47 protein-coding genes (1 of these 47 running past the window's edge) are annotated in these 57671 nt (G+C 70.1%); 20 read left to right on the forward strand and 27 right to left on the reverse strand.

Features of this window, described 5'->3' with window-relative positions:
• Positions 1-57: 57 nt before the first annotated feature.
• Together ENSA5_RS03580 and radC are read right to left on the reverse strand one after the other, a co-directional pair.
• The gene (locus tag ENSA5_RS03580) at positions 58-1083 is read right to left on the reverse strand and encodes a hypothetical protein (protein WP_106390144.1); all 1026 of its coding nucleotides are present in this window, start codon (positions 1081-1083) and stop codon (positions 58-60) included.
• Between the two features lie 150 nt (positions 1084-1233).
• Positions 1234-1971, reverse strand: a complete 738-nt coding sequence (gene radC, locus ENSA5_RS03585) for a RadC family protein (protein WP_181197333.1) — start codon at positions 1969-1971, stop codon at positions 1234-1236.
• A 438-nt stretch (positions 1972-2409) separates the two neighbouring features.
• Here radC and ENSA5_RS03590 point away from each other — a divergent pair, with 438 nt between their 5' ends.
• From ENSA5_RS03590 to ENSA5_RS03605, 5 genes are all read left to right on the forward strand, one after another.
• A complete protein-coding gene (locus ENSA5_RS03590) occupies positions 2410-2637 on the forward strand; it encodes a Panacea domain-containing protein (RefSeq protein ID WP_146155287.1) in 228 nt (75 codons plus the stop codon).
• Between the two features lie 476 nt (positions 2638-3113).
• Positions 3114-3353, forward strand: coding sequence for a hypothetical protein (locus tag ENSA5_RS36960; RefSeq protein ID WP_181197334.1), 240 nt, complete (start codon positions 3114-3116; stop codon positions 3351-3353).
• Complete coding sequence (locus tag ENSA5_RS03595) at positions 3350-3982, forward strand: bifunctional 4-hydroxy-2-oxoglutarate aldolase/2-dehydro-3-deoxy-phosphogluconate aldolase (protein ID WP_181197335.1); 633 nt, start codon at positions 3350-3352, stop codon at positions 3980-3982. Before ENSA5_RS36960 ends, ENSA5_RS03595 begins: the two co-directional genes overlap by 4 nt.
• Positions 3983-4241: 259 nt before the next feature.
• On the forward strand, positions 4242-4496 hold the full coding sequence (locus ENSA5_RS03600; RefSeq protein ID WP_146155288.1) for a hypothetical protein: 255 nt from the start codon (positions 4242-4244) through the stop codon (positions 4494-4496).
• Between the two features lie 305 nt (positions 4497-4801).
• Positions 4802-5752, forward strand: coding sequence for a trypsin-like peptidase domain-containing protein (locus ENSA5_RS03605; RefSeq protein WP_106390149.1), 951 nt, complete (start codon positions 4802-4804; stop codon positions 5750-5752).
• Between the two features lie 15 nt (positions 5753-5767).
• Here ENSA5_RS03605 and ENSA5_RS03610 read toward each other — a convergent pair whose 3' ends face one another.
• The 3 genes from ENSA5_RS03610 to ENSA5_RS03620 all read right to left on the reverse strand — a co-directional run bounded on the left by ENSA5_RS03610 (position 5768) and on the right by ENSA5_RS03620 (position 8891).
• Entirely contained in the window at positions 5768-7876 is a 2109-nt protein-coding gene (locus tag ENSA5_RS03610) for a M1 family metallopeptidase (protein ID WP_219906724.1), read from the reverse strand.
• 118 nt (positions 7877-7994) lie between these two features.
• Entirely contained in the window at positions 7995-8315 is a 321-nt protein-coding gene (locus ENSA5_RS03615; RefSeq protein ID WP_146155290.1) for a hypothetical protein, read from the reverse strand.
• Between the two features lie 21 nt (positions 8316-8336).
• Positions 8337-8891 (reverse strand): hypothetical protein, encoded by a 555-nt coding sequence (locus ENSA5_RS03620; RefSeq protein ID WP_106390151.1) that lies wholly within the window; start codon positions 8889-8891, stop codon positions 8337-8339.
• Between the two features lie 336 nt (positions 8892-9227).
• Between ENSA5_RS03620 and ENSA5_RS03625 the strand changes: the two genes are divergently transcribed.
• On the forward strand, positions 9228-11216 hold the full coding sequence (locus tag ENSA5_RS03625) for a serine/threonine-protein kinase (RefSeq protein ID WP_181197336.1): 1989 nt from the start codon (positions 9228-9230) through the stop codon (positions 11214-11216).
• Positions 11217-11321: 105 nt separating this feature from the next.
• A complete protein-coding gene (locus ENSA5_RS03630; RefSeq protein WP_106390153.1) occupies positions 11322-11876 on the forward strand; it encodes a hypothetical protein in 555 nt (184 codons plus the stop codon).
• A 12-nt stretch (positions 11877-11888) separates the two neighbouring features.
• On the opposite strand, the gene ENSA5_RS03635 is transcribed toward ENSA5_RS03630, so the two are convergent.
• From ENSA5_RS03635 to ENSA5_RS36965, 5 genes are all read right to left on the reverse strand, one after another.
• Complete coding sequence (locus tag ENSA5_RS03635; RefSeq protein WP_106390154.1) at positions 11889-13484, reverse strand: RCC1 domain-containing protein; 1596 nt, start codon at positions 13482-13484, stop codon at positions 11889-11891.
• A 50-nt stretch (positions 13485-13534) separates the two neighbouring features.
• Positions 13535-15118 (reverse strand): RCC1 domain-containing protein, encoded by a 1584-nt coding sequence (locus ENSA5_RS03640; RefSeq protein ID WP_181197337.1) that lies wholly within the window; start codon positions 15116-15118, stop codon positions 13535-13537.
• Between the two features lie 266 nt (positions 15119-15384).
• Positions 15385-16956 (reverse strand): RCC1 domain-containing protein, encoded by a 1572-nt coding sequence (locus ENSA5_RS03650; RefSeq protein ID WP_258182723.1) that lies wholly within the window; start codon positions 16954-16956, stop codon positions 15385-15387.
• A gap of 119 nt (positions 16957-17075) precedes the next feature.
• Positions 17076-17765, reverse strand: a complete 690-nt coding sequence (locus tag ENSA5_RS03660) for a hypothetical protein (RefSeq protein ID WP_106390158.1) — start codon at positions 17763-17765, stop codon at positions 17076-17078.
• Positions 17762-20260, reverse strand: a complete 2499-nt coding sequence (locus tag ENSA5_RS36965) for a hypothetical protein (RefSeq protein WP_181197339.1) — start codon at positions 20258-20260, stop codon at positions 17762-17764. Before ENSA5_RS36965 ends, ENSA5_RS03660 begins: the two co-directional genes overlap by 4 nt.
• A gap of 52 nt (positions 20261-20312) precedes the next feature.
• On the opposite strand from ENSA5_RS36965, the gene ENSA5_RS03680 reads away from it, so the two are divergent.
• Positions 20313-22706: an ATP-dependent helicase gene (locus ENSA5_RS03680; protein ID WP_106390162.1), complete on the forward strand. Its 2394-nt coding sequence runs from the start codon at positions 20313-20315 to the stop codon at positions 22704-22706.
• Positions 22707-22718: 12 nt separating this feature from the next.
• Here ENSA5_RS03680 and ENSA5_RS03685 read toward each other — a convergent pair whose 3' ends face one another.
• The 6 genes from ENSA5_RS03685 to ENSA5_RS03710 all read right to left on the reverse strand — a co-directional run bounded on the left by ENSA5_RS03685 (position 22719) and on the right by ENSA5_RS03710 (position 31955).
• Positions 22719-24119, reverse strand: a complete 1401-nt coding sequence (locus tag ENSA5_RS03685) for a tetratricopeptide repeat protein (RefSeq protein ID WP_106390163.1) — start codon at positions 24117-24119, stop codon at positions 22719-22721.
• A gap of 147 nt (positions 24120-24266) precedes the next feature.
• On the reverse strand, positions 24267-25499 hold the full coding sequence (locus ENSA5_RS03690; RefSeq protein ID WP_106390164.1) for a hypothetical protein: 1233 nt from the start codon (positions 25497-25499) through the stop codon (positions 24267-24269).
• Positions 25500-25725: 226 nt separating this feature from the next.
• Positions 25726-26298 carry a MiaE family protein gene (locus tag ENSA5_RS03695; RefSeq protein ID WP_106390165.1) on the reverse strand — a complete coding sequence of 191 codons (573 nt, stop codon included), beginning with the start codon at positions 26296-26298 and terminating at the stop codon, positions 25726-25728.
• A gap of 162 nt (positions 26299-26460) precedes the next feature.
• Complete coding sequence (locus tag ENSA5_RS03700; protein ID WP_181197340.1) at positions 26461-28797, reverse strand: serine/threonine-protein kinase; 2337 nt, start codon at positions 28795-28797, stop codon at positions 26461-26463.
• Positions 28798-29213: 416 nt separating this feature from the next.
• Entirely contained in the window at positions 29214-31094 is a 1881-nt protein-coding gene (locus ENSA5_RS03705; RefSeq protein ID WP_106390167.1) for an FHIPEP family type III secretion protein, read from the reverse strand.
• Between the two features lie 102 nt (positions 31095-31196).
• The gene (locus ENSA5_RS03710; RefSeq protein ID WP_181197341.1) at positions 31197-31955 is read right to left on the reverse strand and encodes a GGDEF domain-containing protein; all 759 of its coding nucleotides are present in this window, start codon (positions 31953-31955) and stop codon (positions 31197-31199) included.
• A gap of 205 nt (positions 31956-32160) precedes the next feature.
• Here ENSA5_RS03710 and ENSA5_RS03715 point away from each other — a divergent pair, with 205 nt between their 5' ends.
• Positions 32161-32697: a hypothetical protein gene (locus tag ENSA5_RS03715; protein WP_106390169.1), complete on the forward strand. Its 537-nt coding sequence runs from the start codon at positions 32161-32163 to the stop codon at positions 32695-32697.
• On the opposite strand, the gene ENSA5_RS03720 is transcribed toward ENSA5_RS03715, so the two are convergent.
• Positions 32675-33445 (reverse strand): NAD(P)H-binding protein, encoded by a 771-nt coding sequence (locus ENSA5_RS03720; protein WP_258182721.1) that lies wholly within the window; start codon positions 33443-33445, stop codon positions 32675-32677. The two genes, ENSA5_RS03715 and ENSA5_RS03720, sit on opposite strands and share 23 nt — an antisense overlap.
• Positions 33446-33584: 139 nt before the next feature.
• A complete protein-coding gene (locus ENSA5_RS03725; RefSeq protein WP_106390170.1) occupies positions 33585-33809 on the reverse strand; it encodes a hypothetical protein in 225 nt (74 codons plus the stop codon).
• A 121-nt stretch (positions 33810-33930) separates the two neighbouring features.
• Here ENSA5_RS03725 and ENSA5_RS03730 point away from each other — a divergent pair, with 121 nt between their 5' ends.
• From ENSA5_RS03730 to ENSA5_RS03740, 3 genes are read left to right on the forward strand one after another with little or no spacing between them, the layout of a single operon-like run.
• On the forward strand, positions 33931-37299 hold the full coding sequence (locus ENSA5_RS03730) for an efflux RND transporter permease subunit (protein WP_106390171.1): 3369 nt from the start codon (positions 33931-33933) through the stop codon (positions 37297-37299).
• 22 nt (positions 37300-37321) lie between these two features.
• Positions 37322-37696 (forward strand): RNA-binding S4 domain-containing protein, encoded by a 375-nt coding sequence (locus ENSA5_RS03735; RefSeq protein ID WP_106390172.1) that lies wholly within the window; start codon positions 37322-37324, stop codon positions 37694-37696.
• 11 nt (positions 37697-37707) lie between these two features.
• Positions 37708-38379, forward strand: coding sequence for an alpha/beta hydrolase (locus ENSA5_RS03740; protein WP_106390173.1), 672 nt, complete (start codon positions 37708-37710; stop codon positions 38377-38379).
• 84 nt (positions 38380-38463) lie between these two features.
• Here the strand turns inward: ENSA5_RS03740 and ENSA5_RS03745 are convergent, their stop codons facing one another.
• From ENSA5_RS03745 to ENSA5_RS03760, 4 genes are all read right to left on the reverse strand, one after another.
• Positions 38464-39774 (reverse strand): serine/threonine-protein kinase, encoded by a 1311-nt coding sequence (locus ENSA5_RS03745; RefSeq protein WP_106390174.1) that lies wholly within the window; start codon positions 39772-39774, stop codon positions 38464-38466.
• 165 nt (positions 39775-39939) lie between these two features.
• The gene (locus tag ENSA5_RS03750; RefSeq protein ID WP_106390175.1) at positions 39940-41793 is read right to left on the reverse strand and encodes a mechanosensitive ion channel; all 1854 of its coding nucleotides are present in this window, start codon (positions 41791-41793) and stop codon (positions 39940-39942) included.
• 127 nt (positions 41794-41920) lie between these two features.
• Positions 41921-42664: a 1-acyl-sn-glycerol-3-phosphate acyltransferase gene (locus ENSA5_RS03755; protein WP_106390176.1), complete on the reverse strand. Its 744-nt coding sequence runs from the start codon at positions 42662-42664 to the stop codon at positions 41921-41923.
• A 45-nt stretch (positions 42665-42709) separates the two neighbouring features.
• Positions 42710-43036 (reverse strand): helix-turn-helix domain-containing protein, encoded by a 327-nt coding sequence (locus ENSA5_RS03760; protein WP_106390177.1) that lies wholly within the window; start codon positions 43034-43036, stop codon positions 42710-42712.
• Between the two features lie 223 nt (positions 43037-43259).
• Between ENSA5_RS03760 and ENSA5_RS03765 the strand changes: the two genes are divergently transcribed.
• The 6 genes from ENSA5_RS03765 to ENSA5_RS03790 all read left to right on the forward strand — a co-directional run bounded on the left by ENSA5_RS03765 (position 43260) and on the right by ENSA5_RS03790 (position 48785).
• Complete coding sequence (locus ENSA5_RS03765; protein ID WP_106390178.1) at positions 43260-43592, forward strand: hypothetical protein; 333 nt, start codon at positions 43260-43262, stop codon at positions 43590-43592.
• A 766-nt stretch (positions 43593-44358) separates the two neighbouring features.
• Positions 44359-45909, forward strand: a complete 1551-nt coding sequence (gene proS, locus ENSA5_RS03770; protein WP_106390179.1) for a proline--tRNA ligase — start codon at positions 44359-44361, stop codon at positions 45907-45909.
• Positions 45910-46221, forward strand: a complete 312-nt coding sequence (locus tag ENSA5_RS03775) for a hypothetical protein (protein WP_106390180.1) — start codon at positions 45910-45912, stop codon at positions 46219-46221.
• The gene (locus tag ENSA5_RS03780) at positions 46221-47063 is read left to right on the forward strand and encodes an MBL fold metallo-hydrolase (RefSeq protein WP_106390181.1); all 843 of its coding nucleotides are present in this window, start codon (positions 46221-46223) and stop codon (positions 47061-47063) included. The genes ENSA5_RS03775 and ENSA5_RS03780 overlap by 1 nt, the downstream gene beginning before the upstream one ends.
• Positions 47056-48270: an NAD(P)/FAD-dependent oxidoreductase gene (locus ENSA5_RS03785; protein WP_106390182.1), complete on the forward strand. Its 1215-nt coding sequence runs from the start codon at positions 47056-47058 to the stop codon at positions 48268-48270. Before ENSA5_RS03780 ends, ENSA5_RS03785 begins: the two co-directional genes overlap by 8 nt.
• A 140-nt stretch (positions 48271-48410) precedes the next feature.
• Complete coding sequence (locus ENSA5_RS03790; protein WP_106390183.1) at positions 48411-48785, forward strand: hypothetical protein; 375 nt, start codon at positions 48411-48413, stop codon at positions 48783-48785.
• A gap of 18 nt (positions 48786-48803) precedes the next feature.
• Here the strand turns inward: ENSA5_RS03790 and ENSA5_RS03795 are convergent, their stop codons facing one another.
• Together ENSA5_RS03795 and bufB are read right to left on the reverse strand one after the other, a co-directional pair.
• Positions 48804-50513 carry a hypothetical protein gene (locus ENSA5_RS03795; protein WP_146155293.1) on the reverse strand — a complete coding sequence of 570 codons (1710 nt, stop codon included), beginning with the start codon at positions 50511-50513 and terminating at the stop codon, positions 48804-48806.
• Between the two features lie 131 nt (positions 50514-50644).
• On the reverse strand, positions 50645-52411 hold the full coding sequence (gene bufB / locus ENSA5_RS03800) for an MNIO family bufferin maturase (protein ID WP_106390185.1): 1767 nt from the start codon (positions 52409-52411) through the stop codon (positions 50645-50647).
• A 101-nt stretch (positions 52412-52512) separates the two neighbouring features.
• On the opposite strand from bufB, the gene ENSA5_RS03805 reads away from it, so the two are divergent.
• Entirely contained in the window at positions 52513-52977 is a 465-nt protein-coding gene (locus ENSA5_RS03805) for a hypothetical protein (RefSeq protein ID WP_181197343.1), read from the forward strand.
• A gap of 28 nt (positions 52978-53005) precedes the next feature.
• On the opposite strand, the gene ENSA5_RS03810 is transcribed toward ENSA5_RS03805, so the two are convergent.
• From ENSA5_RS03810 to nth, 3 genes are all read right to left on the reverse strand, one after another.
• On the reverse strand, positions 53006-53743 hold the full coding sequence (locus tag ENSA5_RS03810; RefSeq protein ID WP_106390187.1) for a site-2 protease family protein: 738 nt from the start codon (positions 53741-53743) through the stop codon (positions 53006-53008).
• Positions 53744-53795: 52 nt separating this feature from the next.
• Complete coding sequence (locus ENSA5_RS03815; protein ID WP_106390188.1) at positions 53796-54827, reverse strand: hypothetical protein; 1032 nt, start codon at positions 54825-54827, stop codon at positions 53796-53798.
• Positions 54828-54967: 140 nt separating this feature from the next.
• Positions 54968-55699: an endonuclease III gene (gene nth, locus ENSA5_RS03820; RefSeq protein WP_106390189.1), complete on the reverse strand. Its 732-nt coding sequence runs from the start codon at positions 55697-55699 to the stop codon at positions 54968-54970.
• A gap of 78 nt (positions 55700-55777) precedes the next feature.
• Here nth and ENSA5_RS03825 point away from each other — a divergent pair, with 78 nt between their 5' ends.
• Positions 55778-57671, forward strand: the 5' portion of a protein-coding gene (locus ENSA5_RS03825; RefSeq protein ID WP_106390190.1) for a CotH kinase family protein. The gene runs 314 nt beyond the window's last position; 1894 of the gene's 2208 nt are visible here — the first part of the coding sequence; its start codon is at positions 55778-55780; its stop codon lies beyond the right edge, outside the window.

The following is a 57671-nucleotide window of genomic DNA, read 5'->3' on the forward strand; positions in this document are numbered from 1 at the left end:
GCAGCCCGGGCTGCTAGCCCCCGGGACGAGCAAGGAGCGCCCGGCCGCCTGCGGGGGTCAAGGAAGCTCGACGACGCAGGTGTCGGGCTCGCCGAAGTTGTAGCCGGGGACCTCGTTGGCGTAGAGCTCGGACAGCGCCCGGTAGGTCAAGTCGCCCGCGCTGTCGAAGCACTCGTCGAGGCTCAGATCTCCGTGCAACATGTCGCCGACGCCCTCGACCTCGGTGATCGTGCCGTAGGCGCGGCCCTCGTTGGTCGGGGTCCAGACCATGTCGAGCTCCATGCGCTCTTGCTCCGGGCCGCTCCAGCCGTAGGGCCAGGTGTCCCACTCGCCCATCAGCGCGAGGTGGAAGCTGCCCGCGCCGTCGCCGGCCCTGTGATACTCGTAGGTCTCGTCGCTCTCGAAGTGGTCGTCGTCGAGGTAGCCCGTGCGCTCGGCGACGAACTCGTCGAAGTCGATGTTGATGGTCTTCTCGCCGCTTGCGACGTCGCGCTCGAAGTCGATGTTGATGTCGCCCCCGTAGCTCCACAGCAAGGTCCTGTCGAGGTCGGGGTACATCTCGATCGTGTCGAAGTCGATGTGCATGGTGCCCGAGCGGATGTCGTCCTCGACGCTCAGGTTGCCCTCGGTCATGAGCACGAACTCGTCTGTGTCGGTGGTCCCGCGCGGCGCGAGCAGAAATTCGAAGCTGGTGTCGAGGTCGGTGCCGTTGATGCGCACGAGCCACGCGACGTCGCGGCCGTCGTGGTCGTCGAAGGGGCCGTAGATGCGCCAGGTCCCGTCAAGGTCGCTCTCGCGGTGGTTGTTGAGGAACTCGACGACGTAGCCGGTCGTCTCGACCGCGGTCGTGACCCAGCCGTTGACGTCGCTCGCTGTCTGGTTGATCAGCCACCAGGCGTCGCCCTTGGCACCGTCGGCGCGGAAGCCATCCGAGGGGATCTCGAGGCTGACGTCTTCGGCCTCGAGGAACACGCCGTCGTAGCCGCCGAACAGGCAGCCGCTGGTGGGCGCGATCGCGGTGAGCAGCAAGCCGGCGCCGAGGCCAGCGCGGAGGACGGTGAGGGGCGATGTCTTGCGAGCCATGTGTGGGTGCCTTACGAGAACCGAGCCAGGGCACCTTGCCATGAAATTGTCAATGAAAACAGCTTCTTATGAGGCTCGCGGGCGATCGCGCGCTGTCGCATCTCAGCAAGCGTCGCGCTTCGCAACGTGGTCGGCTACCACGCTGCTCGCTCACATGTCGTCGTCTTGGAGGGCCTCGAGCTCATCGGGCAGGAGCCCGAGCTCGGCCAGCGAGACGAAGCCACTGTCGCTGATGACGATGTGATCGATGACCGGGATCCCGACGAACAGGCCGACCCGGACCATGCGCTCGGTCAGGACCACGTCGGCCTCGCTCGGTGTCGCGTCGCCGCTGGGGTGGTTGTGGGCGATCAGGCAGCTGTGCATGCCGGCCCGAAGCAGGGGGCGGAAGACCTCGCGCGGGTGGACCTCGACCCGGCTGAGGGTCCCGACGCCGACGGTCCGAACCATGCGGACGCGCTGGCGGGCGTCGAGCCCGATGACGACGAAGTGCTCTTGCGCGGCGCCATGCAGGAGCGAGCGCAAGAACGCCTCGGCGTCGCGCGGGCTCTGGAGCTGGCGATCCCAGGGCAGCTCGATGCGGTCGATGCGGCGCTTGAGCTCGACGGCGGCCGCGAGCGCGGTCGCCGTCGCGTCACCGATCCCGGCGATCTCGCGCAGCTCGTGGGCGCACGCGCGCGACAGCCCGGCGAGGCCCCCGACGGCCTCGAGCACCGACTGCGCGCGCTGCAAGGAGCGCCCGCCGCCGAGCAGCAGCGCGATGATCTCGACGTCGGCGAGCGCCGCGGGTCCGAACAGGAGCATGCGCTCGCGGGGACGCTCGCTCGTGGGGCGTGGTTCGGGCTTGGCCGCGCCGTTGGGCGGAGGCGAGACGAGTTCGAGGTGCATGGTCCCGGGACATTCGAAGCGCGTGCCATCGCACAGCGTTGTGATCTCGCTGACTTGGGCGGGGGCGCGTCGGCGGAGGTGGCCCGTCAGCGGGCCACTGGCCCGCTGGCGGGCCAGCCGCTGACCGGGCCTTCCGGGTCTCGGTTTTGACTCGCAGGACGAGATGACGACGAGCGCCCACATCTTGCGAGGCGGCCTGACCTGGATCACTTCGAGCCGCGCGACCACTACACCTACAGACCCAGGACCGCTTGTGGAGTCAGCGAGCCGTCAAACTGGCGGCAGAACTGCATGATCCTCGAACGATCACGCACAGGATGGCCAGCGAAACGTTGTACAACGCCCGAGAACCCAGACCCCAGCTACCGACCAGCCTACTGGGTGTATGGACAGTGGGTCCGCGGCGTGTCAATCCAAGTTCAGCAGGGTCAGACTGCCGTGACTGACGCCAAAAAAGTCGATCTCCTCGTGACGTGCGCGGTCAGCGCTGCCGAGCTCCAGGAGTATCCCAACGACTGTCTGGGGCCGATCCACGTCCTCAAGTACATCTACCTTGCGGACCTGGCGCACGCAGAGCAGCATGGTGAGACGTTCACCGGGGCGAATTGGCAGTTCTACAATTTTGGCCCTTGGGGGCAGCTGCCGCTGCAGGTCTTGATATACTGAATTTTGAGGATAGGGCAGTTCGTAAATATGGGGCACATACGCCTTCATTGCTCGAAGCGGTCTATTTGACGAAGCCAATGCGAATGGCTGCACCGAATGAACAACTCGTTTTTCAGGCCAAACCACCAAAGCCAAAGGAACCTGCACCAGCCGCGGCCAAACTGTCAGTCAAGAGGCAGCGCAGGCGTCAAGAGAAACTCCTGAAGATGCGAGAAAAGGCTCGCACATGGTCTAAACAGGCCAAAAAGTCCAAGCCCTATACGCCGCCGCGCTACGATGAGGTCTTCGCTGAGGGGCTCGAGTGGCTTGAGCAGCAACTCCCTGATCCCGTCACTCTTGGGTCAGGTGGCTGCACGAGGGGGTGCCGCCAGATGACTCGTTGCTTCGGGAGCTGAGAGAAGATTTCAAGGAATTGGAGGCGTGACTGACATCGTCTGACCCGCGAACCGACGGGCGATGCCATGGCATCGCCCCGCATGTACAACAACCGCAATGTTGGCCGCTGGCTGTGCGATGTCCAGTTCGAACCACAGACCGCGCCCGAAGACCACTTCAGCCGGGTGACCACACCCGAGACCCGCAGCGACTTCAAGCACGAGCGGACCATGTCCGCGCGGGAGCTTGGCGAGGTGCGCTGGACGCCGATGGCCAGGCTCGGCCGACCCGTGAACAGGACACGCCACCATCCTCGCTCCCGATGCATACTCTCCGCGTGACCCCAGCCGAGTTTGTCGAACAGTTTGGGCGCGCGCGCGTGTCCGCGATCCTCCGCACCGACAGCCAGCGCAAGGCCGCCGAGGCCATGTCCGCGGCCCTGCGCGGGGGCATGAAGATCGTCGAGTTCACGCTCACGATCCCCGGCGCCTACGAGCTGATCGCCGAGTTCTCGGCCCGCGAGGGCGTGCTCGTCGGCGCCGGGACCGTGCTCGAGGTCGAGCAGGCCCGGCGCGCGGTCGAGGCCGGCGCGAGCTTTTTGGTCTCGCCGGTCGTCGACGAGGCGGTGATCGCCGCGGCCGCGGCCCTCGGCGTCGCGGCGATGCCCGGCACCCACACGCCAACCGAGATGTTTCGTGCCCACCGAGCCGGGGCGCAGCTGTGCAAGCTGTTCCCGGCCCCGGCTGGTGGACCCGCGTGGTTGCGCTCGGTGCTCGGGCCGCTGCCCTTCTTGAAGGTCGTGCCGACCAACGGGATCGACGTCGACAACCTGGATCAGTGGTTCGCGGCCGGGGCGTGGGCCGGAGGTTTCGTCGCTAGCCTGTTCGGAGCCGACGTCGACGCCGGCAATTGGAGCGCGATCGAGGCCCGCGCCCGAGCGATCGTCGAGCGGGCGGCTACGCCGACCTGAGCTCGGCTCCAGAGCCCACCGCGGAGAACAACAGTCTCGAGAGTGATCGAGTGGGCGCAAAATCAGGCGGCGGGCTCGGCGGCGGTCGGTCAAAAAAAGTGGAGCGATCGCCGCAGTCTGGTTTGGAGCCTCCGGAGGACCTTTGAATAGTGCATGCGATCACGGCAGCTGTGACCTCGACCCTCGGCGCTCTCGGCGTCAGCGGAGCGTGCGCAAATTGGTCGATCGGACAGTTCAAAGGTGCTATGGTCCGCCAACGATGGCTGCACATCACGAGCTGCCCCATGCCGAGTTGGAGTCGTTGCTCGACCAACCCGAGACATACACGCAGCTCCTCGGCGAGTACGCGGGCCCCATGTCGCTGGGTATCACGATCGACGAATTCACCGGAGAGCCGTGTCTGCTGCTGCGTGTGGCCGATGCGGGCGTCGTTCGCCGACGCGAGCTCGAGGTCGGCGGGCACATGGTTCGGGTCCTCGTGCGCCCGGGCTTCGTGGCACCGCGACCTGGTTGACATCGTCGGGTCCGCAGCGTCACCCGGCTGCGCGGCTGATAGCTTCGTCCGCTTTGTCTGAATGTAGGTAGTCGTAGTCGACGCTGACGAAAGACAACTCGAACGCATAGCGAACCATCTCGATTCCAGATCGAAGTGGCGCCGTCGCCGTCGGGGCGTACACGTGGCCTGGGGGCTGGTTGCAAACTACGCTGAATTATATGAGCCCGTCATACGCACGGGTCCATGGACAGCCCCCGGCAGTCGCGAGGCCCTTTGATGTATGTGCGCGTGAGCTCGAGCTCGCGACCGCCGAGTTGTTCGCGATGGACCCACAGATTGTGTCCGTCGGCATTGGTCGACTGCCGGGCGGCCACGGCTTTCGTGTCTTGCGTCATCGCCCGCCGGGGCTGCGCTCGCTGTGGCAGCTCGACGGCCAGCGGCTGGCGGCGGGCGTCCGCGGTGTGGCGGTCGAACTCCACGACATCGCGGGCCCGATCCGTCCCTTGCTCGAGCTGCCGGTCTCGAGCCTCAGCCCGAGCAGCAGCCTGGTCACGCGGGCCGAGCAGGGCCAGCAGCGGCCGCTGTGCGCGGGCCTTCAGGTCCAAAACTGGGACTGCGACCTGCGGCGGGGGGTGCTCGGGGCCGGGCGCATGGAGGTTGGGTCGCTGGGCATGTTGATCGGGCGCGGCGACGAGACGTTGATCGTGTCCAACAACCATGTGCTCGCCGGGCAAAACCGCGGCCAGATCGGTGATCGTGTCGCCCAGCCTGGCGGCGCGTCGCTGGCCACGGACGGCGTCATCGCCCACCTCGAGCGCTTCGTCGAGCTGCGGCCGAGCCCGCTCGGCGCGACGCCGGCTCGGGCCAACGTGGTCTGGAACCGGGTCGACGCGGCCGTGGCCCGGCTCGCGGCCGGGGTCGGCTGGCAGCCGGGCTACCTGCCGCACTACCAGCTCCCGCAGCTGCGTCGGCTGGCCAACCCGGTGATCGGCGAGGAGGTGTTCAAGGTCGGGCGCACGACCGGGCTGCGCCGCGGACGGATCGTCAGCGTCGGAGATCGGCTCGGGCCGATCGGCTACTCGCTCGGCGCCTGCTGGTTCGAGGGCTCGTTCACGATCGAGGGCCTCGGCGGGCGGGCCTTCTCCGAGGGCGGGGACTCGGGCGCGGTCGTCGTGCGCAGCGACGGCGAGGTCGTCGGCTTGATCTACGCGGGCAACGGCGTCGAGACCTTCGCGTGCCCGATCACCGAGGTCCTGCGCGCGCTCGAGCTGTGATCGCCCGGCTCGGGCTCAGGGCGCGCGCAGGAGGCTGTCGAGGGTGTTGCGGCTGATCGCGTGGTAGCCCGGCCGAGCCTTCGCGTAGATCGCCTTGGCCTGCTCGCGGCCCTCGGGGGTCTCGGCCAGCGCGCGGTAGATCGGCGTGAGGAACTTGCGCCGCCCGACCTCGATCAAGAACTGCTCCATGCGCTCGTAGGCGGGCTCGTAGCGGTGGCGGGCGGCCATCTCGAGCCACTCGCCGAGGATCTCGGCGTTGGTCGACTTGGTCAGCGCGAAGGCCTTGTCGAGCTCGCCCATGCGCTCGGCGTCGGTCGTCTCGGGCAGCGAGCGCAGGAAGTGAAGCCAGTGCCACGGCGACCAGCCCTTGGTCCGCACGGCCTTGGCCTCGAGCTCTCCGCTGCCGAAGGCCCGGGCCTCGGCCTCGACCTGGTCGAGGGGCGCGGCCTCGGGCTCGGGCGCGTCGTCGGGCAGGCCGGCGCCGTCGACCCACGCGGCGAGGTCCGGGGTGGTGTGGCCTTCGAGCGGCGCCTGCTTGCCGACGAGCTCGACGCCGACGAAGTTGATGAAGTCCGCGGTCGCGACGCTGCCGAACGCGTGGGTCGCAAACCACTTGCGCAAGAACGCGTCGAAGACCTCGCGGCCGTAGGCGTGCTCGAGCGCGACGAGCAGCAGCGCGCCCTTCTCGTAGGGCACGCCCGAGAAGCTCTCGTCGGGGTCGACGCCGCGCAGATCCATGGCCAGGCGCTGAAAATGGGGCTTGTCGCCGAGCAGGGCCGGATCGGTCAATTCCTCGACGAGCTCGCGCTTGCCGATCACGGCCTCGATCGCGGCGCGCTCGGGGCCGTAGATCTGCTCGATGATGCGGCGCTCGAAGTAGACCGTGAAGCCCTCGTTGAGCCACAGATCGCCCCAGGTCTTGTTGGTCACGAGGTTGCCCGACCACGAGTGGGCGAGCTCGTGAGCGATGACCGAGACCAGCGAGCGGTCGCCGGCCAGCAGGGTCGGGGTCAGGAAGGTCAGGCGCGGGTTCTCCATCCCGCCAAAGGGAAACGCGGGCGGGAGCACGAGCACGTCGTAGCGGCCCCAGGCGTAGGCGCCGTAGAGCTGCTCGGCCTCACCGAGCATGTCCTCCATGTCGGCGAACTCGTCGGCGGCCGCGGCGGCGACGCTCGGGTCGGCCCACACGGCCGTGCGCGCGCCGACCTCGACGCGCTCGAGGTCGCCGACGGCGAGGGCCAGGAGGTAGGCCGGGACCCGCTGGGGCATCACGAAGCGAAACGCTCGGGTCTCGGGCTCGTCGGGGGCGGGGGCGGCGGCTCCGGCTTCGGCTCCGGCTTCGGGCGCCGCGGTGGCGTCGAGCTCGCCGAGCTGCTCGGCGGCCATGACCGCGGTGAAGCGCTTGGGCACGATGACCACGGCGTCCCAGGTCGCGCGGACGCCGGGGCTGTCCTGCGAGGGGATCCACGAGCGTCCGTGGATCGCCTGGGACTGGCTGTACAAGAAGGGCAGCTGCTTGCCGGCGGTCTGCTGGGGCTCGAGCCACTGGAGGCCGGTCGCGCCCGGGCGCGTGGCGTAGCTGAGCCGGACGGCGTTGGCCTCGGGCGGGAGCTCGACGATGATCGGCGCGCCGAAGCTCGGGTCGAGCTCGCCGACGCTCCATTTGGTCGGGGCCCAGCTCTCGGCGTTGCGCACGGCGTCGAGGCCCAGCTCGGGGGCTCCGTGGGGGCCAGGGGCGCCGTCGAGGGTCGTCGCGTAGGCGGCCTTGATGTCGAGGTCGCGGCTGTCGAGGATCAGCGGCGCGCTCGGGTCGGTGCGCTCGAGCAGCATGACCGCGTCCCCGGTCAGGGTCTCGGCGTCGAAGTCGACGACCCAGTTGAGCCCCACGTGGGTCACGCGGACCTGGTCCGGGCGGCTGTAGGAGTGCGGATCGGGGCCAGCGTCGAGGGAGGGGCCGCTGTCCTTCGCATCGGGGCTCGTGTCGGCGTCGGGGCGGTGCTTGTTCATGGTCTGATCCTCGCGGTGGGCGTCCGGGGAGGCCTTGCTCGGCTTGGGGTCGACCGTGCACGCAGACAGCGGCGCCGCGAGCACACACAGGAGGGTCGTTTGGCGAAGCGAGAGCACGCTGACTTATACCTGGCTTCAGCTGGGCCCCGCCGCAGCGCAACCAACGGCCCGTCCGGGGCCGGAAAGGGGGCGAAACCGGCGACGGTCCGGCTACGGTCCCGTGAGCAACCCAGCCTTACTCCTGCGCCGGGCGGCCGAAGAGCAGCTGCTCGAGCTCGTCGACGAAGCGGCGTCGCGCGGCCTCGTCGAACTCGGGCCACGCGCGCCCGGAGATGTGGGCGCACTCGTAGTCGAGGTGGTCGATCAGCAGCTGGCGGAGCTCGCTCTCGGTGATGATCCCATCTTCGAGGCAGGTCCAGGCCTGCTTGCGACCCCAGACCACGTAGTCGATGCGCTCGCTCAGCTCCGCCTCGGGGGGCTCGATGGCGTGGAGCTCGCGCGCGAGCTGGCGGGCGAACTCGAGCAAGCGCTCACGGTTTGGGGAAGGTCGGCGCACGTCGGCGAGACACATCTTCGCTCACAAATACTCGAACACCCAACGCATCGGCGCGCCGGGATCTTCGCTGAATTCGTCTTCGGCCCTGACCAGCTCCGAGCCGCTGAGCTCGGCGGCTTTGACGACCCAGCCCTTGACCGCGAGAAAGAGCACACGACTCGGTCGGGGGACCTCGGACAGCTCCAGCGTGACCCGCGACTTGTTGTCGGGATCGCGGGCGACGGTCATCACGCCGAAGTCGTACTGTGAGTGCCACGCCTTTGCGGCGCGGTTGATGAGGAAATTGAGGTTGCCGAAGCGGAAAAATACCCGGTAGATGCCCGTGAGGTTGTGCTCGCACGAGAACGAGCCCATCTCGAACACGAGCTGGAGGTCGCCGTTGCCGAGCACGCGGTCGATCGTCGTGCTGAGCTCGACGTAGACCTCGTAGGGATACCAGTTCGTCTCGAGCGGGCCCGACTCCATCAGCGCGCGGGCCTCGGGGCCGAGTTCGGCGAGCACCCGTTGGTAGGCGTCGTCGCCTCGCTTGCGCACGTACATGTAGCGCGAGCGGATGACGTGGCCGGTAACCTGCACGGGTCTACGCTAAGCCAAAATGGGGCCGCAAGGCCAGCATCATGTCGGGTCGAGGGGCCGCGAGAGGGGCTGGGAGCAGGGCTGGGAGCAGGGCGGCCGAGCGCAGCGAGTTGCTGCGCTCGGTTCGGCAGCGTCGGCCTAGCAGCCCGGGGTGCAATGCCTCGCGCCGCCTCGCTTGGCCTCTTCGCCGAGGGCTTTGTCGCCAAAACTTGCAGTACGCCCGGTACAGCGGCGTTTTGGCTTCGCGCCCTCGGCGAAGATTCCGGCGCGAGGCGACACGATGCATTGCACCCCGGGCTGCTAGAAGGCGGGCAGGCAGGCTGCTACCGTAGGCCCGTGCAGGCGCCGTCGTTTGCGCTGACGGATCCGGATGGCCGGCCGCTTCAGGGCTGGGAGGTGCTCGATGGCCCCTGGGACGTCGGCTCGGAGGAGCGTTGGCTGCTGCGCCTCGCCGATGGCCAGCTCGCCGTGCTCGGTCGCCTGTCCCCGGCGCTCGCGCGCGACGAGTCGGTCCGCCGTCGTTGGGTGCGCGACGTCGAGCGGCTGGTGGAGTGCGCGGCGCCCAGCGTCGCGGCGGTCCTGGCCACGGGCCCGCGCCCCGATCCGCGAGATCCCGCGGCCGCGCCCCCCTGGCGGCTGCGCGTCGAGCCCGAGGGCGAGCGGCTGTCGACCTGGCTCGAGCGCGCGCCGGTCCCGATCGACGAGCTCGCGCACCGCGGGGCCGCGCTGGCCGACGCGCTCCATGCCGTGCATCTGGGCGGCGCGGTGGTCCGCAACCTGCACCCGCGGGACCTGGTCTGGACGGTCGACGGACGGCTGATCCTGACCGACGTCGGCCTCGCGCGCGTCGACCTGCTGTCGAGTCACACGGCGTCGAGTCTCCTGGTCAGCGGCTCGGCCTACGCCGCGCCCGAGCAGCTGATGCGGACGGTCGTCGATCAGCGCGCGGACCTGTACTCGCTCGGGGTGATCTTGTGGCACGCGGCGACCGGGAGCCTGCCCTTTGGCGAGGGCCCCGCGCTGCTGCGTGAGCGCGTGGCGCTGCCCGCGATCACGACGCTGCGCCGCGACGCGCCGCCGATCCTCGACCTGCTCTTGCAGCGCTGCCTGGCCGAGCGGCCCGAGGATCGGCCCGAGAGCGCCGCGGAGGTCGCCTGGGTCTTGCGTGGGGGCGCGGGCGATGGCCTGGTCCGCGGCGGCCAGACCGTGTGCCAGCGCTGCGGGGCGGCCCTGCGCCTCGGCCAGCGTCTGTGCCTCGCCTGCGGTCGCCTCGGCGTCCGCTTCGTCCACGACAGCGGTCCGCGGACCTGGGGCGTCGAGCTGCGCACGCTCAGCGAGGACGCGGAGTCGTTGACCAAGCTGCGCGAGTTCATCGGGTCCGTGGCCGAGGGGACCGGGCGGGTCGACGAGTTCGTGATCGGCGACGTGACCCTCTACTCGGACCAGGAGCTGATCTCGCGCAAGCGGCTCCCGGCCCGGCTGTTCAACAACCTCGACGAGGACACGGCCAAGGAGCTGTGCGCGCGCCTGGTCGCCCTCGGCCTCGACGTGCGCCCGGTCCGTCCGATCCACACCGAGCGCTGGACCGCGGCCGTGTTCGGGGCCGCGCTGCTGACGATCGGCTCGGGCGTCGCGCTCGGGAGCCTGGGGGTGGCTGGGGGGGTGATCTTTGCGGGCGTCGTGGCGGGTATCGTCGCGACCGCGCTGATCGGCTCGCGGGCGAGCTCGGCCCTGGCCGCGCGGCGGGTTCGAGCGCTCTATCACCTCCGCCCCCAGCCCGCGGCGCTGCCGGCTTCGGATCCCCTCGTCGCCCGGCTCGCGGCGCTGCTCGACGGGACCTCGGCCGGTCCGACGCCGGCCGACGTCCGCGCGCAGCTCGGCGAGCTCGCGCTCCTGGTCCAGCGCCTCGTCGATCGCCGCGCCGAGCTCACGGGTCTCCACGAGGGCCGCGAGCTCGAGCTGCTCACCGCCCCGGTCGAGCCGCTGATTAGCGAGCTCGAGGCCCGGGTCCGCGAGCTCGCTCGCTGTGACCGCGAGCTCGGCGAGCTCGACGAGGCGACCATGGTCCGCGCGCTCGCGGCCGTCGACGCCCGCGCGGGTGACCCTGGCCCCCAGAGCCTCGAGCGCCAGCGCCTGCTCGACGGTCTCGACCGCCTCCGCAGCCTCGAGGATCGGCGGACGAGCACCTTTCACGGTCTGCTCGAGGCCTCGACCTTGCTGCGCCGGGCGATCGATCTTGGTCTCGGTGTCCACGACCCCGCCGCCGAGCAGCAGCGCCAGGTCCAGCTCGCGCTCGCGGCTCTGGGGGGGACAGCGGGTGACTGACCCTGGCCGCGGCGCCTCGACGAGATGTGCGCGGATCTGTTCGGGCTCGCAAGTGAGCTCCCGCTCGACCCGTTTTTCTAGTAGGTTCGAGGTCCGAGGAGCGCCATGTCCGAGACCGCCGTTCGCGTCGACCTTCGCCAAGCCACCCTGTCCGAGTCCGCGCAGCTGCGCGAGGCCGACGACAGCGTATTTTTGTCCCTCGACCAGCCGCCGCCGGTCCGCAGCTTGCTGCGGATCTCCGACGGGGACCGGCAGCGGGCGTTCGAGGTCGGGCGGGTGATCGAGGTCGTCGGCGACGGTGAGCCCGAGCGCGGCTGCTACGGCGCCTTCGTCGAGCTCGAGCGCCTCGAAGACCAGGTCAAGGTCGGCTCGGAGCACCTCCAGCCCGGGATCAGCGGCAGCGGCGTGCCTTCGCCCGTGGTGATCATGAGCACCGCCGAGATGATGCTCGGCGAGGCCGGCAGCGACGAAGACGAGGCTGCCGCGGCGGCCGACGAGGCTGAGAGCAGCTCGGACGAGGGCGAGAGCTCGGACGAGGCCGAAGGCGAGAGCAGCTCGGACGAGGGCAGCTCGGACGAGGGCGGTGAGGGCAGCTCGGACGAGGGCGACTCGGGCGACGCCGAGGGCGACTCAGGCGACGCCGAGGGCGAGTCCGCCTAGCACCCCGGGCTGCTAGAACACCGAGACGGGGTTGACCTCGGATGGCGTCTCGTTGTCGCCGACCGTGACCGAGCTCCCGAGCCCGAGCTGGCTGTAGTTGTTCTGGCCCCAGCAGCGGACCTCGGCCTCGCTCGTGAGCGCGCAGGTGTGGTTGCTGCCCGCGCTGAGCTGGATCGCAACCCCACCGAGCTGGACTGGCCCGGCGACCACGGGCAGCTCGTCGTCACCGATGTTCTCGGTGTTGCCGAGCCCGAGCTGGCCGACCGAGTTGTCGCCCCAGCACAGGACCTCGTTGTCGTCGCGCCGCGCGCAGGTGTGGTTGGTCCCGCACACGACCTCGACCGCGGGGCCGCCGATGTCGACGGGCACGCGGGATGAGGGCAGGTCGTCGTCGCCGACGTTGTTGAGGTCGCCGTAGCCGAGCTGGCCCAAGTCGTTCGCGCCCCAGCACATCAGCTCGCCGCCGCCGAGCAGCGCGCAGCCATGGTTGCCGCCGAGCGAGACCGAGACGACCTCGGTGTTGGCCGGCAGCGCGGGCGGGATGATCTGGACGAGCCCGACGCTGTCGGGCAGCTCGTCGTCGCCGATGTTGTCGAGGTTGCCGTAGCCGAGCTGGCCGCTGTCGTTGAGGCCCCAGCAGCGGACGCCGCCATCGACGAAGTTGACGCAGCTGTGCCAGATGCCGATCGCGAGCCTCGAGGTCACCCCGCCGACGCTGACGGACTCCCCGGGCAGCAGCATCTCGAGCACGGGGACCATGTCCATGGTGTTGCCGTAGCCGAGCTGGCCGTGGTCGTTGGCGCCCCAGCAACGAAGCTCGCCGTTGCCGACGCGGGCGCAGGTGTGGCGCCTGCCGGCCTTGACCTCGATGACCGGCGGCACGCTCACGGGCGCGAGGTTCTCGATCGACTCGTCGTCGCCGATGTTGTTGGTCGTGCCGTTGCCGAGCTGGCCGCGACCGTTGAGGCCCCAGCAGCGGAGGCCGCCGTCTTCGAGGATCGCGCAGCTGTGCTGGCTGCCGAGCTCGAGCTCGACGACCGAGAGCGCGAGCGGGACCGGGCCGACGTCGCTGGGTAGCTCGTCGTCGCCGACACGGTTGGGGTTGCCATAGCCGAGCTGGCCGTACTCGCCGCGGCCCCAGCACACGATCGCGCCGCCGTCGATCAGCGCGCAGGTGTGGTGCTGACCGGCCTCGACCCGGGCGACCCTCGTGAAGGTGCAGTCGTTGTCGCAGCCGTCGCCGTCGATCTCGTTGCCGTCTTCGCACTCCTCGTTGCCCTGGACCTCGCCGTCGCCGCAGTTGGTCTCCTGGCAGGTCCCGTCGACGCAGGCCAGGCCGGCGTTGCAGGTGTCGCCGTCGCACGTGCAGCCGGGGTCGCCGCAGGCGGGGTCACCGTCGCCGTCGCCGTCGCCTGTGTCGCCGTCACCCGTGTCGCCGTCGCCTGTGTTGCCGTCGCCGTCGCCCATGGTCTCGCCGGTTGCCATGGTCTCGGAGCCCATGTCGTCGGCGGGGTTGTCACCGCCTCCGCAGCCGCTCAGGAGCAGCGCGGCGGTCAAGAGCGTGACGACGCGAGAGGACGCGGGGGCGGGGTGCAAGGAATTGGGCATGGCAAGGAGTCCAAGGTGCAAGAGCAGATGGGGCCGGGACCCTACAACAACTACAACAAGGGGATGCCGCCAACCTGGGCGGGGGTCTCGTCGTCGCCGCGCGCGAGGGTGTCGCCGTAGCCGAGCTGCCCGTAGTCGTTGAAGCCCCAGCAGACGATCTCGTGGCGGTCGACGACCGCGCAGGTGTGATAGTCGCCGGCGCTGATCCACGTGGCCGTGCCGCCGAGGTCGATGTTGCTGACGTCGGCCGGGACCTCGTCGTCGCCGATGTGGGCGATGTCGCCGCGCCCGAGCTGGCCGTAGAGGTTGCGGCCCCAGCACTTGACGCCGCCGTCGCTCATCAGCGCGCAGGTGTGCTGCTTGCCGAGGGTCAGGGCCTGGGCGTCGCCGCCGAGGTCGATCGGGAACAGGGTCGCGAGGGTCTCGTTGTCGCCGACGGTCGTCGTCGAGCCCTGGCCGAGCTGACCGTGGAAATTGTCGCCCCAGCACAGCAGGTCGCCGGTCTCGTAGAGCACGCAGCTGTGCTCGTCGCCGAGGGCGATCTGGGTGATGAGCGTGCCGTCGGGGATGCCCTGAGGCAGGATCGGGACCGGGACCACGGACGCGGGGGTCTCGTCGTCGCCGATGCTCTCGGTGTTGCCGTAGCCGAGCTGGCCGCGGTTGTTGAGGCCCCAGCAGCGGACCTTGCCGTCGTCGAGCAGCGCGCAGTTGTGGTTGGAGCCCGCAGCGATCGCGGTCGCGGTGCCGTCGAGGCTGAGATCGACGGTCAGCGGGATCGTCAGGTTGGTCACGTTGCCGTAGCCGAGCTGACCGCTGCTGTTGAGACCCCAGCAGCGCACGGTCCCGGACCCGACCAGCGCGCAGGTGTGGCTGCCGCCCGCGTGGACGCTGAGCACCTCGGCGTTGATGCTGACCGGGCTGACCGAGAAGGGGAACTCGTCGTCGCCGATGTCCTCGGCGTTGCCCTGGCCGAGCTGACCCAACTCGCCCTCGCCCCAGCAGCGCACGGTCTTGTCCTCGAGGAAGGCGCAGGAGTGCGCGCCGCCGACGCTGATCTCGACCGCCTTCTCACCGAGGACGACGTCGCCGGGGGTCGAGGCCGGCTCGTTGTCGCCGATGTTGTCGAGGTTGCCGTAGCCGAGCTGCCCGGTGTTGTTGAGCCCCCAGCAGCGGACCCGGCCAGACTCGATGAGCGCGCAGGTGTGGGAGGCGCCGGCCTCGACGGCGAGGAACTCCGTGTACGTGCAGTCGTTGTCGCAGCCGTCGCCCTCGAAGTCGTTGAGGTCGTCGCACTCTTCGGCCGGCGCCTCGGTGATCCCGTTGCCGCAGGTCGCCGACTCGCAGATACCCTCGATGCACGCGAGGCCCATGTCGCAGCTTCCGTCGGAGTCGTCGCACTCGCAGCCGATCGAGGTACAGGGCTCGTCGCCGTCGCCGTCGCCGTCGCCGTCGCCGGTGTCGCCGTCTCCGTCGCCGGTGTCGCCGTCTCCGTCGCCAGAGTCGCCATCGCCCATGGTCTCGTCGCTGGTTCCGAAGGTGCCCCCGATCTCTCCGCCCGCGCAGGCGAAGACGGAGCAGCAGGCCAGGGCGCCGACGCTGAGCAGGGTGGGACGAAGCGAATGGACGAAGGTCATGAAAGGCATGGCGATAAATCCGGCTGAATCGGCGATTCAGCCGCGGTAGTAGAGGCGCCAGTGTACCCGCGCGAGCGCGAGCGATCGACGCCTCGCAGCCACGCCGCCGTGATTATCCGATCAGATCACCGCGCGTTCATGAGCCCGGCGAACGACCGCCATCGTGAATCGCGCTCGCTTCGCCGGATGCGCCTGTGGGTTATCCGAGCTTCGTCGTGTTTCGGTGACCCCGTCCTTTTGGCCAGGGGTCATTTGCTGTCGGCGGTCTACAACAGCTGCACGGGCCCGGCCGAGATCAGCGACTCGTCGTCGCCGATGTCGTCGGTGTGGCCGTAGCCGAGCTGCCCGGACGAGTTGCGGCCCCAGCAGAACACCTCGTTGGTGTCGGCCATGATCGCGCAGGTGTGATCCCCGCCGCCGTCGATCTGCTTGATCGGGCCGCCGACCAGGAGCGGATCGAGCATGCTCGGGAGCTCGTCGTCGCCGATGTTCTCGTCGATCGCGGCCCCGAGCTGGCCGTAGTTGTTGGCGCCCCAGCACAGGGCGTCGCGGCTCTCGAACAGCGCGCACACGTGCGAGTCGCCGGTCGTGATCGCGATCGCCGGCTCGGGCAGCGAGATCGGCGGCCGGCTCGACGGGAGCTCGTTGTCGCCGATGTTCTCGGGGCTGCCCTGGCCGAGCGCGCCCGAGATGCCAGTGCCCCAGCACAGCACGTCGCCGGTCTCGAACAGCGCGCAGCTGAGGCTGAGCCCGAGCGCCAGCGCCTCGACCTTGGTCGCGGGGTCGAGGCCCATGGGCACGGACGGGACGGCGCCGACCTGCTGCGGCGTGTTCATGCTGCCGATGCTCGAGGTGTTGCCGTAGCCGAGCTGGCCGTTGAAGCCGCTGCCCCAGCAGCGCATCGTGCCGTTGGCCAGGATCGCGCAGCTGTGGTTGATGCCGGTGGCCAAAGCGACGACAGCGCCGCCGACGGGGACGTCCCCGGCGGACGCGGGATGCTCGTCGTCCCCGATGTTCTCGGAGTTGCCGTAGCCGAGCTGGCCGCTGGCGTTGGAGCCCCAGCAGCGCAGCTTGCCGTTGTCGAGGCGTGCGCAGGTGTGCGATCCGCCCGCGTCGACCTCGAGCGTGGCGCCGCCGACCACGATGTCGGCGATCGAGAGCGGGAACTCGTCGTCACCGATGTTCTCGGTGTTGCCGTAGCCGAGGCGTCCGTTGCCGCCCGTGCCCCAGCAGCGCACGGCCATGTCTTCCATGAGGATGCACGAGTGCGAGTCGCCCATGGTCAGCTCGACGCCGGGCTCGGGCAGCATCACGTCGCCCGCCTCGGCCGGGGTCTCGTCGTCGCCGATGTCGTCGGTGTGGCCGTAGCCGAGCTGCCCGGACGAATTGCGGCCCCAGCAGCGCACGCGGCCGCCCTCGATCAGCGCGCAGGTGTTCTGGTAGGAGGCGTCGATGTAGAGGATCTCGGTGAAGGTGCAGTCGTTGTCGCAGCCGTCGCCGTCGACCATGTTGTTGTCCTCGCACTGCTCCATCGGCTCGAGGTTGTCGTTGCCGCAGGTCGGCGCCGTGCAGGTGCCGTCGATGTTGCTGCAGTACAGGCCCGGGTCGCACTGAGCTTCCATCGAGGGGTCGCACATGCAGCCCTCCTCGCTGCAGTCGCCGTCGCCCGTGTCACCGTCGCCGTCGCCGTCGCCGGGGTCGCCGTCGCCGTCACCCGTGTCTCCGTCGCCGTCGCCGGTGTCGCCATCTCCGTCGCCGGTGTCGCCGTCGCCGTCGCCGCTCGTGTCAGTGCCGTCGGCCGCGGGGGCGCCGCTGTCGGGGTTGCAAGCCCCGAGCATGAGCACGGCGGCGCAAGACAAGCCTGCGAGGCCGAGATGATCAAGACAGCGGGTCGTCGAGCAAGGGCGAGTCATGGACCATGAGTACCATCGCCGCGCCGCGCGATCATCCAGACCACCTACTGCAGGACCCGCGCGAGCATCTCGGGTTCGACCTCCTGACGGTGGTCCGAGATCTTCAGCGTGAAGCTGCCGCCGTCCGACTCGGCGATCTCGATCCGGATCACCGCCCCTCCGACCTGGTCGAAGGTCAGGGTCACGCTGCGGATCAGCGCCCGCGCGGCCGAGTCGCGCGGGGGCATCAGGCTCAGCCGCGGCGTGCTCCCGCGGGGGACCTCGACCCGGGCGTCGGCGGTCAGGGCAGCGCCGTCTCCGGGCGCGAGGCAGGCCACGAGGTGGTCGGCGAGCCAGCGCAGGGCCGGGGCCTCGTCGCGTTGCGGCAGCGCGCGGCGGGGGAGCGAGGGATCGTTGGGCACGATCGCGACGGCGCCAGGCTCGATCCGCGTCGTCGAGCCGGTCACGCCGTCGTCGCGCAGGACCAGCGTTCCCGGGGCCACGAAGGCCAGCGAGCCCGACTCGACCAGCTCCTCGACCAGGAGCGGGGACGTGCGGGTTGAGGTGTAGCGCGCGAGCAGGTTGTGCGACTTGCTGGCGAAGGTTCGCCACAGCTCGAGGCGATTGGCGAGCCGTCGCGCGGCGCGGTCCACGGGCGCGGCGGGTGCGGCTCGCCCGGTCAGCGCGAGCGCGAGGATCCCGAGGCCCGCGGCCCCCGAGCTGATCAGCGCGCGGCGAGACAGCTTGGCGTTCACGAGCTCACCTCCGGCTTGGCAGGGCGTCGGAGCCTGGCGAAGAGCGAGGCCAGCCCCGGCGCGGCGAACAGCCCGAGCCCACACCCGAGCACGCCGCCGATCCCCACCGCCAGGCCGAGCTCACGCCACAGCGGCTGGGCCGAGCTCAGGAGCGCGGCGGCGGCGATGATCGGACAGGCCGCGCCGAGCAGCAGGGGGCGGGTCCCCGGGCCGGACTGGGTCCCGGACTCGGTCCCGGCCTGAGCCTCGGTCCGGGCCGCGATCCGACACGCGCGCGCCCCCGTCAGCCCCGCGCCCGCGCCGACGAGGACGAGCGCCGGGACCAGGTGGGGGCCGGTGCTTTGACCGAGAAGCGAGAGCCCGAGCAGGACCCCGCCCTCGCACGCGACCCCGACCAGCGCGGCCGCGAGCGCGATCCCGAGGCTGCCGGTCCCGAGCCAGACCAAAAAGGCCGTCAGCCACAGCCCGGCGACGACGACGACCCCGAGGCGCCGGTCGAATTCTCGCGCGTCGACCATCGCCGCGATCGCGGGCCCGCGCAGGCTCGGGAGCTCGGCCAGTTGCGCGGCCGACAGCGCCGCGCGGGGCAGCCCGTCGTGACCGCGGAGCTCGACGCGCGCGCGCAGCTCGACCTCCTCGCCCTCGCCGACGAGGTAGGCGCTGATCCACGGCCCGAGGGGACCGTCGAGGGCCGCCTGGGCGCTGGGCAGATCCTCGATGTCCGTGGCCCCGCGGACGAACTCGGCGAAGGCCTCGGCGCGCAGGCCCTGATCCACGAGCAGCTCGTGGAGCGCGGCCATCCGATCGTCGAGCTTCAGCTTGGCCAGGGCCTGCTTGCGGGCCTCGAGCTCGGCGCGGGGCAGGACGAAGCTCCCGGGGGTGTCCACGCGGCGGGCGGTGTCGGGCACGAGCACGGCCAGCTGCGCCGCGGTCTCGGCCGCCGCGTCGAGGGCCGCGGCCGCGGGCGTGTCGAAGCTCGTCTGCTCGTCGGGGGCTGCTGGAGTTGTCGACGCCGTGACGATCATCGTGGGATCGAAGAAGTGCTCGATCAGCTCGCGCTCGTGCGGATCGAGCTCGGTGACCGGGAGCCGGGCCGCCGAGCGGTAGGGCAGCTGCGGCGCCGCCCAGGCCCCGGCCGCGCTCAGCCCCACGCAGACCAGGACCGCGAGCGCGGCGATCGGCTTGGGACGGAGGCCTCGGCGCCGCCACTCGGAGTCCGCCGGGGAGCTCGGCAGCAGCTCGACCAGCGCGGGCACGACCAGGCGCATGATCAGCGCCGCGGCCAGGCAGGCCAGGGCCCACCACAGGGCCCAGCGCTGCCACAGCGGGTAGGGCGAGAGGGCCAGCGGAGCCAGGGCCCCGGCGACGACGAGGGTCCCGGCCCAGCCGCGGGCGCCGAGCTCGTGGACGCGCAAGCCCGCGTCGCAGCCGAAGCCGAGCACCAAAATGCTCAGCGCGACCGAGGGCAGCCCCAGCCCTCCGAGGCCCAGACCCCCGAGGCTCTCGAGCTCGAGACCGACGCCAGCCCAGGCCAGCCAGACCCAGACCGAGGCCAGACCCAGGCCCATGACCAGGACCGGGACCACGCGGCGCACGACGATCGACAGGGCCAGGATCAGCCCCGCGCAGCAGGCCACGATCGCCGTCGCCGCGTCGCGTCGGAGCTGGGTCGCGAGCGCGGCCTCACTCAGGCGAGGATCGATCAGCGCGACGCTGACCGGCAGGCCGTCGACGGCGGCCTCGAGCTCGGCGCGCAGCTCGTTGGCGGTCCGGTCTGAGCGCAGCGCGATCAGGGCTCGGTCCCCGCTGGCCGCGATCAGATCTCCGCTCGCGCTGACCTGCGGCCCGTGGCTGCCCGGGGCCTCGGCGACGTGCCCGAGCCGCCCGGCCTCGCCCTTGGCGAGCTCGTGAACGCCGAGGGGATCGCGGCGTGGCTGCTCGCCGGAGACCGAGAACAGCGGGCTCGTCAGCCGCGCGTCGAGGCCCTGGACCTCCGCGAGCATGCGCGCGTCGGACAGGCGCTCGGCGAGGGCGTCGTGGGTCTCGATCGGGAGCAGGTAGAGGGCGTGGGCGTCGAGCCAGCGGGTGATCTCGGTCCGCGGTGGGGCCAGCGGCACGCGCTCCTCGCCGAGCGCCTCTTCGATCGCAAAGGCGGCCTCGTCGAGGATCGTGCGCGGATCGCTGGGGTCGTCGTCGCCCGGACCGTCGGCCGATTCGAGGCCGTCGGGCAGCGCGCGCAGCAGGACCAGCGGCCGCCCCTCGCTCGCGCGGTGGACCTCCGGGACCAGCGAGTCGAGCGCGCCGGACCACAGCGACGACGCGCGGTCGAGCTGGATCAGCTGGACCAGGGCCACGAGCGTGACCAGGGCCCACACGCCCAAGATCACCAGCGCGAGCGGGCGCGGCAACGGACCGAGGCGAGCAGCCGCGCGGGGCTCGTCCGCGCGCGCGCGCGCGGTCGTCTGCCCCTTGGCTTCGCCTTGGCCCTCGCTCACGCGCCCGGACATTATCAGCTCGCGCGCGGGCTGCTGATATAACCGGCCGCGCATGACCGATGTCCTGCCTCTCAACCCCGCCCAGCGCGCCGGCGTCGACTACCGCGGCGGGCCGCTGCTGCTGCTCGCGGGCGCCGGGACCGGCAAGACCCGAGTCATCACCCACCGGGTGGCCGCGCTGATCGACGAGGGCGTGCCCGCGTGGCGGATCCTCGCCGTGACCTTCACCAACAAGGCCGCGAGCGAGATGCGCGAGCGGATCGCCGGCTTGCTCGGGCTCGAGCTCGACGAGCTCCGCCGCAGCGGCCCGTGGATCGGCACCTTCCACTCGATCTGCGCCAGGATCCTACGCCGCCACGGCGAGGCCGTTGGGCTCACCCGCAACTTTGCGATCTACGACGCCGACGATCAAAAGAAGCTGATGAACCGGGTCCTCAAGGCCCTCGACATCGACACCGTCGGGTTCTCGGCCCGCGCCGCCCTCGGCAAGATCGACAGCGCCAAGAACCTCGGCCGCGGGCGCGAGCGCCTGTCCGAGATGGGCTACGGCGAGCCGATCCACACCTGGACGGACCGGGCCTGGGCGCTCTACGAAGATCAGCTCCGGGCCGCCGACGCGGCCGACTTTGGCGATCTGCTCACGCTCGCCGTCAAGCTGCTGCGCGAGGCCGGGACCGGGCCGACACCGACGCCGGGCGCCGAGGCCGAGCGCGGTCCTCGGCGCACCGTCAAGCTCCACACCGACCGGGCCCCAGACCAAAACGCGGGCAAGTCGCGCGCCGTGGACCCGGTCCTCGGTCTTCGGCGGCGCTTCTTCCACGTCGTCGTCGACGAGTACCAGGACACCAACCCGGTCCAGGCCGAGCTCGTGGATCTGCTGTGCAGCGAGCACGCGCAGCTGTGCGTGGTCGGCGACGACGACCAGGCGATCTACGGCTGGCGCGGGGCCGACGTCGGCCAGATCCTCGGCTTCCCCGATCGCCACCGCGGCTGCGAGGTCATTCGGCTCGAGCAAAATTACCGCAGCACCGCGCTGATCCTCGACTGCGCCAACGCCGTCATCCGCCACGGCGCCCGGCGCCACGACAAGCAGCTGTGGAGCGAGCTCGGGCCCGGCGAGGCCGTCGAGCTCCACGGCTTCGCCGACGAGCGCGACGAGGCGCGCTTCGTCGCGCGCACGGTCCAGCGGGCGATCGACGAGGGCGAGAGCCCCTCGCAGATCGCGGTGTTCTATCGGACCCACGCCCAGTCGCGGCCCCTCGAAGAGGCCATGCGCATGTACGGGATCCGCTACCGGATGCTCGGCGGGATCCGCTTCTACGACCGCCGCGAGATCAAGGATCTCGTCAGCTACCTGCGCCTGCTGACCAACCCGGGCTCGGACCTCGACTGCCTCCGGGTTATCAACGTGCCCGCGCGGCGGATCGGGGCCAAGACCATCGAGCGCCTGTCGAGCTGGGCGGCGCGCAACCGCAGCTCGCTCTACGAGGCGACCGGCACCGCGTCGAAGCACGGCGCCGACGCGGGCCTCGGCAAGGCCGCGCAGCGGGCCGTGCGCGGGTTCTGGGAGCTGGTCGAAGAGCTCCGCGAGCTCGCCCAGGCCGACAAGCTGAGCCACGACCAGATCGCCGCGCTCGTCGTCGAGCGCTCGGCCTACGTCGAGTCGCTCGAGCAAGAGCCCGACGGCGACACGCGGATCGAGAACCTCAACGAGTTCATCGGCGCGCTCGAGCAGTTCGTGGCCGAGCAGCCCGAGGCCAGCCTCGCCGAGTACCTCGAGCAGATCTCGCTCGCGACCGACAGCGACGACCAGCGCGTCGACGAGGCGATCACCTTGATGACGATCCACTCGGCCAAGGGCCTCGAGTTCGATCGCGTGATCCTCACGGGCATGGAGGAGGGCGTGTTCCCCCACATCCGCGTGCTCAAGGGCGACGACCCGCTCGCGCTCGAAGAGGAGCGGAGGCTGGTCTACGTCGCCCTGACCCGGGCCCGGCGCAAGCTCGCGCTCAGCTACGTGCAGTCGCGCTTTTTGTGGGGCGACAGCCAGCAAAACGAGCCGTCTCAATTCCTGCGCCAGCTGCCCGAAGAGGCGATCACGCGCCACGGCCTCGCGACCGCCCGCCGTCGACGTCGCGCGCTCGAGTCCGCCCCGCGCAAGCGCGAGTCGCGGTGGGACGACGACATCGAGCTCGAGCCCGAGTTCTCGGGCACGACGGCGGTCGGGCGCGGCCGCGGCCGCTCTGGCGACGACGGCGGCCAGCCGAGCATCGACTACGACGCCGACGAGACCGTGCAGGTGTTTCGCGGCATGCAGGTCCGCCACGCGAAGTTCGGCGTCGGGACCGTGGTCTCGTGGAGCGGGACGGGGGCGCAGATGAAGCTGACCCTGAGCTTCGGGAGCGGCCGCAAGACGATCATGGCCCGCTTCTGCCAGCCGCTCTAGCAGCCCGGGGTGCTAGGGCGAAGCCTCGGCCAGGCGATCGAGGAAGGCCCGGGGGTCGGCCTTGTCCGGGATCGGCACCCAGGTCTCGTCGAACTCGATCCCGGCCGTGGCCGCGTGGCCGCGGGCGGAGTCGTAGTCGCCGAGCCGGACCTCGAGCGCGGCCGCGTAGAAGTAGCGCAGGCCCCGGCGGAAGGGGTCGGGCTCGAGCTCGATCTCGAACAGGAGCGCGTCGCGGGTGATCTGGGCCAGCTCGATCGTGCCAGCGTTGGCCACGATCACCAGCGACTCGAGATCGTCGACCATGGCCAGGGCCAGGACCTCGTCGAGCTCTTGCTCGCCGAGGGTCAGCTGACGGATCAGCTCCGTGAGTCGCTCGGCGGCCTCGATCGCGCCGTTGCGTTCACGCTCGAGCGCCGTCACGCCGAGCATCGCCCCAGTGTGATTGGGCAGGAGATCGAGCGCGAGGGTGAAGTGCTCCTCGGCCGCGTCGAGGCGCTTGGCCGAGAGCGCGATCTCACCGCGCAGCGCCGCGAGCTGGGCCCGCTGGGTCGGATCGCCGATCTCCTCGTAGCGCCCGGCCGCGTCCGCGGCCAGCTCCTCGGCCTCGTCGAGCTGGCCCTCCTCGTAGGCGATCGCCGCGAGGATGTAGGTGACCGAGGGATCGTCGAAGCCACCCTCGAGCGCCTGGTGCAGGAAGGGGCGGGCGGCCGCGCCCGAGTAGGCCTGGAGCTGGACGCTGGCCCACATGTACGCGAGGTCCGGGGTCAGGTGGGCCTCGGCGGCCAGGGCCGCGAGATCGCTGTTCATGATCGCCGAGGCCCGCTTGGCGACCTCGGGGTTGGGCGGGCACGAGGCCGCGAACCCGGTCACCCGGACCCGCGCGATCCGGGCCTGAGTTGCGAGGGCCGGCGAGCTCTTGCCGGCCTCGATCGCGGCGTCGAGGTTGGTCAGCAGGGCCTCGACCGCGAGGTCTCCGGGCGCGACCTTGGTCGCGGGGTCGTAGTCGACCGTGCGCGCGTGGGGCCCGGGCTCATCGGGCAGGCGCCAGGCCACGCCGCGGATGCAGGTCGTGAAGTACATCGAGGCGAGGTCGGCCCGCGCGACCGCGACCCAGTGCCGACCCGAGCCCGACGCCGCCGCGCTCAGGGCCTTGTCGGCGCTTTGGGCCTTGCCCTCGCGCAGGAGCTCGCGGGCCTCGTTCATGGCCGCGAGGGTCGACTGGTTGACGTGGGCCTTGGCGACGTCGATCAGCGGGCTGAGATCTTGCCACGCGGGCCAGCTGCCCATCGGGACCTCGGCTTGGCGGCCGAGCGTCCCTCGCACGCAGCCAGCGCTGCCGATCGCGCCGACGCTGGCGCAGGTGAGCAGCAGCGCGGTCAGCAGCTTGGCGGGCCAGGTCGGGAGCGCGGGCATCGAGGCGCGAGCCTACAATATTTGCCCCCCACGACCGGCCGGGGCGCTGCCACGCACGGCCGGTCGCTCGTTTCTCGCTCGGTGGGCTGGGATGAGCTTCGCGATCAGGGGCATGGGTCGCGCTTGGCGCGGGCTTCAGACGGACGCTCAAAACCCCCGCAGCGCCCGGCGTTGCTCGTCCAGCGTCAGCTTTGCCCCAACGTCGAGGAAGCTCGCGCGCTCGATCGCGGCGGCCCAGCTTCGCTTGGGCCAGCGCGCCGCCGTCAGGCCATGGATCAGCTTGAGCGTGCGAAACGCGTCAAAGGACTCGCGCAGGCGTCGCTCGAGCTGCGCCGCCCGGTAGCGATCGGTGAGCGCGCGTGCAGCCCCGAGCGCCTCGTGCAGTTGTGGGATGTCTTCGAACTCCTCGCACAGCTGCGCGAGCGCGCCGAGGCCCGCATCGACCTCGCCGCGGCCGATCGACCCGTGCGCGGCCAGGACCCGCGCCAGCGTCTCGAACACCCGGGGGTCGTACACACGCAGATCCTCGCCGGCGAGCAGGGCCTCGACCGCGGGCCCGGTGCCGAAGGGCGCCCGCGAAGATCGGCGCGAGCGGATCTCGACCGGCGCGCCGCCGACCGAGCGCACGGGCCCGAGCTTGGCGACCTTGTTGAGGAGATAAAAATCCTCGCCCGCCTTTCGTCGCGGGAACCCGCGGACCCCCGCGTAGGCCGAGCACGACACGCTGATCAAGCTCCCGATCGTGTGAAAGGCGTAGCCCGACCCGGCGAAGCGGAGCCCGGCGACGTAGTAGCGCAGGCTCAGCTCATAGCGAAGGGTGGCCTCGTGGGCGCGGGCGTCGTCGCCGGGCACGTGCCAAAAGGGCGCGACCACGGCCGCCGCGTCGAGCCCCGCGACGCGCTCGAAGTGCTCGGCGGGCAGCCGCGCGTCGGCGTCGGTCGAGTGGATCCACGGCCAGCGCAGCGCGCCGAGCTCGTGGAGCCGCAAGACCAGATCCGCGCCGATCTTGCGCGCGAGCCCGACCCCGTCCTCGGGCCCAAACGAGCGCTCCTCTCGGCAGCGATCGACCAGCAACACATCGAGGTCGCCGACGCGGTGCAGGCTCAGCCCTGCCGGGCCGCGCCAGCGCAGCGCTCGAGCCTCGACGCGCTCGAGCAGCTCCTCGCTCGCGTCGCAGCCCGCGGGGGCGTTGACAACCAGCACGCACAAGACCGAGCCCCGCCCGGCCGGCGCGGACGCAGCCTCGAGACACTCGACCCCTTCACGCCGGGCCGGAATGACCACCGCATGAGCCCAGGGACCAAGGCGACACAGCTGCTCGAGCTCGCCGCATCCGGCCTCTGCTTCCGCGTAGCGCCCGAGGTACTTCGTCACCGACACGTCGCTTCAGAGTCGAGCCCGCTCGCCCGCGTGTCCAGGCCGAAGACGATCTGGCTGAGACCTCGACCTCGCTCGCCCCACGCGCACCCCCCAGCTCGCAAGACAACCCCAAGTCGCGCCGCGATCTCCGAGGGCTTCGCGGAGCGCGACGACGCCAACGTGGACGACGACGACAGGTGCGGGCTTCGTCCTGGCGGGCGTCGAGGCGCCCTGGAGGGGGGCGTTTTCAATGCAGAGCAGGGCGCAGGGGGAGCTCCGCGACGAGCTTGGCCTCGAGCTTCAGCAGATCTGCGACGCGGGCGTCGACCTGCGCGGGCTCGAACAGCGTCCGCGCGAGGCGATGAAACAGCCCGACGTGGCGCGCCTCCGAGCGAGTCAGCTCGGCGTAGAAGTCCTTGATCTCGCCCTCGGGCAAGGCCGCGGCGACCATGCCGAAGCGCTCGCAGCCCCGGGCCTCGACCACGCCGCCCATGACCAGGCGATCGAGCAGCCGCGCGTCCCGGCCCCCGCGAACCCAGCGGATCAGGCCCTCGACGTAGGGGTCCTTCTCGTCGGGTCGCAGCGTGAGCCCGCGGGCCTCGATCAAGCGGTAGACCTGATGAAAGTGCTCGAGCTCCTCGCGCGCGAACGCGATCATCGGCTCGAGCAGCTCGCGGCGATCGGGGTAGCGCACGACGAAGGCCATGCCCGTGGCCGAGGCCTTGCGCTCGCACGCGGCGTGGTCGAGCAAGAAGGCGTCGAACTCGGCGAGCACGAGCTCGACCCAAGCCGTGGGCGTGGGAGTAGCGAGCGGGAGCACGCGCGGAGCCTAACCCAACCCCGTGCTCCAGTGCCTCGCGCCGCCTCGCCTGGCCTGCTCACCGGGGGCTTTGGGCCGACCACCGCGGCGGTTTGGCTTCGCGCCCTCGACGAAAATTCCGGCGCGAGGACACGAGACGCTGGACCACGGGCGCCGACCGCGTTAGCCGCCGCCGATCTTGTTTTGCGCCTTGGCCATGCGCGCGGCGGCCTTGGACGAGCCGTAGCTCTTGGCCTTCTTGTACTCGTCGAGCGCGTCGCGGTAGCGCAGGACCGAGTAGTAGGCGTCGCCGAGCTTGATCCGGTAGTTGCTGTTCTTGGGCGCGGCCTTGACGGCCTTCTCGGCGTAGAGCACGGCCTTTTGGCTCGAGCCGGTGTCGAAGTACACGTCTGAGAGGCCCATCAGCGCCATCGCGTTGCGCTGGTCGTAGCTGATCGCCTGGTTGAACAGGCCCTTGGCCTCGTTGCGCTTACCGGCCCGGAGCGCGGCCATGCCCTGCGCGGCCAGGTTCGCCGCCTTGGACGGGTTGCGGGCGTTGGCGCCGAGCTTCTCGTTGCCCCGCGCTCGCTTGCCGGATCGCTTGCCGCTGGGCTTGTCCTCGTCGACCTCGCCCTCGGTCTCGCCTTCATCGAGCTCGAGCTGGCCCCCGGCCTGGCCCCCGGCCTCGTCTTGTTCGGCCACGGGCACGGGCGCGGGCAGGGGGGCCGGCGCTGGGGCGGCGCTGGACACGGCGATCCCGGCCCCGCGCGCGGCGTCGAGGGCCCGGCTCTGGACCAGCAAGGACCCGGCGCTGCGCTCGTTGCCCTCGCCGGTCCCGAGCTCCATGGCCAGGAGCGCCTCGGCCTTCTGGGCGGCGAGGTCTTTGTCGTCTTCGGCGAGGACGTCGAGCCAGCGCGCGGCCGAGAGCTCGGCCTCGGTGAACTCGCCCTTGGCGGCGCGCTCTTGAAAATCGGCCAGCATCGCGGGCGTCAGGCCCGAGCGCTCGCGGGCCTCGTCGTCTTCGGGATCGAAGAGCAGCGCCATCGTGTAGTACTCGCGCGCGAAGCCCTTGCCCTCGGGCGTGTCCCAGTAGCGGTCGCCGAGGTTGTTGAGCGTGGCGCCGAACTCGGTGCGAAGCTCCTCGGCGCGCTCGTCTCCGGCGTCGTCGGCCGTGCCCTCGAGCTTCTCGAGCTCGATGACCTTCATGAGGGCGGTCGGCGTCGAGGGCTCGTCGTCGGGCGGGTAGATCCACTGGGTCTTGGACGCCGCGACCCGGGCGTCGTTGGTCAGCGCGTCGATCTGGCTGAGCTCTTCTTCGGTCGGGTCGCCGCCGACGAGCATCCAGGTCACCCCGACGCCGAGCAGCAGCGCCGTGGCCCCGGCGATCAGCGGCCACAGCCAGCGGTTGCCCTGCTGAATGAACACCGCGTTGGGGTTGGGCATCTGCGCGAGCAGCTGCTCGCGGCGCTCGGACTCGACCTCCGGCAGCGGCAGGTCGTCCCACGCGGTCGTGATCCCGGCGGCGATCTGGGCCTCGCACAGCGCAGCCTCGAAGTCGTCCATGTTGGCCCAGCGCCCCTCGGGCTCCTTGACCAGGCAGCGCATGATCACGTCGGCGAGCTCCTGCGGGATCTCGCGGTCGGGGCGGCAGTCCTTGACCGGCTTGGGCTCCTCGTAGAGCTGCTGCTGAAGCAGCTCCTGGATGTTCTCGGCCAAGAAGGGCGGGTAGCCGACGAGCAGCTCGTAGGCCATGCAGCCCATCGCGTAGATGTCGAGGCGGCCGTCGAATTTGGTCCCGGAGATCTGCTCCGGGGCCATGTAGTGGGGGGTCCCGGCGATCGTGGTGCCGTTTTCCTGGCCGGCCGCGAGCATCGCGGAGATGCCAAAATCGACGATCTTGACGACCTCGCGCCCCTCGTCTTCGACGATGATGATGTTCTCGGGCTTGATGTCGCGGTGGACGATGCCGGCCTTGTGGGCGACCGACAGGCCCTTGCACATCTGGCGCATCAGGCCGATCAGGCGCGGCGGCTCGATCCAGTCGTCCTCGGTCGGCGGGACCAGATCCCCGCCTGGGATCAGCTCCATGCAAAAGAACAAGCGCCCGTCCGAGAGCTCGCCGAAGTCGTAGATCTCGACGATGTTCTTCGACCCGATCCGGCTGGCCGCGCGGGCCTCGTCGCGGAACACCTGGGCCATGTTGGCCTCTTGGGAGAGGTCGAAGCGGAGGATCTTGAGCGCGACCTTGCGCTCGATGTCGATGTGCTCGGCCTCGTAGACGACCCCCATGCCGCCCTCGCCGAGCCAGCGAGTGATCCGGTAGCGCGTGCCGGGCACGACCTTGCCCGGGGTCAGGCGGAGCCGCGGCTGGTCGGCGCCGGGCTCCGACAGGCCCTCGATCCCGGCCATCTGTGTGTGTTTGTAGCGCGACTCCTGGAAGTCCTCGGAGGTCGGTCGGGCCTCGGCCGCCGCCCGACCCATCGGGTCGGGGTTGGTCGGCGCGTAGCCCGGCGCGTGCACGGGGGCCTGGCTAGTTGGCCGGCCGTCCGCATCCGTTGCGGGCAGGATGTCGAGGGTGGCTTGTTGCGCCAGCGCCTGGGCCCTGGCTTGGGCCCGCGCTTGCTTGAGCTGCGCAGCTGCTGCGGGACTCGGCGCGGGCGGCTGGTCAGGAGCCTCAGCTGGAGCCCGAGCTGGAGGTGGCGGCACCGTGCCGACGATCGTGCGCTTGGGTGAAGAAGGTCGCGGGGCGCGCTCGGGCATCGCCGGGGTTGTCGGGGGTTTTGGCATCGACACGAGGGCCTCGGGGGCTGCAGTCAAGTCAAGCGAGGGTGTCCCCAGTCTTACACGTTTTGTGACTACCTGCGACCGCGGGCGCATCGAATGCGAGCCTGTTCGGCTCGACCCGAGCGCGCCTTTTACCAACGGACGAGCCCTTGTCAGTCGATGTCCAGCGTGACGCAGGCGGGCGTCTCGATCCGCGCCGACTCGAGCTCGCCGAGCGAGAGCACCGGGACATGCGGTCGCGCACCCGCGAGGATGCTGGCGAAGACCGGGCGCGCGCGGCTGCTACATAGCAACAGCGGCGGTCGCCTGGCGGCGCAGGCCTCGACTCGGGACACGAAGCGCGCGCGCTCGGTGGCCGTGAGCGCGAGGGCGATCCCGCGGTCGTCGAGCTGCGCGCGGGCGAGCATCTCATCTTCGAGGTCGATCGTCGGGCGGATCCAACACGGCTGGCCGAGCGACGCCACGCCATCGCACAAGTCCCGAACCCAGTGATCTGCGAGGAGCTCGCGGGCGTGCTCGGGCCAGTGCACGCGCTCGGCCGGGTCATGGAAGACACGGCGCTGAGCGAGGGCTTCGACGAGCGCGTCGATGCTCGGGGCGGGGATCCGCTCGCGGACAAAGGCACGCACGATCGCGAGCAAGTCGATCGGCTCGACCACGCGCGTGGCCTGGCGGACGAGGCTCGGGTGGCGGCGGCGCGTGGCCTCGAGCTCGGCCTCGATCTGTTCGAGGGTCACGAGGTGCTCGGCGCTGTCCATCAGCAGGCGGAAGCAGCCGAGCAGCAGGGCGTCGTCGTCGCTCGCGGGCCGGTCGCTGCTGGCCTGGGTTGGCGCGCGGTCGCGGCCGAGCACGCGCTCGCCGAGGCGCAGCTCGAACTCGCTGGCGTCGAGCACCGCCTGGGGACCGGCGGGGACCAGGACCAGGCGCGGGACCGGGATCGCCAGGGCCAGCTGACAGCGGCTGCGCAGGCCCGCGAGCGCCTTGATCGCCGAGCCGCGGGCGCTCGCTGCGACGTGGGCGTGGACGCGGATCTCGGGCTCGAGCTTGGGCTCGCGCGCATCGTGCTCGCGCGCGGCGATCCACAGGGCGAGCGCGACGAGGCCGACGGCTGTGGTTGCAAAGGCCAGCCCCGGCATCCCGGGGATCGGCGCGAGGAGGCCGAGCATCACGGCCGGGACCAGGAGCATCGCCGGCTCGAGCCAGCGCGCGCGGGCGCGCTCGGTCACCCGGTCGACCCGCGCGACGAGGACCGCGGCCGCGAGCGCGATCAACAGCGCGGGCAGCTGGGCGAGGAGCCCGTCGCCGATCGCGAGCTTGCCGTAGACCGCCAGGCTCTCGCCGACGCCCAGACCCCCGCGCAGACCGCCAACCGCGACCCCGCCGATCAGGTTGATGCCCGTGATCAGCAGCCCGACCACGGCGTCACCCTTGACCCAGCGCATGACCCCGTCCATGCGCGCGAAGAATTCCGAGCGCTCGATCAGCGCCGCGCGCCGGGCCTGGGCCTCGCGCGGGCTGACCGTGCCCGCGCGCAGATCTGCGTCGATCGCCGCCTGTTGACCGGGCATCCCGTCGAGCGCGAAGCGAGCCGCGACCTCAGCCACGCGCTCGGCCCCGCGCGCGATCACGAAGTACTGGATCGCCGTGATCACGGCGAACATGACCGCGCCGACCAGCAGATCACCGCGGACGACCAGGCTCGCGAATGCATCGATCACCTGGCCGGCGTCGGCCTGCGACAGGATCAAGCGCGTGGTCGAGACGTTGAGCGCGAGGCGGTAGAGGGTCAGCAGCAGGACCAGGGTCGGGAACGCGAGGAACTCTGCCGCCCGTCGGACCCGCAGCCCCGCGACCAGCATCAAGACGGCCCCAGCCAGGCTCAGCGACAAGAGCAGGTCCACGACCGCCGTCGGCAGCGGCAGCAGCAGGCACAGCAGCAAGGCCACGACCACGATCGCCGGAGCCAGCCGCGGCAGCTCGCGCGCGAGCGAGCGCAAGCCACCGACGAGACGCGAAGAGCCAGCCCCAGACACGTCGGCGCAGGCTAGCAGTCCCCGCCCGATCCCGGCATTTTTCGGCGGACGCGCGCGCGAGCCGATGCGGCGCGCCGACGAGCTCGAGTTGCAGCGCTCAGATCAAGCCAGCTCTTGCCCGTCGAGCCAGGCGACCGTCTGGTTGCGGCCGCGATGCTTGGCTCGGTACAGGGCCATGTCGGCGTGGTCGAGCAGGACCTCGGGGGCGAGCTCGTGCTCGGGCGACTGAATCGCGACGCCGACGGAGACCGTCTGCGGCCCCGGGTGCCCGAGGCGATCTTCACCGAGGGCTTCGACGGCTTCACGGAGGCGCTCGGCCACCTGCAGGCCCGTCTCGCCGTCGGTGTCCGGGCACAGGACCGCAAATTCCTCGCCGCCGTAGCGCGCGACCAGATCCGAGCGACGGCTGTGGCGGCGCAGGGTCTCCGCGACCGCGCACAGGGTCTGGTCACCCACGAGGTGGCCGTGGGCGTCGTTGACCCGCTTGAACAGATCGAGGTCGAGCATCAGCACGCACAGCGGCTGGCTGCGCCGGGCGGCGGCCGCCTGCAGCTGCGGCAGCGACTCTCGCAGGAAGCGGCGGTTGAACAGGCCCGTGAGGCCGTCGTGGAGCGAGGCCGAGCGCAGGCGGTCCATCAGCCGGCCGGTGAGCCCCCCGAAGGTGACGAACACGACCGCGGTCGCGACCCCCGAGTAGATCAGCGCCATCTGGCAGACGTCATCGGAGAGGTCGGCGCCGGTCAGCTTGAACACCACCCACAGCCCCAGCGGCGCGCCTGGAGCCAAGCCGAGCCCGATCGCGGCCCAGGTCCACGCGGAGCGAGGGTTGACCCACCGCCTCGTAGAAGTCCACCTGGTCACCTTCGCGCAGTCTACCAGGACGTGGCACCAGCCGACGAAGCCCCTTGTTATGCTCTCGGCCCAAGCTGCCTTCCTCCCCATGTCCTCCCTCTGCGACCACCCTCGGCCAGGTCGCTCGCTTGGCTCCGGGCCGTCACCCGAGCCCTCACTTGGGGTGAGCGGTCGGCTTCGTCGCGGTCTGGGTGGAGCGTGTGCCGCGTCGGTCATGGCGGTGACCACGGGCGTGTCCGCGAGTCCGCTCGACGAGCCGTGCCGACCCACGGTCCTATGCGAGGTCAGAGTCGAGGATCTGCCCGCGGTCCTGCTCGCGAGCGGAGACTACGCGGTGTCGGTCAGCGACGGGCGTCGCCAGGCGCTCCCGAGCAGCGGTGAGCTTCAGGTCATGGTCTACGAGCCGGTCGTCGTGAAGCTCGACGGCGCGGCCTTCGAAGGCTCGGTCGAGCTCTCACCCGACGCCTGCGACGGCCACGCCCATGTCATCCACGCCGCGCCCAAGCCCGCTCAGTTGCTGTTTCAGGCCGGCGCCGTGCCCCTGTCCGAGCTGATCGTCAGCTGCGTCGCCGGCTGCCCCTACCAGTCGCGGACCGCCGACAGCTTCCCCGAGTTGCCCTTCCCGCGCGGCGAGACCGAGGCCCTCGTCGAGCTCGAGTTCAAGGCCCGCGGCCACCGCTCGCACGCCGACTCGTTCAAGCTCAGCCCCGGTCAAAACCCGATCCGCGTCAGCCTCGAACGAATCCGCTAGCGCCACGGCGGGACGTGGCGGCTGCGCGCAGGGCGTCGGCTTCGGCGATGACCCCGTCTTCGTCGGCCGTGCACGCGAGCCGGACGAGGGCGGCGCCGAGCTCCGACCCGGTCAGCGAGGAGTAGCGCGCGCGGGTGCGCTTGGCACCGAGCGCGCCGAGGACCGAGAGCACGCCGTCCGAGATCACCGAGGCGACGCGCTCGCCCGCCCGGGGCTCGTCGCGGTCGTCGCCGCTGATGAACCCGGGCCGGGCGATCACGTAGGGCAGGCCGCTCTCGCGCACGGCGAGCTCCACACGCCTGCGCACGGCCATGTACGCGTTCATCGAGGGGCGGTCGGCGCCGAGCGCCGACAGGTACACGAAGCGCGGGCGACTGCCCGAGGCGAGCGCGGCCTCGAGCAGCATGATCGGCAGCCCGTAGTCGACGGCCTCGTAGGTGTCGGCGACCGCCGAGCCCGAGCCCCGCTTGCCGCGCTTGCGCGTGGTCCCGAGCAGGGCATGGATCTGGCTGGGCGCGAGGCGCTCGAGCGTGGCCTGGATCTCGGCGGGGACCCACGGGGTCGTGTCGACCCGCGCGCCGAGCTCCTCGAAGTGCGCGCGCCAGTGATCGAGGCGCGCGCTGTCGGGCCGCACGTGGGCGACGGCGTCGAGCCCCCAGGCGATGGCCTCGCGGACGACCGCGCGCCCGGTGTAGCCGGTCGCCCCGGCGACGAACACGAGCTCGGCGGGAGATGTCGGGCCGTCCATGCCGCAGCCTATACCACCGCGCCCTGGACTCTACGGGCCTGGGGCCGCCGAGCCGCCGAGTCGACGATCTTTGCGGGTCGATGTCAGGGCCCGCGCGCCGGGCACCTTCGCGGCGATCGAGCGCGAGAAGCCCCCGAGTTCATGCAGAGCGTCCAGGGGCCCGGGTGAGCGCCCCTGCCGCGAGCTCCTCGAGCTCCTCGCGGGTCAGGACCTCGCTCTCGCGCCCGTAGAGCAAGCCCCAGCTGCGGCCAAACTGAAGCTCGCGCCGCGACTGCAGGAGGCGGTGCTCTCGCTCTTCTCGCGGTGTCAACACCCACCCCACCAAAAACAGGGGCATGAAGAAGGGGAGTAACAAGAGCGCCATAATTTAACCGTAGCGTCTCGCGTCGACGCGACAAGCGTCCGAAGGACCGGTAGCCCAGCTCACGACGACCGGGTGCCGCGACACCTTTGCCGCGCCCGCGGCGGGCAGTAACGTGGATCGCATGCGGAGCTGGAGCCTGTCGGACCTCGCGCTCGCTCGGCCGGTCACGGTCGCGATGTTGCTGGTCGCCGTCTTCCTGCTCGGGACCATCGCGATGGTCAAGCTCCCGCTCGCGTTCTTGCCGGCCGAGGCGGTCTCGCGCGTCCAGATCCGCGTCAACATCACCACGACCTCGCCCGAGATCCTCGAGCGCGAGGTCATTCGCCCGCTCGAGGACGCGGTCGCCGGGGTCGGCGACCTCGACACGATGAGCGTGTCGAGCGGCTCTTGGGGGGTGCGCATGCGCCTGCAGTTCCGGCCCGGGACCGACATCGACGCCCGCAAGCTCGAGCTGCGTGAGCGCGTCGACCGGGCCCGGGGGCTGCTGCCCGACTCGGTCCAGACCGTCGAGCTGAGCTCGTCGCAAGGTGCCGCCGACGAGCCGATCATGCGGGTCCGGATCGCCAGCGACAAGCAGCTCGACGGCGAGTACTACCTGATCGAGCGCCGGGTCGTGCGCGCGATCGAGCGGATCGAGGGCGTGGCTTCGGTCGAGCTCGAGGGCGTCGAGCCCCACGAGCTCGAGGTCGCGCTCGACCTCGACGCCGCGCGCAGTCACGGGATCGCGCTCGCCGACGTCGGCGGCGCCGTGCGTCAGTCCCAGCGCGGGCGCAGCCTCGGGACCCTGCGTCGAACCAGCCGCGACACCGGGCTGCGCAGCCCCGGGGCCCCGGCCGAGGCCGAGCACTTCGCCGCGCTCCCGGTCGAGCGCGGAGCCGCGAGCGCGGGCCAAAGCGAGGACGAGGCGGACGCGCTGACCCTCAGCGGCGGGACCGACGAAGGCGCCGGCTCCAGCGCGGGCTCGACCACGATCGCCGGATCCGGATCCGCCGCGCGCGACCGGTCCTTCGCCCGCCTCGGCGAGGTCGCCGGGATCGCCATGCACCCCAAGGAGCAGCGCCGCGGCAGCCGCCTCAACGGGCGCCCGGCGATCAACCTCGAGGTCTTCGCCGAGGCCGGCGCGAGCCCGGTCGACGTGTCGACCGCGGTCCGCGAGGTCGTCGACGGCCTCCGCGGCGACCCGGCGCTCGGCGGCATCGACGTCGCGGTGTTCGAGGATCAGGGCACGGTGATCCTCAGCACCCTCGGGGATCTGCGCGACACCGGGCTCTACGGCGGGCTGATCGGCGTGATCGTGCTGTTCGGCTTTCTCCACCGCTGGCGGACCACGCTGACCGCCGCGGTCTGCATCCCGCTGAGCGTGCTCGCAGCTTGCGGGGTGCTGTTTTTGCGCGGCAGCGAGCTCAACTGCATCGTGCTCCTCGGCCTCGTGCTGTGCGTGGGCATGTTGATCGACAACGCGGTCGTGATCGTCGAGTCGATCCAGCTGCATCTGCAGCGCGGCGAGTCCCGGCTCGAGGCCGCGCGGCAGGGCGCGCGCGAGGTCGGCCTCGCGACCGTCGCCTCGACGATGTCGAGCGTGATCGTGTTCTTGCCGATGATCGTCGGTGGCGGCGGCGGCGGCGAGATGTACACCTACATGCGGCCGCTCGGCGCGACCTTCGTGACCGCGCTGGTCGCGAGCTTGTTGGTCTCGCAGCTGGCCGTGCCCCTGCTGATGGCCCTGCGCGCGCCCGCGCGCTGGCGCCGGACCAAGCCCCGCGGCGCGGACGACGAGTCGAGCTACCGGCAAACCCGCAACGTGGTCCTCGAGCCGATCGCTCGCCTCTACGCCCGCTTTGTGTCGTGGACGATCGCCCACCCCCGGCTGACCCTGCTCGTCGGGCTGGGGCTGTGCGTCACCGCGGTCTACCCGGCCATGAACATGCAGGTCGACATGGGCACCGACGAGAAGATGGTTGCGATGCCGATCCGCCTCGAGCTGACCGGCAGCCGCGACGTCGAGGAGGTCGAGGCCCGGGTCGTGGTCGCCGAGCGGGCGCTGCTCGGGGCCAAGGACGAGATCGGGATCGAGACCCTGACCTGCCGCTACCGCGACTGGGGCGCCTGGTGCGACGCGTTCCCGGGCACGGACATCCAGTCCGAGCAGCAGATGTCCGACTTCAAGCAGCGCATCGCCGACGCCCTGCCCGAGCAGCCCGGCGTCCGCTACCACGTCGGTGAGCGCGACGGCTGGTGGATGCGCAACCGCGACCCGCGCGAGGTTCAGTTCGTGCTCCGGGGCGAGGACATGTCGACGCTCTTCGAGCAGTCCGAGCGCTTCGCCAACCACCTGGCTGCGCGCCTGCCCAAGGGCAGCGCCGACAACCCCGACGCGGGCGGCTACGACACGATCACCGGGCCCTTCAACGAGGGCAACCAGGAGCTGCACGTCGTGCTCGACATCGATCGCCTCCGTCGCCTCGGCCTGCGCGCGAGCGACGTCGCGCAGATGGTCTCGCTCGCGTTCGAGGGCGTGCCGCTCGGCAGCATCCGCGGGCCCCAGGGCGAGGTCTCGCTGCGGCTGTCGACCGGTCGCCTCAGCGAGGGGCGGCGGGGGGCCGGGTCTGACGCTGGGTCCGACCCCGGGTCCGACGATGGGGCCGACGATGGCCCGGGCCTCGCCGAGCTCGAAGATCTGCGCATCCCCCTGCCCGAGGCGACCCCCGACGGCGCGCGCGAGGTCTCGCTCGCCTCGCTCGGCACGATCGAGCTCGCGCGCAGCCCGTGGTGGGTCCAGCGGGTCGATCGTCAGACCGAGCTGCGGATGAAGGTCCGCTTCGTCTCGCCCGACCAGGAGGCCAACAACGCCGCCCTCGAGCAGGCCAAGCAGGGCTTCGTGCTGCCCGAGGGCTACTCGTTCGGCGAGCGCACGCGCTGGGGCCGGGACGAGGGCGAGATGATCGACCTGATCGTCAACCTCGGGCTGTGCCTGATCCTGGTCTACGCGGTCATGGCCTCGCTGTTCGAGAGCTTCCTCCAGCCCGGCGCGATCCTGACGACCGGCTTGCTCGGCTGCTTCGGCGCGCCGTGGGCGATGTGGGCGACCAAGACGACCTTCGACGTCGTCGCGATGATCGGCCTGTTCATCTTGATCGGCATCATCGTCAACAACGGGATCATGCTCGTCGACAAGGTCACGCAGCTGCGCGCGCACGGGGTCTCGCGCGACGAGGCCCTCGCCCGGGCCGGCCGCGACCGCCTCCGGCCCGTGCTCATGACCGCGTTCACGACGATCTTCGGCCTGATCCCGATGCTCCTGCACCACCCGACCCTGGCCGGGGTCTACTACCACTCGATCGCGATCATCATCGCCGCCGGGCTCGCAACGAGCACGGTGATGACCCTGGTCTTCCTGCCCTCGGCCTACGTGCTCGTCGAGAACTTCTCGCTGACCTCGCGCCGGGTCTGGGCCAAGATCGTTGGGGCCGGTGCTTTGCGTCGGGGCTGATCTAGCGGGATACTCTCACCTGATGGCCGAGCCCCTGACGACCGTGCGCGTAGACAAGTGGCTGTGGGCGGCGCGGATGTTCAAGACCCGCTCGGCCGCCTCGAGCGCGTGCACGGCCGGTCACGTCAAGATCTCCGGCGAGTCCGTCAAGGCCAGCAAGGCCGTCAAGCCCGGCGACCACGTCGACGTCTTGACCCCGGGCGGCCCGCGCCAGCTCGAGATCGTGGCCCTCAAAGATCGGCGCGGCCCGGCCTCGGTCGCCCAGACCCTGTACGTGGACCACACGCCGCCCCCGCCGCCCAAAGAAGAGCAGATCCACGACGCCAAGCGCGAGCGCGGAGCCGGGCGCCCGACCAAAAAGCAGCTCCGCGAGCTCCAAAAGCTCCGCGGGTGGTAGACACTCAGCTCATGAGTGAACTGCTCGAGTCCATCGAAATCGGCCCCAAGGGCGACGCGGCCAAGGCCAGCGTGATCTGGTTGCATGGCCTCGGCGCCGACGGCCACGACTTCGAGCCGATCCCCCCGCTGCTCGATCTCCCCCACGTCCGCTTCATCTTGCCCCACGCCGCGCGCCGGCCGGTCACGATCAACAATGGGTTCGTGATGCGGGCCTGGTACGACATCTTGTCGCTCAGCTTCGAGGGGGTACGCGAGTCCGAGTCGGACATCCGCGCGTCACAAGCGGCGATCGAGGCCCTGATCCAGCGCGAGCGCGAGCGCGGGGTCCCGAGCGAAAAGATCGTGCTCGTCGGCTTCTCCCAGGGCGGCGCCATGGCCCTGCACGTCGGCCTGCGCTGGGCCGAGCCCCTGGCCGGGATCGTGGTCCTGAGCGCCTACCTGCTGATGGGGGATCACCTCGCCGAGGAGCAGTCCCCCGCCAACGCGAGCACGCCGATGCTGTTTTGCCACGGCCGCCAGGATCCGATGGTCCCGATGTTCCTCGGCAAGGCCGCCCACGATCAGGTCCAGGCGCTCCAGCCCGAGCGGCCGATCTCGTGGTTCGACTACCCGATGCAGCACGCCGTGTGCCCCGAAGAGCTGGCCGAGATCGCGCGCTTCTTGCACGCTCAGATCGGCTGAGCCTCAGTCCGGGCTCCTCGCCCCAAATCAAGGGCTGAGCTGAATTGAAGGCCTAGCAGCCCGGGCTGCTAGCAGCCCGGGCTGCTAGCCCAGCGCCCACATGAACCAGCCGGCGACGCCGCCGACGAAGGCGAGCGCCGACATCCCCGCCAGCCACATCGAGGCCGTCGGGTGGCGATCCATGAAGCGCTCCATCCGCGTGTTGTTGACCTTCATGAAGGTGATCGGACACGCGACCGCGAAGTCCCCGGACCGGATCTGCTCGAGCGTGACGATGACCTCGATCGCGTCGGGGTAGCGCGCGTCCTTGGCCGGCTGGAGGCCCTGGCGCATGAAGTGGCGCAGCTCGACCGGCACGGCCTCTTGATGCGGGTTCTCGTAGACTGGGCCGACGAGCGCGGGCGGCTGTCGCTCCTGGGCCGCGAGCACGGTCTGCATCGCCGTCTTGCCTGGCTCGATGTAGGGCGTGAGCGTGAGCAGCTCGTAGAGCACGACGAAGGCGCTGTAGAGGTCGCTGCGCCCGTCGAGCTCGGCGACCTCGCCGACCGCCTGCTCGGGCGACATGTACTGCGGCGTCCCGACCACGGACCCGTCGACGGTCTCGGTCGACGCGCGCTCGATCCCGGCCTTGTTGACCCGGTGCGCCTCGCTTCGGATGGGGTGGGCGATGCCCCAGTCCATCAGCATGACCTCGCCGAAGCGACCGACCATGATGTTCTCGGGCTTGATGTCGCGGTGGACGAGGCCGCGGTCGTGGGCGTACTGCAGCGCCCGGAGCAGGCCCGCGAACAGATCGAGGCGGGCCTCGAAGCTGTAGCGCTTGTGATACTCGGCGTCCCCCGCGGCGAGCTTGTCGATGATCGAGCTCAGGGTCTCGCCCTCGACGTACTTCATGACGAAAAACAGCGCGCCGTCGTCGTCAACCCCGACGTCGTGGATCGGCACGATGTTCGGGTGCTCGAGGCTGCCCACAGTCCGGACCTCGTCGATGAAGCGCGCGACCGCGTGGGGGTTGTCCTCGTCGAGCAGGCGCTTGACGGCGACCTTGCGCCCGATGTCGTGGTCGTGGGCGAGCTTGACCTCGCCCATGCCCCCGCGCCCGAGCAGCTTGTCATCTTGGTAGCGGGTCTGATCGCGGGGCACGATGATCAGCTTGTCGCCCTCGCTGCGGACGTCGGGCAGGACCGTGGCGACGCCCCGGGTCGAACCTGGGGGAAGGGTCTGGGTCAGCCTGGGTCCGCTGTCGGCACCCGGGGCGATCAGCGTCTCCTGCGACGGATTCGGCTCCGCAAACAAGGTCGCGGCCTCGGTCTCGGCGGCCAATTGCGTCGCTGGTGCGGCCGGCGGAGCGGCCAGGGGCTTGGTCGGGTAGGCGACGGTCTCGCGGTTGTTCATGGGAAGTTCCGGCTCAACGACGCGCGGGGCATCGGAGGATCGACATGGCGGGAGTATATCTGGCGGCCTGTCTGAGCGCGTACGGCTGGCCGCGAGGGGTGTTACCGAACACCACGCGGGCGCCAGCGCACGACACGCTGACGCCCGCGAGCTGGGGGCGGTCGACTACTTGGTCGGCGGCTTGGTCGGTGCCTTGGTCAGCGGCGAGCCGAAGCGCGAGCCCGCGCCCGGGCCCGAGCTGCCGCCGCCTTGCTTGGCCTTGCGGTAGCGCTCACGGACGATCTCGGTCGCGATCTCCCGCGAGCCGAGCCCGAAGGCCAGCGCCCCGGCCAGGCACAGGGCCCCAAACAGCAGCGCGAAGCTCAAGAGCACGAAGTCCGCGGCGACGCCGAGCTGGTGGACCGCCATCGTGAACGCGAACACGAGCACGGCGTAGCGGGCGAATTCGGCCAGCCACACCGGGCTGCGCTCGCGCTCGTCCTCGACCGTGGGCTCCGGCTGCTCACCGCGCTGGCGGGCTTCGACGAGGTCGCGGACGTAGTTGCCGAGCGCGAACCCGAGCACGACGACCACCAGCGCGACCGCGGCGCGCGTGACCGCGAAGACCAAGAAGGCGTCGACGTAGCGGGCCCAGGTGTGGAGGTCGAGGTTGTTGAGCCCCTGCACGATCGCGAGCAGCACGACCACGGCCTGAACGACGAACCCGACCAGGCCCGAGGCCTTGCCGAGGTCATCGTCGCGCTCGGCGATCTTCCCGAACTCGAACCCGAGCCGGGTCATCAGGCGATCCAGCCCCACGCTCTCGAGGGTCTTTTGGGTGATGCCCCGCAGCAGCCGCCCGACGAACACGCCGACGACCACGAACAAGATCGAGACCAGCAGCGCCGGGAGCAGCTCCCAAAATTGCCCCATCATGTCGGTCATCGGATCGGACAAGGTCGCGAGGCCGACGCTGTCGAGGGCCGCGATCACGGTCTCGATCACGATGAAGGCCATCACCAGCCAGCCGACGACCGCGCTCGGGGTCATGGTGCCGAACAGCCCGCGGAGCCTGATCTTGGCCACGAGCCGGTCGAAGCCGAGGGACTCGAGCGCGCGGGTGATCACGATCCGGGCGATCTTGGCCAGGATCCAGCCACCGATCACGATCAGGGCGGCGACACCGAGCGCGGGCAGCAAGCTGACCAGCGAGTCGATGGCGTGGCTCAGCGGCTCCGAGATCGCACGGATCTGAAGGGCGTCGAAGGCTCCGGCCAGGCCCATGATCATCACGAGCCAGAACACGACCTGACCCGCGGTCTGCGAGAAGGGCCTCGGCGCAGGCTCGACCCTGGCCGCAACTTCGGCCTCGGTCTCGGCCACGGCGGCGGCCTCGGCCGGGGTCTCGTCGAGCTCGGCGAAGCGCTTGTCGATCCGCGCGAGGTCGATCGCCTTGATCACGATCTTGCGGAGGATCAGGCCCGCGAAGTAGGCCACGATCAGGATCAAGATCGCCTTGCCGATCAATGGCAGGGCCTGGATCACCGTGTCGACCAGGCCCTGGATCGGGCCCGCGGCTTGCTCGAGGCCGGCAAAATCGAGGACGCCGACCACGACGAGGGCCATCAGCAGGTAGAACACGACCTTGGCGACCCCGCGCTCGAGCGCGTCGGGGTCGCGCCGCTCATCGCGGTCTTCGAGCAGCATCCTGACGCCGAGCTTCTCGGCCAGCTTGTCGTCGAGGTCGGTCTTGCACAGGATCCGAAACACGACCCACGCCACCAGCTTGGCCACGAGCCAGCCGCCGATGAAGAGCAGGAGGCCGAGCAGCAGCTGCAAGCCCGTGCGCAGGAGGTCGTCGGACATCAGGGCGCCGACGCGCTCGTTCCACCACTGCGCGGTGAAAAAGCCTGCGCCCTGCTCGGCTGCCTCCTCGACGGCTTCTTCGGTCGCGGGAGGGCTGGCCCAGGCCAGGCGGGGGACGGCGACCACGAGCAGCGCTGCGAGGCCGGCAAACATTGGCTTGATTGGTTGAGACATGACTTCTCCCTCGCGGCGGGGGTACCGCGCGAAGTCCGAAGCATCCTTGATCAATCCGCGCGGGATCAAATCGATACGTCGATCGCGGCGAGCAACGATTGCGCCGCGCAACCTGAAGAGTGGTCCCTTACTGCGCCAACATCCGAGCTCGCTCGGCGACGATCAGCTCGCGCACGTGATCCCGAAACGCGCCCACGTCACCATGAAAATTTGCGGGGTCAACCGGATCCATCACGCGGACATGGCAGTTGGCGACGGGCTTCACCAGGAGTCCGTGCTTGGGCAAGGTGTCGGCGGTGCCCGTGTGCACGATCGGGTAGAGCGGGCAGCCAGCCTCGATCGCGAGCCGAAACGCGCCGTCCTTGAACGCCTTGACCTCGGCGTCGGGCGAGCGCGTGCCCTCTGGGAACATCAAGATCGGCGCGCCCATCTCGAGCCACGCGTGGCAGCGCGCGCTCATCTCGATGATGCTGGCCTTGTCGCCGCGGACCAGCGGCACGTAGCCGTTGTAGCGCATGTTCCAGCCCAAGAAGGGCGACTTGAACACCGCGGCCTTGCTGACCCATTTGTAGGGTCGGTAGAGCCCGAACAGGACCAAGATGTCGCCGAGGGAGGCATGGTTTGCGACCAACACCGCCGGCCCGCGCCAGGGCAGCTTGCCTCGGCCCTCGATCTTCAGCCGCCAAAAGGGGTTGAGGTAGAACATGATCTGGGCCCAGAAGCACGAATACAGGTGCTGGACCACGCGCCGACGGTCGAAGGGCGCGGTCAGCACGAAGCAGACCGTCGCGCCCACGAACATCAGGGCCGAGACCAGGCCAAAGGTCGCCCACCACAGCGTGGCGAAAACGACCTGTGCGGCCTTCCTCATGCGCCGAAGGCTATCAAGCCTCGGCGCTCGATTGCGAGAGGTCTCTCACCTACGATCCAGCTCTTCGAAGAGCGTAGCCAGCAGACGCTCGACCATCTTCAGCTGCGCGGCCGACCGGCCCATGAGCAGCGCGTTGATGCGCGCGACCTCCTCCGGAACGTCCTCGAGCTCGAAGGAGTTGAACATCGCCGCGACCGACAGACCCAGACCGCTGCAGACCTTCCGCAGCGTCCGCAGCGAGGGCGAGAAGTTCTGATGTTCGAGTCGACGGATCGTGTCAGCTGCGAGATCGCTACGTTCGGCCAGCTCTTCTTGCGTGAGCCGCCGGACCTCGCGGAGTCGTTTGACGTGGGCCCCAAATGAACCAGCCACCGATCTTAAGGTCGGTACCTGACTCAATTGTGATCCCGTTGTACGGGAGATCGTGGGGGTTTGAGCAGCCGTCCGAGGCGCCCGGAGGTGTCGCACGCGTCGGTGGAACGGGCGGCCCGACTGAATGTAGAGCTGGGCGAGCTCGAAGTCCTGCTGGCTCTGGCTCGGGCTTGACAACCTCGCTGAAGCGGCGCCGGGCGACGTCGACCTCGGCGGACTTGACTTGGGCCGGGACCATCTCGTTGGCCTCGTTGGCCTCGTTGGCCTCGCGGGCCTCGGCCCCGGCGATGTCGGCGTCGCGGTCGGCCTCGGCCTTTTTGCGCGTGGCGTCGGCGTCGGCGTCTGCGGCGGCCTTGTGTGCGGTGACGTCGCGCTCGACCCGGTAGCCGGCGGCGTCGGCGGGCTCTTGCTCGGTGATGAATTTGCGCTGGGCGTCGGCCTCGGCGTCGATGATCTGCTGCTGCTTCTCGCGGCTGGCGTGATCGACGACGGTGTGAGCGGAGGGGGCTTCGCCGCCGCAGCGAGGGCCTCTTCGAAAGGCCCCTCGAAGGCGTGAGTCGAGCGCGCAGCGCTTGATTCAGGCCGAGCACCCCGGGCTGCTAGCCTGCCTTGATTGAGAGGCGAGGGCTCGCGTGGCCGTGCGCAGGGCTCGGGGCCGCCGGGGGCGAATGACCACTGTTCGGGGGGATGATTCCCGGTTCGGGCGCGTCACTGATCGTCGGTCTGAACCCGCTCGAGCACCGACACATCAGCCAGGTCTTGGCCTCGGCCAGCAGCCTTCTTCCAGCTGCCTCCTTGTTGATGGTCAGGTCCTCGAGCGAGATGACACGGCGCTCGAAGGCCCCGCATCGAGTCGGACAACGCGGCACGCAGATCGAGGAAGTCGTCGCTCACCGGCCCCTTTGCTCCCGAGTCCAAAGACTTCGACGCTGAGCTGCCAGACCGAAACACCTGCGCCTTCCAAGTCTGACGCCGGGCAACACCACGCGCCGCAGCATCCGGGGATTCGTCCACGACGCGACATTGGCACGTTGAAGTCCGTGGCCGAGAGCCGCTCGTCCTCGGTCTCGCCGCTGAGTCGATGGGCGAGGTGGGCGCTCGCAGACGCCGCTCCGCCCCCGAGGTGGAAGAGTTCGCGGGCCTGCACGGAGCGGACGAGCTCGATGATCGCATCAGGCAGCGCCCGACGATCGATCTCGAGCCATGTCGCCGTCGCCCGCAGCGGCGGCCTCGCACTCCCGCGCAGGTGTTGTCTGGCGACGGCGAGAGTGTAGCCAATCGGGCGCCCTTGCACCTCGCCCGCGATCGGCGACACTCCAGCCATGTCCCAGCAGGGCAACAAGCAGGCCAAGAAATCGGGCGGCAAGAAGGGCGGCAAGCAGCGCGAGCTCGCGATCGCCAAGCGCAGCGAGGACTACCCCCAGTGGTACCAAGACGTCGTCCGCTTCGGTGAGCTCGCCGAGCCGGCCAAGGTCGTCAAGGGTTGCATGGTCATCAAGCCCCACGGCTACGCGGTCTGGGAGAAGATCCAGCGCGACCTCGACGGCCGGTTCAAGGACACGGGCCACCGCAACGCCTACTTCCCGCTCCTGGTCCCGATGTCCTTCATCACCAAGGAGGCCGAGCACGTCGAGGGCTTCGCCCCGGAACTCGCGGTCGTGACCCAGGCCGGCGGGGTCGAGCTCGAAGAGCCCTACGCGATCCGCCCGACCTCCGAGACGATCATCGGCCACTTCTTCGCCAAGTGGATCGACTCGCACCGCGACCTGCCCCTGCTGATCAACCAGTGGGCCAACGTCATGCGCTGGGAGCTGCGCACGCGGATGTTCCTGCGGACCACGGAGTTCTTGTGGCAAGAGGGGCACACGGCCCACGCGAGCCACGACGAGGCCGAGGCCGAGGTCCTGCGCATGCTCAACGTCTACGGCGACTTCGCCGAGCAGGTCCTGGCGATGCCGGTCATCCGCGGGACCAAGACCGCGACCGAGCGCTTCGCCGGGGCCGTCGATACCAAGTGCATCGAGGCCTTCATGCAGGACGGCAAGGCCCTCCAGGCCGGCACCAGCCACGACCTCGGCCAGAACTTTGGCCGGGCCTTCGACGTCAAATTCCAGGCCGAGTCCGGCGAGCTCGAGTACGTGTGGCAGACCTCGTGGGGGGTGAGCACGCGGCTGGTCGGTGGCGTCGTCATGACCCACAGCGACGACGAGGGCCTCGTGCTCCCGCCGCGCGTGGCCCCGATCCACGCGGCGATCATCCCGATCTTCCGCAACGACGAGCAAAAGGCCGAGGTCATGGTCGCGGCCGAGCGGATCAAGGCCGCGCTGAGCGAGATCGACATCTCGCCGCCGCGGGCCCGCTACCGCGACTTCCTCGAGGTCGCGCTCGACGACCGCGACATGCGGCCGGGAGCCAAATTCTACGACTGGGAGCGCCGCGGCGTGCCGATGCGGATCGAGATCGGGCCCAAGGACCTCGAAAAGGGCCAGGTCTGCCTCAAGATGCGCGTTGACACCGAGGCCGTCAGCGGCAAGCAATTCCTGCCCGAGGCCGAGTTCCTCGCCAGCGCCAGGCAGCGCCTGCTCGACTACCAAGACGCGCTCCTGGCCCTGGCCCGGGCGCGGATGGCCGCCAACACCGTCACCCTCGACACCTGGGAGGAGTTCGAGCAGACCTTCGCGGGTGACTCGAGCAAGTTCGCGTGGTGTCACTGGGACGGCACCGCGGAGACCGAGGCCGCGATCAAGGACAAGACCAAGGTCACGATCCGCTGCGTGCCGCTTCCGGGCTACGGCCCCGCGCCCGAGCCGGGCGTGTGCATCTACTCGGGCAAGCCGTCGGCCCAGCGCGTGCTGATGGCCAAGGCGTACTAGATGTCCGAGTTCACCGACTTCGCCGACTTCGCCGACCCGCGCACGGTCAGGGCGATCGCGGCCGCGCGCAAGGCTCACGCCAAGGCGACGGGCAAGTGGGTCAGCTACGACCAGGACGACCCCGCCGCCGAGGCCGAGCAGCTCGCCCGCGACGCCCTCGCGCACCTCGACGCCGGCCGCTGGGACGAGGCCTCGGAGTGCGCCGAGGCGGCCCTGAACCTCGCCGAGGCCAACGGCGAGGGCCCGCGCTGGCGCGAGTTCGCGCTGCTCGTGGAGGAGGCGGCCGAGACCGGTCGCGCGAGTCAGAGCTGATGCCGCGCCCGCCTCAAGACGAGCTCGAGGTCTGCGGTCTCCACCTGACCGGCGTGTCCGAGGGCGGGGTCGAGACCAACATTCGGGTGCCCGAGCTCAAGTTGATGTTCGACTTTGGCATGATCCCGAAGGAGGCGCTGACCTTCAATCGGGTGATGGTGTCGCACGGCCACGGGGACCACCTCGGCGGCATCCAGTATTACATCTCCCAGCGCGGCATGATGAACCTGCCCAAGCCGACCATCCACTTGCCCGAGGAGATCGTCGGGCCGGTCGAGCGCCTGCTCGCCGCGTGGTCGGAGATCGAGGGCTTCGAGTATCACTACGAGCTGCGCGGGGCCACGCCCGGCGAGCGCTACAGCGTCGGGCGCAACCTGACGGCCACGGCGATCCGCACCCAGCATCGGGTCCCGAGCGTCGCGTGGGCGATCGAGCGCACGACCCGGCGGCTCGACGACCAGTACCGCGGGCTCTCGGGCGAGACGATCGCCAAGCTGCGCGAGCAGGGCGAGAAGGTGACCCACGAGGTCGTGACGCCGCTCTTGTGCGTCACCGGTGACACGACCATCGATACATTTTTAACCAGCGATCTGATGCGCCGCTGCAAGGTCCTGGTGCACGAGTGCACGTCGTGGGATCAGCAGCGCGACGTGGCGTCGACCCGCGGCTATGGCCACACCCACGTCGACGAGATGATCGAGCACGCCGAGAAATTCGAGGGCGACGCGCTGGTCTTGGTTCATCGCAGCTTGCGGCACAAGCGGAGCTTTGCCGAGCAGGTCGTGCGCGAGCGCTTTCCGGCCGAGGTCCGCGACAAGGTGTTCGTGTTTGGTCATGACTGACCCCGACGGGTACGACGCGGATGTGCTGATCCTCGGTGGGAGCTTCACCGGGGTCGAGCTGGTCCGTCTGCTGCGCAAGGCTCGACGCGGGCGAAAGCTCGAGATCATCGTCGTGGATCGCCAGCGCTCGCATCCTTACATTCCGCTGGGTCATGAGCTCTTGACCGAGCGGATGGCCGCTGGGGTGTCGGGCGAGACGGAGCTCGAGACGGCGGGCTATGTCGAGTCGCGGCCGCCTGCGCGCTGGATCTCGGGAGAGATCGTGGGCTTCGAGCCCGAGACGCACACGGTCACGCTGGGCGATGGCCGGAGCTTCTCGGCCCGCTTTGTGGTGGTTGCGCTCGGGTCCGAGGTTCGGGCGCCCGCGAGCCTGCCCGGCGGGGCGGGGTTGCTGGCGTACAAGTCCACAGAGCAGTTCGAGGAGTGCAAGGCGGCGCTGGAGCGGCGGCTCGCGGGCGGTGGGGAGCCTGAGACCGCGCTGGTCGTCGGCGGTGGGATCAGCGGGGTCGAGATCGCGGGGGAGCTCGCGTATCTCGATCGCGCGCGGCCCTCGGGCTGGCGGGCGCCGAAGGTCGTGATGGTCCACGGGGGCGAGCGCTTGCTGCCCGGTTTGACCGCGCGAGCGGGGATCCGGGCCGCGGCGGCGTTGCGGGCTCAGGGGGTCGAGCTGCACCTCGAGACGCGGGTGGTCGAGATCGCGGATCGCCACGCGACGATCCGCGGGCCCGAGGGCGAGCAGACGATCCCCTTTGGCCTGGGCTTTTGGGGCGGAGGGCTGGTCCCGCCGCCCGTGCTGAGCGAGCTCGGCCTGCCGATGACCGACGACGGGTGGTTGCGCGTCGGGCCGACGCTGCAGTGCTTTTCGAGCTCGACGGAGGAGCCAGAGATCTTCGCGGGTGGCGACGTCGCGCGGGTCCACGGCGGGACCGGGCGCTGGCCGACGATGCGGCGGGCGATCGAGGGGATCTTTGCTGCGCAGACGATCGCGGCGAACATCTTGGAGCTGGCTCGGTGTTCGCCGGATTACCCTGGCGAGGGGGTGCCGCCGCTGATGCCTCATACGCTGTGGTCTGATTTTCCCCATGGGGTGAGCATTGGGGGGCGATCGTTGATTGTGTATGGGCGGGTGGTGTTCTCGGTCTCGTGGTTCAATGTTTGGTTTCGGCGCTTCTTGATGCGGCGGTATATGAGGCGCTATGGGGTGTAGGGGTAGGTGTGGAATCGCGCGTCGAGTTTGACACTTCCGTCATCAAAGTGCTCATGGTACCGTAGATTATGGGCAGGACGAGACTACGCGGGCGACCAGCATGGGCGTTGGGGGTCGCGTACTTGCTTGGGCTGGGGGGCGTGTCGGGTTGCGGTGACGATGACATCGTCGAGATCCCGGAGGAGCTCCGGGGCGAGCCCTGGTGCATGCTGATCGTCGGCACTTGGGGTCACTACGACGACGGCAGCTCCGAGATGATTCTCAACGAGGCGACGGGCTCGGCTGCCGCCGGGTGTCTGTGTGCCAGCCGGGACGACATCCTCGCGGGCACGCGTCACGACGAACTCAACGGTGTCGCGCTCGATATTTGCCAAGACATCGCGGCGACCAAAAACTTCGCCTGGGACGAGTGCCAGGAGGACCACGACAGCGGGTACTGGTTGGTCGCCTACGTCCACGCTGAAGGTGATGACGCCCACTTCAAGCCCGCAGGGCTGCAGTGCTATGGCGAGTGAATTGGCAGCTGCGTCAGCTCACCACAGCACCTTGAGCATCTTCTTGCACTCCTTGGCCAGGGCCTCGAAGTGCGCTTGATCCACCCACTTCGGATCCAGCGCTTGCCGCTTGCCCGGCAGCCCCTCGGGCACCGCCGCGACCGCGACCTGGATCGGAAACACGTCCGTCCGCGACCACTTCTGCGCCCGGATCTGCGGGGTCTCGAGCGCCATCCAGGCCCGCGGAGCGTCGCCCCAGACGAGGACCCGGGGCGCGGGCGCCGGGCCCTCGTGATCCTCGACGACCCCCGGCCACACGATCAGCGCGGGCCGGGCGGTGCCCTCGCAAAAGCGCACCATCGCCGGTAACAACACCGCGTCGCCGGGCAGGGTGTCTTGTTTGCTGCGCCGCTCGGTCGGGCGATCGAGCAAGCTGCCGCTGCCGTGGGTCAGCCAATAATCGACCCCGCGAGCGCGCGCGCTGCCGACGATGTCGTCGACACAGATCTCGGAGATCTTGGGCCCCGCGAGCTTGTTCTTGGTCGCAATGAAGCTCGGCCGTTGCGGCGCGGGCGGCTCGGCGTCGGGGTCGGGCGGCGGCGGGGGCTCGGCGAGGGTCCGCTGGCTCAGCCGAAGATCCTGCCACTCGAGGCTCTCGACCTCGACGGTCCACAGCCGCCCGAGCTGGCCGTCGGCCTTGGGGCCGCCGAGCAGCAGGGTGCGCTTGGTGTCGTCGCTGCCGTCGTGAGCGACCAGGGTCATGCAGGTCGCGAGCTTGGCCAGCCGGACCTCCTGGGCCTCGGGCAGCGGCGGGGGCTCGAGCTCGTCGGGCTGCTGGGCGCGGGCCGGCGGGGCGCCCTTGCGCTTGTTGCCCTTGCGCTTGCTGCCCTTGGGCTTGGCCACGTTCGGCTGGGCGATCAGGAAGCGCTGGAGGACCCCGCGCCGCCGCAGGACGTAGACCCAGCGCTCGTCACCCGCGAGCGCGAGCGGGGTCATGTCGCGCTTGGCCGTGGGCACGCGCTCGCCAGCCAGGCGTAGATCTCGGCTGGTCCACGCGACGGCGCCGTCGCGGGCACCAAGCAGCACGCGGCCGCCTCGGCTGCCCTCGGTCCGCCCGAGGCAGACGATCCCCTCGTGGTCGACGGGCACCGGGCTGGTCGCGCCGAGGCGGAGCTGGGCGTAGCCCTCGGGGTGGGCCGGATCGATGACCCAGGCGGTCGGGCTGCCGTCACAAAACACCCCGCGGCCATCGGCGCTGGCGACGACCTCGACCGCGTGGGGGCCCGTGGACTTGCGCTTGTGGACCGGGCCCTGGCGGTCGATGTCCCACAGCAGCTCGCCCTGGGCGCCGACACCACACAGGAGGTCGTCGCGGATCAGGGAGACGTGGTCGACGTAGCCGCCGAGCTTGGTGCCGGTCTTGGTCGCGGAGGTCGCGTTGAGGCTGGCCCGGTAGAGGTGCTGGCCGCCGATCCACAGCGCGCCCTCCCAGCCCTCGGCGACCGACGGGCGGGCCATGGTCAGGGGGATCGTGCGCTGGGCGTTCAGGGTCTTGGCGTCGACGATCCAGACCTCGTAGGGCAGCGTGATGATCAGGTGCCGCGCGTCAGCGCTGCGCGCGATAGCGAGCGGGCAGTCGTCGAGGGCGAGCTCGTCACGTGGACCAGCCGACGGGGCCAAGATGGTCCGCCGGGCGCCCCCCTCACCGTTCACGACCACGCGTCGCCGAGGTGCCGTTCGCCGCGTCATGGCTTGCCAGGGTAGCATGGTGGACCGGGTGCTCGGCGCCCAGATCAACCGAGACCAGGCCAGATCAACCCAGACCCCGACCGCGGATCCTGGCCAGACGCGCAGTCACAGCTCTCCTCGGCGCCCGCGAGTCAGGTCGGGTTGAGCACGCGGAGGATCAGCCCGGCCTCGACCCACTGGTGGAGCCAGCTGGCGACCTGCTGCGGGTCTGCGTCGGCTCCGGCCTCGCCCTCGACCTCGCCACCCGACGCGGCCGCACAGATCTCGAGGAAGGTCTTGCCCTCGAGCAGGGCCTGCAAGGCGGCGGCCTCGTCGGCTGGAACGTCGCGGTGATAGACCGTCATGTCGCGGCGCCAGATCAAGGTGTGGCCGGGCGCGGGCGGGTGGTGCCTGCGCGCGAGCTCCAGCGACTGGCCCTCGCGGCACAGCGTGAACATCGGCGAGAAGGGCCGCGAGGTCGCGCGCAGGCGGACGGTCTTGCTGGGCACGAAGCGCAGCTGCGGCCAGCTGTCGAGGGCGACCTCGGCCAGGTCCGCGGGCGCGAGGGGCTGCTCGTCGGCGACGACGAGGATCTGGACCCGGTCGAGCTCGATCCACGCGACCTCGATCAGCTCGGCCTGCTGCTCGCCCTCTTCGTGCTGGGTCAGGAAGCTGGGGAAGTCCCGGGAGTAGCGGCGCAGATCCGGCTCGCGCGAGGGGCTGACGAGGACGTAGTCGGTCACGAGGTTGTGGAACTGAACGTGCCCGAGCATCCACGCGACGGTGGGGAAGTGCTGCTCGAGCACGCCCGCGAGGCGCCAGTAGTAGTCGTTGGCGTAGACCTCGAGCCGCTCGACTCGGGGGAAGCGCTCGGTCTCGGCGAAGGTCGCCTCGGCGGCCTCGCGGACGGCGGCGGAGCTGGCCGCGAGCATGTCGCCCGCGCCGGTCGGGAAGGTGATCACCTTCCACATCAAGGCCTGGGCGGCGTCGAGCTCGTCGGTCCCGGCGGCCTCGGCCTCGGCGTGGAGCCGGTCGAGATCGACCTGGGGGGGCCGGGGCGCGAGGTCGAGACGCAAATCGGCCGCGTCGCCGAGGACCTCGCGGGCGATCTGGGCCGCGCGGCGCTGCTCGGCTTTGAGCTCGTCCCACGCGGGGGTGTCTTCGTCCCACTCGACGAGCGAGGAGACCGGGCCCCAGCGCGTGAGCGCGTCGCGGTAGAGAGCCCAGACCTCGTCGGGCACGGCCCCGAGGTGCGAGTCGAATTTGTAGTTGCCGCGGTCGCTGTGGTTGGCGAGGTGAAACTGCCACACGCGCTCGCCCGGGATCCCGTCGAGGTACTCGCTCGGGTCCCAGCCGTGGTTCGTGCAGCTGACGATGATGTTGTTGAGATCCAGGAGCAGCCGACAGTCGGTCCGGGCGCTCAGCTCGGCGAGAAATTCCCACTCGCGCAGGGAGTCGCCGCGGTGGCTCAGGTAGGTCGAGACGTTCTCGAGCACCAGGGGCCGCCCGAGCGCGTCCTGGACCCGCGCGACGCGCTCGGCGACCGCGGCCAGCGACTGCTCGGTGCGCGGCAGGGGCAGCAGGCAGTGGCTGTGGAGGCCGCGGTGGGTGGCCCAGCACAGGTGGTCCGACACCCACGCGGGCTCGACCTGGTTGACGAGCTCGCGGAGCCACTCGAGGTACTCGGGGTCGGGCGCGTCGATCGAGCCGACGCCCAGCGACACCCCATGCAGCACCACGGGCATCTGCTCGCGGACCCGCGCGAGGGTCCGCGCCGGCCGGCCACCTTCGCCGAAGAAGTTCTCGCTGACGACTTCGACCCAGTCGACGTCGAGCCCCTCAGCTAGCGCGCGCGCGTAATGGCGCGTCCGGAGGCCCACGCCGTGCCCGAGGTAGGGCCGCTTGCTGCCGTTCGCCATGCGCAACCGAGCATCGAGTGTACGCAAGGACGAGACCGGGTGTCGAGATGACCCACCGGCTGTACTTGCGCCAAATGGTGCCAGACGGCCGCGAGGATGGGGTGCTGGGACGGTCGTCACCGCTGCGCAAGTGGGCGACGGGGCCCGAACTCGGCGAGACTCGCGTAACCTCCTCGCCACGACCGGCGATCCTCCTCGGCCTCGGCGCCGAGGGTCCAGAACACGAGATCAAGACCATGACCAAGAACAGCAAGCAATTCATGTCCGCCTTCGCCCTGTCCGCCGCCGCCCTATTCTTGGGCGGGTGCAAGAAGACCGAGGCGACCACCGACCCCGGCACCGCCGCGGACGCGACCGCCAGCCCAGGTGACGCGACCGCCGACGAGCAGGTCAAGTGCTTCGGGATCAACGAGTGCGCCGGCCAGAGCGTGTGCGCGGTCAGCAAGCCCGACCTCGGCATCGAGCACGCGTGCGCGGGTGAGAACGAGTGCAGCGCCAAGGGCTGGATTCAGACCACCCGCGGCGAGTGCGACGAGAAGTCCGGCGAGGTGCTCGGGACGCTCTGAGCGCCCTCAGCGGCCTCTCAGCGGCCTCTCAGCGGCCTTGAACCTGCTGCAGCATCTGAAAATTGTTGTAGCCGAGCAGCGCGAACATGATCGCGATGAAGTAGTCGCCGGTCACGATCAGCCCGGCCACGGCGACGACCGCGGCGGTGCCGATCCCGAGCTTGAGCGCGGCCGCCCACGAGTCCCGGGGGCGGTACTTCTCGAGGATCGCCTTGGCGATGTGACCGCCGTCGAGGGGCTGAACCGGGAGCAGGTTGATCAGGCCCCAGAAGATGTTCACGAAGATCAGGAAGATCACGAACAGCTCGAGCCGGCCCCCGCCCGCGCGAATGTCGGGGCCGCTGCCGATCCCGATGCCCGGGAGCAGCTGCGCGCTGTGGCCGCTGAGCAGCACGCCCGCGAGGACCAACCCGCCGAAGATGAAGCCCGCGCCCGGGCCCATGAAGTCGATGAGGATCCGCTCCTTGCGAGACTGACGCGTGGGGCTGAAGATCGCGAGGCCGCCCATGCTGTGGAGCACGATCCGCGGGGGCCAGCCGTAGGCCTTGGCCGTGATCGCGTGGCCCAGCTCGTGAACGAGGATCGACACGAACACCGCCGCCGTCCACAGCGCCATGCCCACGAAGATGTTGACGCTGGCGCCGCGCACGGCGACGGCGCCGAACACGATCGAGATCAGCCAAAACATCGGGTGCACGCGGACCGGGATCTTGCCGATCGAGAAGTGCACGTCGAACTTGGTGGGCTGCGGCTCGGCGGTGAACACTCCCGCAGGCTAGCAGCCTTTCTTTGCGCCTGCTGGTCGAGTTCGCGCCGACTCAGAGTCGGAACTTGAAGGTGAAGCCCTGCTGCTTGGCCTTGAATTTGGCAAACGAAGCTCCCTTGACCGAGTTCGCCACGCACTTGCCGACCGAGCTCGAGGCGTGCTCGTCGAGCGGGCGCGCAGAGATGACGGCGCCGGTCGAGCCCTTGACCGAGAACTTGATCGCCACGGTCGCACCGGTTCCGCACGACTTGGCCGCGGCCTTGACCGGGCGAATGCCCGCGAGGATCTGGCTCTGGTCGAGCTTGTTGGCCAACTCGGAGCTGGGCGCGGGCTGGTTGGGCTCGGGCCCGACCTTGGCCGCGCTGCCCTTGCACTTGGGCAGGTCCTCGTTGAGCAGGCAGTCGACGTCGACCTCGCTCGCGCTCTTGGGGGTGGCCTTGGCGGGGGAGGCGGGGGAGGCGGTCGTGGCCTTCGTGGGCCTGGGCTTGTTGCGTTTACTGGGCTTGTTGCGCTTTCGTGGCTTGCGGGGCTTCGCGTCGACCGCCGCTGCTTCGGCGGGCGCGGCCTCGGTCTCGGTCTCGGTGGCCTGCGCAGCTTCTTGATCCCGCGGCGCCTCGCTACCGCTGTCCTCGATCGCCGCTGGGACCGCGATCGCCTCGTTGGTGACCTGGGGCGGGTCAGGCTCGTCGAACAAGATGATCGCGCCGAAGCCGAGCAGGCCGAGGCTGAGCACGGCGACGAGGATGTACAGCGGCGCCCTCGACTCGCGCGGCTCGGGCTCCGACGCGGGGTCGGTGGCGGGCGCCACGGTCGGCAGCGGCTCGGCGGACAGGGCGTTGAAGCCACCGCCACCAAAGCTCGGGATCATCTGTTCGGGGTCAGCTCCGCGACCCGTCGCGGCGCCGGAGGTGCCGCTGTCGATCATGGCTCGCATGGCGCGGATGTCGATCAGGCCGGAGCCTTCGCTTGCAGGCGCGGCGGCCGGCCGCCGGACCGGGGCGAGCCCCGCGAAGCTCCCGAGCGAGAACAGCACCGACTCTTCGCTGCGCTGCCCCGTCATGTCTGAACTGCCTTTGTTGCTCATCGCGTCCTCCAGGCTCTCGCGTCGAGAGTCTGACTGGATAAACGTCAACGGCCCGGCGAATCATTCGACCTGATGCGAGCGATTTTTACCGCGCCCGCGCCCGCGCCGAGGGCGTCGGCGGCAGCGGCGATCCGGGCCGTCTACTTCGCGCGCGCCGCCGCGAGCTTCTTCTTGGCCGCGGCCGCCTTGAGCCGCTCGCTGGCCTCGCGTCGGGTTTGATCGTTGGCCCTGCGCTCGTCTCGAATCCGCTTCTTGCTCGCCGCCCACGCGCAGATCGGGCACTGCTCGAGCTCGTGGAATTGGGCCGGGCAGTGCTCGCGCCCAAAGTAGATGATCTTCAGGTGCGCGTCGGCCCAGCGCGACTCGGGGAAGACCTTCTTGAGGTCGCGCTCGGTCTGGACCACGTTCTTGGCCTTCGACAGGCCCCAGCGCGCGGCGAGGCGGTGAATGTGGGTGTCGATCGGAAACGCGGGCACGCCGAAGGCCTGAGCCATGACCACGCCCGCGGTCTTGTGGCCGACGCCGGGCAGTGACTCGAGGCCCTCGAAGTCGGAGGGCACCTCGCCGTCGAAGTCCTCGACGAGCTGCTTGGCCAGGGCCTTGACGCGCTTGGCCTTGGTCGGCGCGAGGCCGAGGGTCTTGATGTGGTGGAGGATCCGGGCGACGGGCAGCGCGGCCATCTTCGCGGGGGTCGGGCCGTCTTCGAACAGCGCGGGCGTGACCTCGTTGACCCGCGCGTCGGTGGTCTGGGCCGAGAGCAGGACCGCGATCAGCAAGGTGAAGGCGTCGTTGTGGCGCAGGGGGATCGCGGGGGTGGGGTAGAGCTCGTCGAGGATCGCGAGGATCTTCTGAGCCTTCTCGGCGCGGGTCACAGGCCGGAGGGTACACACCTCGGCCTTCGTGGCCCAGGCACAGCGCCGTCGACGCGCGAACTCTGTTACATTGCTCGGATGCGTTACGTGGCCCTTGCGACCGTGCTCGTGCTCGTGCCCCTCACCGCTGCGGCGGTCGAGCCCGTCGAGGTCAGCCCCGAGCGCGGCCTGTTCGAGGACGCGGTCGCCTTCCCGGTCGAGCTGACCTGCGCGACGCCAGGCGCGACGATCACCTACACCCTCGACGGCAGCGATCCGCGGACCTCGCCGTCCGCCCTGACCGGGCCCCCGGGCACCCAGGTGATGATCGATCCAAACGCCTCGCTCGCGCCCGGCGTGGTCCTGCGCGCCTACTCGACCTTCGAGAACGACCCGCCCGGACCGCTCCGAGCCCACACCTACATTTTCTTGCCCGACGTGCTGACCCAGCCCGCCGAGCTCCCCGGCTGGCAGACCTACGACTACAACGGCAGCGGCGGGCCGGCCCGCCACGACTACGAGATGGATCCGGCGATCGTCGACGATCCAGCCTACGCCGACGAGATGGTCGCGGCGCTGACCGAGATCCCGACGATGTGTCTCTCGGCCGAGCTCGGCGAGCTGTGGTCGGCCTACCGCGGCGACGCCGAGATCATGGCCTCGATCGAGCTGATCTTCCCCGAGGGTGACAGCGAGGACACGACCGGGGGGATCGAGCGCCACAGCCATGACCGGGTCAAGAACTCGATCCGGCTGTCGTTCAAGTCCGAGTACGAGGATCCAAAATGGAGCACGGATCTGCTCCAGCGGGGCCCGCAAAACGGCGCCAGCGCGACCGACAAATTCGATCGAATGGTGCTGCGGGGCGGCAATAACCGGAGCTGGGCGCGCAACTGGAACCCCGATCGGACCACCTACGCGACCGATCAATGGATCCGCGACACCACGATCGAGCTGTCGGGCGTCGGCTCGCACGGGACCTTCGTCCACCTCTACCTCAACGGCGTGTACTTCGGGCTCTACAACCCGGTCGAGCGCCTCGACGAGTGGTTCACGAGCGCCTACATGGGCGGGTCCGACGAGGACTGGTTTGCGATCAGCCACGCGGGCCCCAAGGGCGGCGACCCGGCGCGCTTCGACTACTTGTCGGGCCCGCTGGTCGCGCTGGACATGGCCGAGCTCGCCAATTATCAGGAGCTGCGCGAGTACGTCGACGTCGATCTGCTCGCGGACTATCTGCTGGTCCACTGGTACGCGGGCGTCCGAGACTGGCCGCAGAACAACTGGTGGGGCGGCAACCGCAACGTGCCCGCGAGTCCGTTCATGTTCTTTACCTGGGATGGCGAGTGGTCGTTCGGCGTCGGCCAGGGGTCGCCGGATCAGCCCCAGGGCCACCCCGACTTCGTCGCGGAGGCTGGCAAGGACTCGAACTCCGCGAGCGCGCGGGTGTTCAACTCGGCCAAGGACAGCCCCGAATTCTTGATCGCGTTCGCGGACCGGGCCTACCGCGCGCTCTACAACGACGGCGCCCTGCGTGACGACCGCGCGCGCGCGCGCTGGCAGGCGCTCAACGACCACCTGAGGACCCCGGTCGTGGCCGAGTCGGCCCGCTGGGGCGACGCGGTGATCGGCGGCTCGACGCGTACGCGCGACGAAGACTGGCAGGCCGAGGTCGACTTCCAAGACGCGTACATGGACGGCGCGGCCGCGAGCTTGATCTCGGCGCTGCGGGCCGAGGGCTACTATCCGCTGGTCGATCCGCCCGTGTTCTACGACGGGCTCGCGCGGATCGAGGTGACCTCGCTCGAGCTCGAGCCCGAGACGATGTTCACGGTCCACGTCGAGCTCGACGGCGGCGCGGGGACCCTCTACTACACCGTGGACGGGACCGATCCCCGGGCGGTCGGGGGCCAGCCCGTCGGGCAAGATGGCGGGGTCGCGGTCGACGTCGAGCTGCTCTCGCCAGCGGTCCTGCGCGCGCGGACCCTCGACG

Source organism: Enhygromyxa salina, assembly GCF_002994615.1.
Lineage (GTDB): Bacteria > Myxococcota_A > Polyangia > Nannocystales > Nannocystaceae > Plesiocystis > Plesiocystis salina_A.

Excerpts from the sequence above, each read along its gene's own strand:
- ENSA5_RS03775 (WP_106390180.1), top strand. The coding sequence starts at position 45,910 with ATGTCCGAGTTCACCGACTTCGCCGACTTCGCCGACCCGCGCACGGTC.
- ENSA5_RS03600 (WP_146155288.1), top strand. The coding sequence starts at position 4,242 with ATGGCTGCACATCACGAGCTGCCCCATGCCGAGTTGGAGTCGTTGCTC.
- ENSA5_RS03795 (WP_146155293.1), bottom strand. The coding sequence starts at position 50,513 with ATGACGCGGCGAACGGCACCTCGGCGACGCGTGGTCGTGAACGGTGAG.
- ENSA5_RS03580 (WP_106390144.1), bottom strand. The coding sequence starts at position 1,083 with ATGGCTCGCAAGACATCGCCCCTCACCGTCCTCCGCGCTGGCCTCGGC.
- ENSA5_RS03635 (WP_106390154.1), bottom strand. The coding sequence starts at position 13,484 with ATGCCCAATTCCTTGCACCCCGCCCCCGCGTCCTCTCGCGTCGTCACG.
- ENSA5_RS03640 (WP_181197337.1), bottom strand. The coding sequence starts at position 15,118 with ATGACCTTCGTCCATTCGCTTCGTCCCACCCTGCTCAGCGTCGGCGCC.
- ENSA5_RS03725 (WP_106390170.1), bottom strand. The coding sequence starts at position 33,809 with ATGGCGCTCTTGTTACTCCCCTTCTTCATGCCCCTGTTTTTGGTGGGG.
- ENSA5_RS03780 (WP_106390181.1), top strand. The coding sequence starts at position 46,221 with ATGCCGCGCCCGCCTCAAGACGAGCTCGAGGTCTGCGGTCTCCACCTG.
- ENSA5_RS03720 (WP_258182721.1), bottom strand. The coding sequence starts at position 33,445 with ATGGACGGCCCGACATCTCCCGCCGAGCTCGTGTTCGTCGCCGGGGCG.
- ENSA5_RS03630 (WP_106390153.1), top strand. The coding sequence starts at position 11,322 with ATGTCCGAGACCGCCGTTCGCGTCGACCTTCGCCAAGCCACCCTGTCC.
- ENSA5_RS03730 (WP_106390171.1), top strand. The coding sequence starts at position 33,931 with ATGCGGAGCTGGAGCCTGTCGGACCTCGCGCTCGCTCGGCCGGTCACG.
- ENSA5_RS03680 (WP_106390162.1), top strand. The coding sequence starts at position 20,313 with ATGACCGATGTCCTGCCTCTCAACCCCGCCCAGCGCGCCGGCGTCGAC.
- ENSA5_RS03715 (WP_106390169.1), top strand. The coding sequence starts at position 32,161 with ATGGCGGTGACCACGGGCGTGTCCGCGAGTCCGCTCGACGAGCCGTGC.
- proS (WP_106390179.1), top strand. The coding sequence starts at position 44,359 with ATGTCCCAGCAGGGCAACAAGCAGGCCAAGAAATCGGGCGGCAAGAAG.
- ENSA5_RS36960 (WP_181197334.1), top strand. The coding sequence starts at position 3,114 with ATGTACAACAACCGCAATGTTGGCCGCTGGCTGTGCGATGTCCAGTTC.
- ENSA5_RS03755 (WP_106390176.1), bottom strand. The coding sequence starts at position 42,664 with ATGAGGAAGGCCGCACAGGTCGTTTTCGCCACGCTGTGGTGGGCGACC.
- ENSA5_RS03605 (WP_106390149.1), top strand. The coding sequence starts at position 4,802 with ATGGACCCACAGATTGTGTCCGTCGGCATTGGTCGACTGCCGGGCGGC.
- ENSA5_RS03735 (WP_106390172.1), top strand. The coding sequence starts at position 37,322 with ATGGCCGAGCCCCTGACGACCGTGCGCGTAGACAAGTGGCTGTGGGCG.
- ENSA5_RS03740 (WP_106390173.1), top strand. The coding sequence starts at position 37,708 with ATGAGTGAACTGCTCGAGTCCATCGAAATCGGCCCCAAGGGCGACGCG.
- radC (WP_181197333.1), bottom strand. The coding sequence starts at position 1,971 with ATGCACCTCGAACTCGTCTCGCCTCCGCCCAACGGCGCGGCCAAGCCC.
- ENSA5_RS03815 (WP_106390188.1), bottom strand. The coding sequence starts at position 54,827 with ATGAGCAACAAAGGCAGTTCAGACATGACGGGGCAGCGCAGCGAAGAG.
- ENSA5_RS03745 (WP_106390174.1), bottom strand. The coding sequence starts at position 39,774 with ATGAACAACCGCGAGACCGTCGCCTACCCGACCAAGCCCCTGGCCGCT.
- ENSA5_RS03750 (WP_106390175.1), bottom strand. The coding sequence starts at position 41,793 with ATGTCTCAACCAATCAAGCCAATGTTTGCCGGCCTCGCAGCGCTGCTC.
- ENSA5_RS03685 (WP_106390163.1), bottom strand. The coding sequence starts at position 24,119 with ATGCCCGCGCTCCCGACCTGGCCCGCCAAGCTGCTGACCGCGCTGCTG.
- bufB (WP_106390185.1), bottom strand. The coding sequence starts at position 52,411 with ATGGCGAACGGCAGCAAGCGGCCCTACCTCGGGCACGGCGTGGGCCTC.
- ENSA5_RS03650 (WP_258182723.1), bottom strand. The coding sequence starts at position 16,956 with ATGCTCGGGGCTTGCAACCCCGACAGCGGCGCCCCCGCGGCCGACGGC.
- ENSA5_RS03785 (WP_106390182.1), top strand. The coding sequence starts at position 47,056 with ATGACTGACCCCGACGGGTACGACGCGGATGTGCTGATCCTCGGTGGG.